Origin of the sequence: Pseudomonas sp. AU12215, assembly GCF_001675465.2 — a bacterium.
In the GTDB taxonomy this organism is placed as follows: Bacteria; Pseudomonadota; Gammaproteobacteria; order Pseudomonadales; family Pseudomonadaceae; genus Pseudomonas; species Pseudomonas nitroreducens.
Genome location: NZ_MACM02000153.1, coordinates 1 through 57,671, shown reverse-complemented (window position 1 = coordinate 57,671; position 57,671 = coordinate 1). Strand labels below are relative to the sequence as shown.

At 64.6% G+C, this 57,671-nt stretch carries 45 protein-coding genes, 1 tRNA gene and 3 pseudogenes (1 of these 49 running past the window's edge); 26 read left to right on the top strand and 23 right to left on the bottom strand.

The window, feature by feature from the left end:
- The 4 genes from dnaG to A9513_RS23195 form a co-directional block, all read left to right on the top strand.
- A protein-coding gene (gene dnaG, locus A9513_RS23210) for a DNA primase (protein WP_024763615.1) crosses the window boundary here: on the top strand, positions 1 to 750 show its 3' end. 1,272 nt of this gene lie to the left of the window's left edge; 750 of the gene's 2,022 nt are visible here — the last part of the coding sequence; its start codon lies beyond the left edge, outside the window; its stop codon occupies positions 748 to 750.
- 78 nt (positions 751 to 828) lie between these two features.
- Positions 829 to 2,682, top strand: a complete 1,854-nt coding sequence (gene rpoD, locus A9513_RS23205; protein WP_024763616.1) for an RNA polymerase sigma factor RpoD — start codon at positions 829 to 831, stop codon at positions 2,680 to 2,682.
- 105 nt (positions 2,683 to 2,787) lie between these two features.
- Positions 2,788 to 6,522, top strand: a complete 3,735-nt coding sequence (locus tag A9513_RS23200; RefSeq protein WP_065085698.1) for a bifunctional diguanylate cyclase/phosphodiesterase — start codon at positions 2,788 to 2,790, stop codon at positions 6,520 to 6,522.
- Positions 6,523 to 6,538: 16 nt separating this feature from the next.
- A tRNA-Ile gene (locus tag A9513_RS23195) sits at positions 6,539 to 6,615 on the top strand.
- Between the two features lie 36 nt (positions 6,616 to 6,651).
- Here the strand turns inward: A9513_RS23195 and A9513_RS23190 are convergent.
- Positions 6,652 to 7,383, bottom strand: coding sequence for a hypothetical protein (locus A9513_RS23190; RefSeq protein ID WP_065085697.1), 732 nt, complete (start codon positions 7,381 to 7,383; stop codon positions 6,652 to 6,654).
- A 191-nt stretch (positions 7,384 to 7,574) separates the two neighbouring features.
- Between A9513_RS23190 and hsdR the strand changes: the two genes are divergently transcribed.
- The 9 genes from hsdR (at position 7,575) to A9513_RS23150 (ending at position 20,922) form a co-directional block, all read left to right on the top strand.
- Complete coding sequence (gene hsdR / locus A9513_RS23185; protein ID WP_065085696.1) at positions 7,575 to 11,051, top strand: type I restriction-modification system endonuclease; 3,477 nt, start codon at positions 7,575 to 7,577, stop codon at positions 11,049 to 11,051.
- An 86-nt stretch (positions 11,052 to 11,137) separates the two neighbouring features.
- Positions 11,138 to 12,298, top strand: coding sequence for a Fic family protein (locus A9513_RS23180; RefSeq protein ID WP_065085695.1), 1,161 nt, complete (start codon positions 11,138 to 11,140; stop codon positions 12,296 to 12,298).
- A complete protein-coding gene (locus A9513_RS23175) occupies positions 12,295 to 13,845 on the top strand; it encodes an N-6 DNA methylase (protein WP_065085694.1) in 1,551 nt (516 codons plus the stop codon). Before A9513_RS23180 ends, A9513_RS23175 begins: the two co-directional genes overlap by 4 nt.
- A complete protein-coding gene (locus tag A9513_RS23170) occupies positions 13,838 to 15,226 on the top strand; it encodes a restriction endonuclease subunit S (protein WP_065327796.1) in 1,389 nt (462 codons plus the stop codon). Before A9513_RS23175 ends, A9513_RS23170 begins: the two co-directional genes overlap by 8 nt.
- Positions 15,227 to 15,312: 86 nt before the next feature.
- Complete coding sequence (locus A9513_RS36730; RefSeq protein ID WP_304362949.1) at positions 15,313 to 15,582, top strand: winged helix-turn-helix domain-containing protein; 270 nt, start codon at positions 15,313 to 15,315, stop codon at positions 15,580 to 15,582.
- A gap of 60 nt (positions 15,583 to 15,642) precedes the next feature.
- On the top strand, positions 15,643 to 16,242 hold the full coding sequence (locus A9513_RS36725) for a restriction endonuclease (protein WP_304362948.1): 600 nt from the start codon (positions 15,643 to 15,645) through the stop codon (positions 16,240 to 16,242).
- A gap of 445 nt (positions 16,243 to 16,687) precedes the next feature.
- The gene (locus tag A9513_RS23160; RefSeq protein WP_024763617.1) at positions 16,688 to 17,011 is read left to right on the top strand and encodes a hypothetical protein; all 324 of its coding nucleotides are present in this window, start codon (positions 16,688 to 16,690) and stop codon (positions 17,009 to 17,011) included.
- 165 nt (positions 17,012 to 17,176) lie between these two features.
- A complete protein-coding gene (locus A9513_RS23155) occupies positions 17,177 to 19,357 on the top strand; it encodes a bifunctional diguanylate cyclase/phosphodiesterase (RefSeq protein WP_065085693.1) in 2,181 nt (726 codons plus the stop codon).
- Positions 19,354 to 20,922, top strand: a complete 1,569-nt coding sequence (locus A9513_RS23150) for a PAS domain-containing methyl-accepting chemotaxis protein (RefSeq protein ID WP_065085692.1) — start codon at positions 19,354 to 19,356, stop codon at positions 20,920 to 20,922. Before A9513_RS23155 ends, A9513_RS23150 begins: the two co-directional genes overlap by 4 nt.
- On the opposite strand, the gene A9513_RS23145 is transcribed toward A9513_RS23150, so the two are convergent.
- The 5 genes from A9513_RS23145 to A9513_RS23125 all read right to left on the bottom strand — a co-directional run bounded on the left by A9513_RS23145 (position 20,919) and on the right by A9513_RS23125 (position 25,561).
- Positions 20,919 to 21,077, bottom strand: coding sequence for a YqaE/Pmp3 family membrane protein (locus A9513_RS23145; RefSeq protein WP_003084988.1), 159 nt, complete (start codon positions 21,075 to 21,077; stop codon positions 20,919 to 20,921). The genes A9513_RS23150 and A9513_RS23145 overlap by 4 nt on opposite strands.
- Before the next feature lie 337 nt (positions 21,078 to 21,414).
- Positions 21,415 to 22,764: a glutamine synthetase family protein gene (locus tag A9513_RS23140; protein ID WP_024763619.1), complete on the bottom strand. Its 1,350-nt coding sequence runs from the start codon at positions 22,762 to 22,764 to the stop codon at positions 21,415 to 21,417.
- A gap of 76 nt (positions 22,765 to 22,840) precedes the next feature.
- Complete coding sequence (locus tag A9513_RS23135) at positions 22,841 to 23,392, bottom strand: helix-turn-helix domain-containing protein (protein WP_037010973.1); 552 nt, start codon at positions 23,390 to 23,392, stop codon at positions 22,841 to 22,843.
- 13 nt (positions 23,393 to 23,405) lie between these two features.
- Complete coding sequence (locus A9513_RS23130) at positions 23,406 to 24,695, bottom strand: FAD-binding oxidoreductase (protein WP_065085691.1); 1,290 nt, start codon at positions 24,693 to 24,695, stop codon at positions 23,406 to 23,408.
- A 107-nt stretch (positions 24,696 to 24,802) separates the two neighbouring features.
- Entirely contained in the window at positions 24,803 to 25,561 is a 759-nt protein-coding gene (locus A9513_RS23125; RefSeq protein ID WP_024763621.1) for a membrane protein, read from the bottom strand.
- A 278-nt stretch (positions 25,562 to 25,839) separates the two neighbouring features.
- Between A9513_RS23125 and fnr the strand changes: the two are divergent.
- A pseudogene (gene fnr, locus A9513_RS23120) lies at positions 25,840 to 26,549 on the top strand (fumarate/nitrate reduction transcriptional regulator Fnr).
- A gap of 64 nt (positions 26,550 to 26,613) precedes the next feature.
- On the opposite strand, the gene A9513_RS23115 reads toward fnr, so the two are convergent.
- Positions 26,614 to 28,587, bottom strand: coding sequence for a PhoX family phosphatase (locus A9513_RS23115; RefSeq protein WP_038803506.1), 1,974 nt, complete (start codon positions 28,585 to 28,587; stop codon positions 26,614 to 26,616).
- Positions 28,588 to 28,792: 205 nt separating this feature from the next.
- The gene (locus A9513_RS23110) at positions 28,793 to 29,500 is read right to left on the bottom strand and encodes an MOSC domain-containing protein (protein ID WP_024763623.1); all 708 of its coding nucleotides are present in this window, start codon (positions 29,498 to 29,500) and stop codon (positions 28,793 to 28,795) included.
- 100 nt (positions 29,501 to 29,600) lie between these two features.
- Between A9513_RS23110 and A9513_RS23105 the strand changes: the two genes are divergently transcribed.
- A complete protein-coding gene (locus tag A9513_RS23105) occupies positions 29,601 to 30,479 on the top strand; it encodes a LysR family transcriptional regulator (protein WP_024763624.1) in 879 nt (292 codons plus the stop codon).
- Between the two features lie 429 nt (positions 30,480 to 30,908).
- On the opposite strand, the gene A9513_RS23100 is transcribed toward A9513_RS23105, so the two are convergent.
- The 10 genes from A9513_RS23100 to bioB form a co-directional block, all read right to left on the bottom strand.
- On the bottom strand, positions 30,909 to 32,687 hold the full coding sequence (locus A9513_RS23100; RefSeq protein WP_065085690.1) for an acyl-CoA dehydrogenase C-terminal domain-containing protein: 1,779 nt from the start codon (positions 32,685 to 32,687) through the stop codon (positions 30,909 to 30,911).
- A gap of 307 nt (positions 32,688 to 32,994) precedes the next feature.
- Positions 32,995 to 34,791, bottom strand: coding sequence for an acyl-CoA dehydrogenase C-terminal domain-containing protein (locus tag A9513_RS23095; protein ID WP_024763626.1), 1,797 nt, complete (start codon positions 34,789 to 34,791; stop codon positions 32,995 to 32,997).
- 118 nt (positions 34,792 to 34,909) lie between these two features.
- Positions 34,910 to 36,190, bottom strand: coding sequence for a diguanylate cyclase (locus tag A9513_RS23090; protein WP_038803505.1), 1,281 nt, complete (start codon positions 36,188 to 36,190; stop codon positions 34,910 to 34,912).
- A gap of 165 nt (positions 36,191 to 36,355) precedes the next feature.
- On the bottom strand, positions 36,356 to 38,161 hold the full coding sequence (locus tag A9513_RS23085) for a phenylacyl-CoA dehydrogenase (RefSeq protein ID WP_065085689.1): 1,806 nt from the start codon (positions 38,159 to 38,161) through the stop codon (positions 36,356 to 36,358).
- Positions 38,162 to 38,471: 310 nt separating this feature from the next.
- The gene (locus A9513_RS23080) at positions 38,472 to 38,702 is read right to left on the bottom strand and encodes a hypothetical protein (protein WP_065085688.1); all 231 of its coding nucleotides are present in this window, start codon (positions 38,700 to 38,702) and stop codon (positions 38,472 to 38,474) included.
- A gap of 73 nt (positions 38,703 to 38,775) precedes the next feature.
- A complete protein-coding gene (gene bioD, locus A9513_RS23075; RefSeq protein WP_024763629.1) occupies positions 38,776 to 39,459 on the bottom strand; it encodes a dethiobiotin synthase in 684 nt (227 codons plus the stop codon).
- A 112-nt stretch (positions 39,460 to 39,571) separates the two neighbouring features.
- Entirely contained in the window at positions 39,572 to 40,378 is an 807-nt protein-coding gene (gene bioC, locus A9513_RS23070) for a malonyl-ACP O-methyltransferase BioC (protein WP_065085687.1), read from the bottom strand.
- Complete coding sequence (locus A9513_RS23065; protein WP_065085686.1) at positions 40,371 to 41,096, bottom strand: alpha/beta fold hydrolase; 726 nt, start codon at positions 41,094 to 41,096, stop codon at positions 40,371 to 40,373. The genes bioC and A9513_RS23065 overlap by 8 nt, the downstream gene beginning before the upstream one ends.
- Complete coding sequence (gene bioF / locus A9513_RS23060) at positions 41,089 to 42,294, bottom strand: 8-amino-7-oxononanoate synthase (protein ID WP_065085685.1); 1,206 nt, start codon at positions 42,292 to 42,294, stop codon at positions 41,089 to 41,091. The genes A9513_RS23065 and bioF overlap by 8 nt, the downstream gene beginning before the upstream one ends.
- 84 nt (positions 42,295 to 42,378) lie before the next feature.
- Positions 42,379 to 43,437, bottom strand: coding sequence for a biotin synthase BioB (bioB, locus tag A9513_RS23055; RefSeq protein ID WP_065085684.1), 1,059 nt, complete (start codon positions 43,435 to 43,437; stop codon positions 42,379 to 42,381).
- A gap of 243 nt (positions 43,438 to 43,680) precedes the next feature.
- On the opposite strand from bioB, the gene A9513_RS23050 reads away from it, so the two are divergent.
- The 6 genes from A9513_RS23050 (at position 43,681) to rarD (ending at position 48,238) form a co-directional block, all read left to right on the top strand.
- A complete protein-coding gene (locus A9513_RS23050) occupies positions 43,681 to 43,974 on the top strand; it encodes a hypothetical protein (protein ID WP_024763634.1) in 294 nt (97 codons plus the stop codon).
- A 24-nt stretch (positions 43,975 to 43,998) separates the two neighbouring features.
- Positions 43,999 to 44,721, top strand: a complete 723-nt coding sequence (locus A9513_RS23045) for a ComF family protein (protein WP_065085683.1) — start codon at positions 43,999 to 44,001, stop codon at positions 44,719 to 44,721.
- A gap of 93 nt (positions 44,722 to 44,814) precedes the next feature.
- Positions 44,815 to 45,579: a TOBE domain-containing protein gene (locus A9513_RS23040; protein ID WP_065085682.1), complete on the top strand. Its 765-nt coding sequence runs from the start codon at positions 44,815 to 44,817 to the stop codon at positions 45,577 to 45,579.
- 120 nt (positions 45,580 to 45,699) lie between these two features.
- Positions 45,700 to 46,071, top strand: a complete 372-nt coding sequence (locus tag A9513_RS23035) for a substrate-binding domain-containing protein (RefSeq protein ID WP_065085681.1) — start codon at positions 45,700 to 45,702, stop codon at positions 46,069 to 46,071.
- 68 nt (positions 46,072 to 46,139) lie between these two features.
- The gene (locus A9513_RS23030) at positions 46,140 to 47,114 is read left to right on the top strand and encodes a serine/threonine protein kinase (protein ID WP_037015763.1); all 975 of its coding nucleotides are present in this window, start codon (positions 46,140 to 46,142) and stop codon (positions 47,112 to 47,114) included.
- 236 nt (positions 47,115 to 47,350) lie between these two features.
- Entirely contained in the window at positions 47,351 to 48,238 is an 888-nt protein-coding gene (gene rarD, locus A9513_RS23025; protein ID WP_024763638.1) for an EamA family transporter RarD, read from the top strand.
- A 647-nt stretch (positions 48,239 to 48,885) separates the two neighbouring features.
- Here rarD and A9513_RS23020 read toward each other — a convergent pair.
- Both A9513_RS23020 and A9513_RS23015 read right to left on the bottom strand, forming a co-directional pair.
- Positions 48,886 to 49,404, bottom strand: coding sequence for a glycine cleavage system protein R (locus tag A9513_RS23020; protein ID WP_065085680.1), 519 nt, complete (start codon positions 49,402 to 49,404; stop codon positions 48,886 to 48,888).
- Between the two features lie 19 nt (positions 49,405 to 49,423).
- Positions 49,424 to 49,873 carry a GNAT family N-acetyltransferase gene (locus tag A9513_RS23015; protein ID WP_038803503.1) on the bottom strand — a complete coding sequence of 150 codons (450 nt, stop codon included), beginning with the start codon at positions 49,871 to 49,873 and terminating at the stop codon, positions 49,424 to 49,426.
- A gap of 294 nt (positions 49,874 to 50,167) precedes the next feature.
- Here A9513_RS23015 and A9513_RS23010 point away from each other — a divergent pair, with 294 nt between their 5' ends.
- Together A9513_RS23010 and A9513_RS23005 are read left to right on the top strand one after the other, a co-directional pair.
- Positions 50,168 to 52,345, top strand: coding sequence for a malate synthase G (locus tag A9513_RS23010; protein ID WP_065085679.1), 2,178 nt, complete (start codon positions 50,168 to 50,170; stop codon positions 52,343 to 52,345).
- 444 nt (positions 52,346 to 52,789) lie between these two features.
- Positions 52,790 to 54,319: an NCS1 family nucleobase:cation symporter-1 gene (locus tag A9513_RS23005; RefSeq protein ID WP_065085678.1), complete on the top strand. Its 1,530-nt coding sequence runs from the start codon at positions 52,790 to 52,792 to the stop codon at positions 54,317 to 54,319.
- A gap of 45 nt (positions 54,320 to 54,364) precedes the next feature.
- On the opposite strand, the gene pcaD is transcribed toward A9513_RS23005, so the two are convergent.
- A complete protein-coding gene (gene pcaD / locus A9513_RS23000) occupies positions 54,365 to 55,162 on the bottom strand; it encodes a 3-oxoadipate enol-lactonase (protein ID WP_065085677.1) in 798 nt (265 codons plus the stop codon).
- 97 nt (positions 55,163 to 55,259) lie between these two features.
- Here pcaD and A9513_RS22995 point away from each other — a divergent pair, with 97 nt between their 5' ends.
- Complete coding sequence (locus A9513_RS22995; protein WP_065085676.1) at positions 55,260 to 56,135, top strand: LysR family transcriptional regulator; 876 nt, start codon at positions 55,260 to 55,262, stop codon at positions 56,133 to 56,135.
- Here the strand turns inward: A9513_RS22995 and A9513_RS36605 are convergent, their stop codons facing one another.
- Positions 56,136 to 56,579: a glutathione S-transferase family protein gene (locus A9513_RS36605; protein WP_255302885.1), complete on the bottom strand. Its 444-nt coding sequence runs from the start codon at positions 56,577 to 56,579 to the stop codon at positions 56,136 to 56,138.
- Between the two features lie 127 nt (positions 56,580 to 56,706).
- Positions 56,707 to 56,814 (bottom strand): annotated as a pseudogene (locus A9513_RS36600) (glutathione S-transferase family protein); the annotation flags it as partial.
- A 235-nt stretch (positions 56,815 to 57,049) separates the two neighbouring features.
- Between A9513_RS36600 and A9513_RS22985 the strand changes: the two are divergent.
- Together A9513_RS22985 and A9513_RS36595 are read left to right on the top strand one after the other, a co-directional pair.
- The gene (locus A9513_RS22985; RefSeq protein ID WP_024763645.1) at positions 57,050 to 57,568 is read left to right on the top strand and encodes an RNA polymerase sigma factor; all 519 of its coding nucleotides are present in this window, start codon (positions 57,050 to 57,052) and stop codon (positions 57,566 to 57,568) included.
- Positions 57,565 to 57,671 (top strand): annotated as a pseudogene (locus tag A9513_RS36595) (amino acid ABC transporter substrate-binding protein); the annotation flags it as partial. The gene A9513_RS22985 and the pseudogene A9513_RS36595, both read left to right, overlap by 4 nt.

The following is a 57,671-nucleotide window of genomic DNA, read 5'->3' as shown; positions in this document are numbered from 1 at the left end:
TCCGCCGAAGCGCTCAGCCAGATCAGCGCGCCGCGCCCGGGCCTCACCGGCCAGGCAAAACCGAATCCCCCCCCTGCAACAGCGCAGGCACCTGGCTCGGAGCAACACGCCCACGAGTACGCCGACTACGACATGGGCCAGTTCGCCGGCCACGGCGACGGTCATTACCAGGACGCTTCGAGTTACTTCGAAGCGCCGATGGAATTTTCCCCCGGCAACGGCGGAGCCAAGGCCAAGAAGCCCTGGAAGGGCGATCGCAAATGGGATGGCAAAGGCCGGAAAGGCGACTTCACGCCACGCCAGCCGCGCACCGAGATCAGCGTCGAATCGCCGACCCTGACCGCGCTGCGCACCCTGCTGCACCATCCCCAACTGGCGCAGAGCGTCGAGGATGCGAGCCACTTCTCCAACGAGGGACAGACCTATTCGCAACTGCTCGCCGCACTGGTCGAAGCGTTGCAGAAGAATCCGAAACAGAGCTCGATGCACCTCATCGCGCGCTGGCACGGAACGCCCCAAGGGCGCCTGCTACAGGTGCTGGCGGGGAAAGAATGGCTGATCGACGACGGCAATCTTGAAAAGCAGTTCGTCGACACCATTACTACACTTGCACACAACCAGCTGCTCAGCAGCCGTGAAGCCCGCTTGCACAGCGTGCTGCGAAAGAACCCCAGTGAACTGACCGACGAAGAGAAAGCGTTACTGCGGGAGCACTACAGCACCCCCTCTTCAACAGGCAGCCAGAGCTGAACTGGCGCCTGAAGCCTCGAATCTGGTATAATCCTCGGCTTATTTCAGCCCGCCAAGACCTTCAGTGGATAGGGTGTTATGTCCGGAAAAGCGCAACAGCAATCTCGTCTCAAAGAGTTGATCACCCGTGGTCGTGAGCAGGGTTACCTGACTTACGCGGAGGTCAACGACCACCTGCCGGAGGATATCTCTGATCCGGAACAGGTAGAAGACATCATCCGCATGATCAACGACATGGGGATCAACGTATTCGAGACAGCCCCGGATGCGGATGCCCTGTTGCTGGCGGAAACCGATACCGATGAAGCTGCCGCCGAAGAAGCTGCTGCCGCCCTTGCCGCGGTAGAGAGCGACGTTGGCCGCACGACCGACCCGGTGCGCATGTACATGCGTGAAATGGGTACCGTGGAACTGCTGACCCGCGAAGGCGAGATCGAAATCGCCAAACGCATCGAGGAAGGCATCCGCGAGGTCATGAGCGCCATCGCCCAGTTCCCGGGCGCGGTGGACGGCATTCTCGAAGAGTACAACCGCATCGTTGCCGAAGGCGGCCGCCTGTCGGACGTTCTCAGCGGCTACATCGACCCGGATGACGGCACCCTGCCGGCCGAGGAAGTCGAGCCGGTCGGCCTGAAGGACGACGCCGAAGCCAAGGATAAGGACAAGGACGAAGAGGACGAAGAGTCCGACGGCGACAGCGAGGAAGAAGAAGGCGATGGCGGTCCGGATCCGGAAGAAGCCGCTCGTCGTTTCGGCGCCGTTTCCGAGCAACTGGAAAAGGCCAAGAAGGCCCTGAAGAAGCACGGTCGTGGCAGCAAGCAGGCCACCGAAGAACTGGTCGCCCTGGCCGAGCTGTTCATGCCGATCAAGCTGGTGCCCAAGCAGTTCGACGTGCTGGTCGCCAAGGTCCGCGATGCGCTGGACAGCGTGCGCCGCCAGGAACGCGCCATCATGCAGCTGTGCGTGCGTGATGCCCGTATGCCGCGTGCCGACTTCCTGCGCCAGTTCCCCGGCCACGAAACCGACACCGCCTGGGTCGACTCCATACTCAAGGGCAAGCCCAAGTACGCCGAGGCCATCGAGCGTCTGCGTGACGACATCCTGCGCAACCAGCAGAAGCTGGTCGACCTGGAAACCAGCTCGCAGCTGACCGTTGCCGAGATCAAGGACGTCAACCGCTCCATGTCCATCGGCGAGGCGAAAGCCCGTCGTGCGAAGAAGGAGATGGTCGAGGCGAACCTGCGTCTGGTGATCTCCATCGCCAAGAAGTACACCAACCGCGGCCTGCAGTTCCTCGACCTGATCCAGGAAGGCAACATCGGCCTGATGAAGGCGGTGGACAAGTTCGAATACCGTCGCGGCTACAAGTTCTCGACCTATGCCACCTGGTGGATCCGCCAGGCGATCACCCGCTCGATCGCCGACCAGGCCCGCACCATCCGTATTCCGGTGCACATGATCGAGACGATCAACAAGCTCAACCGTATTTCCCGCCAGATGCTGCAGGAGATGGGTCGCGAACCGACCCCGGAAGAGCTGGGCGAACGCATGGACATGCCGGAAGACAAGATCCGCAAGGTCCTGAAGATCGCCAAGGAACCGATCTCCATGGAAACGCCGATCGGTGACGACGAAGATTCGCACCTGGGCGACTTCATCGAGGACTCCACCATGCAGTCGCCGATCGAAGTGGCGACCAGCGAGAGCCTCAAGGAAGCCACCCGCGAAGTCCTCGCCGGCCTCACCGCTCGCGAAGCCAAGGTCCTGCGCATGCGCTTCGGCATCGACATGAATACCGACCACACCCTCGAGGAAGTCGGCAAGCAGTTCGATGTGACCCGTGAGCGTATCCGCCAGATCGAAGCCAAGGCGTTGCGCAAGCTGCGCCACCCGTCGCGAAGCGAGCATCTGCGCTCTTTCCTCGACGAGTGATGAACAAACCCCCGGCCGAAAACCGGGGGTTTTTCTTTGGGTCTTCCACTGGGCAAAGTGCCACGTCTACACTTCGGCGTAGTCCCCCCTGGAATGAGGCCCTTCATGCCGCGTCTGCAGGCAGTTCTACTGTGGTGCCTCGCATTCTGGGCGGGACAGGCATTCGCCCTGAGCCTCACGCCCGACGAACAGCAATGGCTGCAGGCACACCCCACCCTACGCCTGGGTGTGGACGCCTCCTGGCCCCCCTTCGAGTTCCGTGACAGCGACGGCGTCTACCAGGGCCTGGCTGCCAGCTACGTCAAAGTCATCAGCGACAAGCTCAAGGTCGAGCTACAACCGGTCGAACCGGCAAGCTGGAGCGAAGTCCTGCAACAGGCGCGGGACAGCCATCTCGACCTGCTCCCCGGCATCATGGCCACGCCGGAACGCCTCGAGTACCTGACCTTCACCCGCCCCTACCTCGACTTCCCGATCATCATCCTGGCCCGCAAGAACGGCCCCGCGCCAGCCAGCGTTAAGGAGCTCTACGGCCTCAAGGTCGGCGTGGTCGCCCACTACGCTCCGCATGAACTGCTGGTCGCCAGGCACCCCGACCTCAACCTGCAACCGCTGCCCAGTGTCGCGGCCGGACTGCAGGCGCTGGCGGTCGGCCAGGTGGACGCGTTCGTCGGCGACCTCGCCTCCAGTGTCTGGAACCTTCGCCAGCTCAAGCTCGAGGGCCTGCAGATCAGCGGCGAGACTCCCTACCGTTACCAACTGGCCATGGGCGTGCCGAAGGACCAGGCGATTTTCGCCGGCATTCTCGACAAGGTGCTGGCGGACCTGACCGTGGAGCAGATCGACGCACTGCAGGCCCCCTGGGTCGGCGGCCTGGTGGACCACCGCAGCGTGTGGCCCGATGTATTCCGCGTGGTCGTGCCCATCGCGTTCCTGACCACCCTCACCCTGCTGGTCCTGTTCACCATGAACCGGCGCCTGCGCGGCGAGATGCAGCGCCGGGAGAAACTCGAGCAGGCCCTGCGCGACAGCGAACAGCACTACCGCGGCCTGGTGGAAAGCCTCACCGCCATCGCCTGGGAAATGCGCCTGGCGGAGAACCGCTTCACCTACGTCTCGCCCCACGCCCAGCGGCTGCTCGGTTACCCGCTGAGCGACTGGCTGGAACCCGGCTTCTGGCAGCGCACCCTGCATCCGGAAGACGCCGAGCACGCGATCCACTTCTGCATGAGCGAGAGCCATGCCGGGCGCAATCACAGCTTCGATTACCGCATGCTCGCCGCCGATGGGCGAATCGTCTGGATCCGCGACATCGTCACGCTGATCCAGCATGGCGACGACCTGATCCTGCGCGGGCTGATGATCGACATCACCGAAGCCAAGCACACCGAACAGGCCCTGCGTCTGTCCGAGCAGAAGTTCGCCTCGGTCTTCCATCACTGCCCCGACATCATCGTCCTCGCCCGCCGAATAGACGGCGTATTGCTGGCGGTGAACAGCACCTTCGAACAACAGATCGGCATCCCCGCCAGCGAAGCCCTGGGCAAGACCTCGACCGACCTGGGAATCTGGGGCGCGCCCGGCATGGGCCCGGCCATGCTGCAGCGCCTGCAGGGCGAACCGCTGAACAACGTCGAGATCCCGCTCAATCGCCGCGACGGCAGCCACTTCACCGCCCTGCTGTCAGCGCAGCACATCATCCTCGACGACACGCCGGCGCTGGTCGTCGTGGTGCGCAACATCTCCCAGGTCAAGGAAACCCAGGAGCAACTGCGCGTCTCCGAGGAGAAATTCGCCAAAGCCTTCCACGCCTCGCCCGACGGCATGCTCATCTCGCGTATCAGCGACGGCCGGCTGGTGGAAGTGAACCAGGGCTTTACCCGCATCACCGGCTACAGCCGCGAGGAAGCCGCCGAGCGCTCCACCCTCGACCTGCGCCTGTGGGCCAACCCGGCCGACCGCAGCAAACTGCTGGGCATCCTCGACAGCGCCGCCAGCGCCCCGGACTTCACCGCGCAAATTCGCACTCGCGACGGCAGCCTGCGCCTGTGCGAACTGTCCGCCCACCGCATCACCATCGGCAGCGACGACTGCATGCTGACCATCGCGCGCGACATCACCGAGCGCCAGCAGATGCAGGAAAAGCTGCAGCTGGCCGCCACGGTGTTCGAAAGCACCGCCGAAGGCGTGATGATCACCGACGCGCGCCAGCAGATAGTCGCCGTCAACCGCGCCTTCACCGAGATCACCGGCTACAGCGAACAGGAAGCCCTCGGCAACTCACCGCGCCTGCTCGCTTCCGGCCAGCACGACAGCAGCTTCTACGTCGCCCTCTGGCACCAGCTCAACGCCGAGGGCCACTGGCAGGGCGAAATCTGGAACCGCCGGAAGAACCAGGAGCTCTACCCGGAGTGGCTTACGGTCAGCGCCGTGCGCAATGCCGACGGCGAGTTGTCGCACTATGTCGGCGTGTTCGCCGACATCTCCACCCTCAAGTACGCCCAGGCACGGCTGGACTACCAGGCCCACCACGATCCGCTCACCGGCCTGCCCAACCGCCTGCTGTTCGAAAGCCGCCTGAACGCCTCTCTCAAGGAAGCCCAGGAAGACGATCATCAGGGCGCCGTGCTGTTTCTCGACCTCGACCGTTTCAAGCACATCAACGACAGCCTCGGCCACCCGGTCGGCGACCTGCTGCTCAAGTCCATTGCCACCCGCCTGCGCGAGCAGCTGCGCGACGTCGACACGGTGGCGCGCCAGGGCGGCGATGAATTCATCATCCTGCTGCCCGGCCTGCACCACGCACTGGACGCCGAACACGTCGCCAACAAGCTGCTGCTCTGCTTCGAAATGCCGTTCATCGCCGGCGAACAGGAGTTCTTCGTCAGCGCCAGCATCGGCATCTGCCTCTACCCCAGCGATGGCTCGGATGTCGCCACCCTGGTGAAGAATGCCGACGCCGCCATGTACCGGGCCAAGGCCCAGGGCCGCAACCGCGTAGAGTTCTACACCCGCGAACTGACCTTCCAGGCCACCGAGCGCATGGCCTTGGAACATGAATTGCGCCGCGCGCTGGAAAGCGACCAGCTGCAGCTTTACTACCAGCCCAAGCTCTCCCTCAGCACCGGCCAGTTGGTCGGTGCCGAAGCCCTGATCCGCTGGAAGCATCCTCAATTCGGCACCATTTCGCCCGATCGCTTCATCCCCCTGGCTGAGGAAAATGGCCTGATCCTGCCATTGGGTGACTGGGTCCTGCGCCAAGCCTGTCGGCAGATGAGCCGCTGGCAGGACAGCCATGCCGCGTTCGGCCCGCTCTCGGTCAACCTCGCTGGCGCCCAGCTGCGCCAGACCAACCTGGTCGAACGCATCCGTGAACTACTGGCGCACTACAACCTGCAGCCCTCGCGCCTGCAGCTGGAGATCACCGAAAGCTTCCTGATGCACCAGACCGAGGAAGCTCTGTCGATCCTGCACAGCCTCAAGCACCTGGGCGTACAACTGGCCATCGACGACTTCGGTACCGGCTACTCCTCCCTCAGCTACCTGAAGCAACTGCCGCTGGATACGCTGAAGATCGACCAGTCCTTCGTCCACGGCCTGCCGGACGACCCCCACGACGCCGCCATTGCCCGTGCCATCATCGCCCTGGGCCGCAGCATGAACCTCACCGTGATCGCCGAAGGCGTGGAACACGAAGCCCAGGAACGCTTCCTCGAAGCCGAAGGTTGCGACCAGATCCAGGGCTACGCCCTGAGCGCCCCGTTGCCGGCCGACGCCTTTGCCAACCGCTTCCTGGTTCCGCTGCATCCGATTGGCGCGACGCATAACGCGCCGGTATAATCCGCCCGCCTTCTGGGGGCCTATAGCTCAGTTGGTTAGAGCAGAGGACTCATAATCCTTTGGTCCACGGTTCAAGTCCGTGTGGGCCCACCACCCTTTCAGCAAAAGCCGCGCAGATGCGCGGCTTTTTCATTTCTCCGGCGGATAGCGCAGCGTCTCGAAAAAGCTTTCGGCGTTCTGCTCGTAATATCGCGCGATCGAATTGATTACCCCGAGGGAAGCTTCTTCGTTGTATTCGGCAGACCGCCCTGAGGGGATCCAATGCCCCTCACCGCCAATGAATGAGGAAAGCAAGCCTATACGCTGATCAGGACAATTTCCGCGCAGGCGCCCTACACAACGCTCGATGAGATCTGATGGAAGCATATCGACATAGACCTCACGAAACTCATCGACAAGCCCTGTCTCCGCATCCAGCAAAGTGGTCATTGCCATTTTTCTCCATGCAGACTCAGGACTTCTATCGGACACAATCAGGTGAGCTACACCAACCAGCGGGAACCCCAAAGCCAGCAGGGCCGACGCCTGCGAGAAACCGAAGGAGTTCGGCGAGCGATGCTGGCGTGCATATGATGCCCTGACTGCCTTCGACTCGATGGCCAAAGCTCTGGATGCAACAAGTTCATCCTTCTCGAACGGAATGACCAACAAATCGATATCGCCGGGAAAAGTCTGACCTGGGCAAATAGCGTCGATCGGGACAAGTCCTCTGATCATCACTCCGCTATCTCTTGGCATGCTATTGAAGTAACGAGAGTCCAGTTGCTGGTAACCCATGCCGAAGAGCCGCCGCTCCAGGACCAACCGAATCCCCAGATAACGCTCATCTGCTTTTCTGATCATCCATTCGGGCAACAGCACCCGCTCTCCTTCCAGCACTCTGCGCGGGCGCCTTTCTATTGGAAATCGACAATCAATCGACACTGTTCTTCTCCCAGGCACGAGCCACCATTCAGCCACCAACGTCTGACAACCCTCTCCACTCCAAGCTGTTAGCATAGGTCCGACCTTTGATCGCGCTGCCCGCGCGGCTCAACTGCAAGGAAGGAACCATGGCTGAAAGCTGCAACTTCGCTTTCCTCAAGGAACACGACCCGGTTTTCCTGCAACTCGCGACGACTGCCGAACAGGTCTTCGCCAGCGATCCGAATACGACGCTGATCAAGCTGCGCCAGCTGGGCGAGGCGCTGGCGCAGGACCTGGCCGGGCGCGCCGGCATCGAGTTTGACGAGAGAACGAACCAGGCCGATCTGCTCTTCAAGCTGAGTCGCGAGATCCAGCTTGATCGCAGCATCGTCAGTCTGTTCCATACCCTGCGCATCGAAGGCAACAAGGCGACTCACCAATTCCGCACCCAGCACCGTGAAGCGCTGGACGGCCTGAAAGTCGCACGCGGACTGTGCGTCTGGTATCACCAGGCGTTCGGCAAGAACGGCAGTGCCTTCACGCCCGGCGCCTTCACCAAGCCAAGCGACCCAAGCGAGCCGTTACGCGAGTTGCAGCAGGAGATCGATCAGCTCAGGAGCCAGTTGCACGCCTCCAGCGAGAAGCTGGAAAGCAACCAGCAACTGACCGAACTGCTCCAGCGCGAATCCACGGAGTACGCGGTACTCGCCGAGCAGATGGACGCCGAGTCACGCCTCTATCAGAAACAGGCCGCCGCACACGAGACGGCGCTGGAACAACTGCGCGCCGAGCATGAGCGCAGCATCAAGGCACTGCAGCAGGAGCTTGCCGCCAAGCCGCAATCCAGCCAGCAGGTGCAGCTCAAGACCCAGCAGGCCGCAAGCCCCTTCGACCTGGATGAAGACCTCACCCGGATCATCATCGACCAGCAATTGATCGACGCCGGATGGGAAGCGGATTCCCTGGACCTCACCTACGCCAAGGGCATCCGCCCGGAGAAGGGCCGCAACCTGGCAATTGCCGAATGGCCTACCAGCAGCACGCTGGCCCGAGCGGACTACGTACTGTTCGCGGGTCTGGTGCCCATCGCCATCGTCGAAGCCAAACGCAAGCGCATCAATGTCGCCGACCGGGTCACCCAGGCAGAACGTTACGCCGAGGCCTTCCCGCTGCAGTCCGAGCACCAACCCGCCTGGCTGCTGGCGGGAAGCAGCCAGCCCTGGGGCAATGGCAAGGGCGGCCTTTATCGCATTCCATTCGCTTTTTCCTGCAATGGTCGTCCCTACATCAAGCAATTGGCCGAGCAATCGGGCACCTGGTTCCGCGATCTGCGCAGCCCCGCCAACCTGCGCCGCCCGCTTCAGGACTTCTATACCCCGGATGGCCTGCTGAACCTGCTCAAGCTCAGCCGCGAAGAAGCGGAGGCCAAACTGAAGCAGGAGGGTTTTGCCTACCTGAAGCTGCGTGATTATCAGGAAAAGGCCATCCGCGCGGTCGAACTGGCCATCGCCAACAACCAGCGCGAATGCCTGCTCGCCATGGCGACCGGTACCGGCAAGACGCGCACCATCATCGGCCTGCTCTACCGCTTCCTGAAGGCCGAGCGCTTCAAGCGCATCCTCTTCCTGGTCGACCGCAGCGCCCTCGGGGACCAGGCAGTGGAAGCCTTCCACGACATGCCGCTGGAACAGAACCAGACGCTGGCGCAGATCTACGACATCAAGGAACTCGGCGATATGGCCGCCGAAGCCGCTACCCGCCTGCAAGTGGCAACCGTGCAGGCGATGGTCAAGCGCATCTTCCAGTCCGACACGCCGCCGTCCATCGACCAGTTCGACTGCATCATCGTCGACGAAGCCCACCGCGGTTACACCCTCGACCAGGAGATGAGCGAAGGCGAGCTGGTCGTACGCGATGTCGCGCAGTACCTCTCCCAGTACCGCCGCGTTCTCGACTACTTCGACGCCAGCAAGATCGGCCTGACCGCGACGCCGGCCAAGCACACCACCGAAATCTTCGGCAAACCGGTGTACACCTACAGCTACCGCGAGGCGGTAGCCGACGACTGGCTGATCGATCACGAACCGCCCATTCGCTACGTCACCCGTTTGGCGGAGAACGGCATCCACTACGGCAAAGGCGAAACGGTGGACGTACTGGACACCGTGACCGGCGAGATCGAAAGCGCCGAGCTGGAAGACGAACTGGACTTCGGCATCGAATCCTTCAACCGCCGGGTCATCAGCGAAGACTTCGACCGCGTCATCTGTACTGAACTGGCCAAGGAGCTCGACCCGTTCGGCGAAGAGAAGACCATGATCTTCTGCGTCAACCAGGCCCACGCCGAGCGCGTCAAACGCCTGCTCGACGCCGCCTTCACCGAGCAGCACGAAGATGCCTACAACCAGGCTGCGGTCAGCATCATCACCGGCAAGAGCGACCAGGTGGACAAGCTCATCCGCCTGTACAAGAACGAGCGTTTCCCCAACATTGCCATCACCGTCGACCTGCTCACCACCGGCATCGACGTCCCGCGCATCTGCAACCTGGTGTTCATGCGCCGCGTGCGCTCGCGCATCCTCTACGAACAGATGAAAGGCCGCGCCACCCGCCGCTGCGACGACATCGGCAAGACGGTCTTCCGCATCTATGACCCGGTGGACCTTTACGCCGCACTCCAGGCGGTGGACACCATGAAGCCCCTGGTGAAGAACCCGGACATCCCGCTCGCCCAATTGGTCGCCGAACTGGGCATCAGCACCAGCTTCGATGCACCTGGCAACCGCGAGGGCACCAGCCACGCCAATGACGTGCTCGACGAACTCAGCCAACGCGTCATGCGTATCCTGCGCAAGGCTCAGCACAAGGCCGAGACCAAGCCGACCCTGAAGGCACGGCTGGACGAACTGCACACAGTCTGGGGCGTAGCGCCTGCCGAATTGCACAAGCACTTGCACGAAATCGGCCCGCAGCAGGCGGCGCAGTTCGTCGCCACCCACAGCCGGCTGCTGGAGCAACTCGAAGGCGTGCGCGCGCTGCTCGCCTCGGAAAACTACCCGGTGATTTCCACCCACACCGACGAGCTGATGGTTCGCGAACAGAGTTACGGCGCCAACCAGAAGCCGCAGGACTACCTGGAAAGCTTCAACGACTTCGTCCGCAACCAGCTCAACCAGTCCGTGGCCCTGGGCGTCGTAGTGAACCGGCCCAAGGACCTCACCCGCGAGCACCTGCGCGAGGTCCGTCTGCTGCTGGACAATGCCGGCTACAGCGAGGCCAACCTGGTCAGCGCCTGGCGCAATGCGACCAACCAGGAAATCGCCGCCAGCATCGTCGGCTACATCCGTCAGGCCGCGCTGGGTGAAGCGCTGTTGCCCTTCGACCAGCGCGTTGCCCAGGCCATGCAGCAGATCTACGCCCAGCGGGTCTGGACCCAGTCACAACGCAGACTGCTCGACCGGCTGGCCAAGCAACTGGTGCACGAAGTAGTGCTCGACAGCTCCCAGCTCAACGCCGCCTTCCGCGAAACCGGCGGGCTCAAGCTGCTCGACAAGAACCTGGACGGCAACCTGGACAGCGTCATCCAGGCCCTCAACGACAACCTCTGGCCACAGGTCGTCTAGCCAGTGAGCCGAATAGGCCGCATAATCGGCTCACACTATGAGCCGATTAGAGGATTTATTCGGCTCATTTCGCCTTGAGACGCCTTATGCAAACACCCCAGTGGATCTGGCAGCAGCCTGATTGGCCGCGCTTCACCTGGCAGGCGGAGCGCCTGGCCGCGCCCCTGCGCGCCTGCGCCCAGGCCCAGGGCCGGTTGCTGGGCATGGCGGGCGCCGTGGATGCGGATGCCGAGGCAAAAAACAGTCTCGATGCGCTGTTGCAGAATATCGTGACTTCCTCGGCCATCGAAGGCGAAGCGCTGAACGCCGGCTCCGTGCGCTCTTCCCTCGCCCGCCGCCTGGGCTTGGCCGTCGAAGCTCGCCCCAGCGTTCGCAGCGAAGGCCTCGCCGAGTTGCAGCTGGATGCCATCGGCAATCAGGACCCACCGCTGACCTTCGAGCGCCTGTGTACCTGGCACCGCTGGCTGTTCCCGCAGGAAGACCCACTCCTGGGCCACGCCATTCGTGTGGGCGAGCTGCGGGGCGACGAGCCGATGCAGGTGGTCTCCGGCCGGCTGGATCGCCCCACCGTGCATTTCGAGGCGCCGCCCAGGGAAGGCCTCGAACAGCAGCTCGACACCTTCCTCGCTTGGTTCGACAGCAGCCGCAGCGATGCCGCTCTGGACCCGCTGCTGCGCGCCGGCATCGCCCATTTCTGGTTCGTCACCCTGCACCCGTTCGACGACGGTAACGGCCGCCTCACCCGCGCCCTCACCGACCTCGCGCTGGCCCAGAGCGAGCGGCACGCCGTGCGCCTCTACGCCCTGTCCGCCAGCATCCTCGACGACCGCAGCGGCTACTACCGCATCCTCGAAACCAGCCAGAAAGATGGCCTCGACCTCACTGCCTGGCTGGAATGGTTCCTCGCCACCCTGCTGCAAAGCCTCGAACAGGCCCTGCAACGCATCCAGCGCGTGCTGGGCAAGACGCGCTTCTGGCAGGCGCACCGCGGCGACGGCCTATCCCCCGAACAACTCAAGGTGCTCAACCGCCTGCTCGACGGCGGCGAAAAGGGCTTCGAAGACGGCATCAGCGCCGGCCAATACCAGGCCGTCGCCCAGGTCTCCAAAGCCACCGCCACCCGCCACCTGGGTGACCTCCTCGCCAAGGGCTGCCTCGTGCGCCTGCCCGGCGGCGGGCGCAGCACCCGCTACCAGATCAACCAGCCCGGCAGCCCCTGCCCGGCCACGACTCCGAGTGAAGCATGACCAACAACGACATCGTCCAGAAGCTCTGGAACCTCTGCGACGTCCTGCGCGACGACGGCATCAACTACAGCGACTACGTCACCGAGCTGGTGCTGCTGCTGTTCATCAAGATGGAATACGAACAGGCCCAGAGCGGCAGCGGCTTCGAGCACAAGCTGCCCGAAGGCGCGCGCTGGCCCGACCTCACCGACAAATCCGGCCTGGTGCTGCTCAACCACTACCGGCAGATGCTGCTCAACCTCGGCCAGAACAGCGACCCGCTGATCGCCGCCATCTACGCCGATGCGCAAACCCGCCTCAAGGAGCCGCGCCACCTTGAGCAACTGATCAAGAGCCTGGACGCCATCGACTGGTTCAGCGCGCGCAAGGACGGCCTCGGCGACCTCTACGAAGGCCTGCTGGAAAAGAACGCCAGCGAAACCAAATCCGGCGCCGGCCAGTACTTCACCCCGCGCCCGCTGATCGACAGCATCATCCGCGTCATCCGCCCGCAGGCCGGCGAAACCGTCCAGGACCCGGCCGCCGGCACCGCCGGCTTCCTTATCGCCGCCGATGCCTACATCAAGCAGCACACCGACGAGCTGTTCGACCTCAACGACCGCCAGCGCGCCTTCCAGCGCAACAAGGCCTTCATCGGCGTCGAACTGGTGCCCGGCACCCGCCGCCTGGCACTGATGAACTGCCTGCTGCACGGCATGGAGGGCGACGCCGAAGGCGTGGTGCACCAAGGCAACGCCCTGGGCCAGACCGGCGCCAACCTAAAGAAGGTCGACCTGATCCTCTCCAACCCGCCCTTCGGCACCGCCAAGGGCGGCGGCGGCCCGACCCGGGACGACCTCACCTACCGCACCAGCAACAAACAGCTGGCCTTCCTCCAGCACATCTATCGCGGCCTCAAGCCAGGCGGCCGCGCCGCCGTGGTGCTGCCGGACAACGTACTGTTCGAAGCCGGCGTCGGCACCGACATCCGCCGCGACCTGATGGACAAGTGCAACCTGCACACCATTCTTCGTCTGCCCACCGGCATCTTCTATGCCCAGGGTGTGAAGACCAACGTGCTGTTCTTCCAGAAAGGCACAGCGGACAACCCGCACCAGGAAGAAGGTTGCACCCAGTGCGTGTGGGTCTATGACTTGCGCAGCAATATGCCCAGCTTCGGCAAGCGCACGCCCTTTGGTGCCAGCCACCTGCAGCCGTTCGAGCAGGCTTATGGTGAGGACGCGAACGGCAACAGCCCGCGTGCTGAGAATGTAGAAGGTATTGGTGAGGCCAGCCGCTTCCGTGTATTCACTCGCGAATACATTCGCAATGAACGTGGCGACTCGTTGGATATCAATTGGCTGAAGGATGCCGACAGCCTGGATGCCAATGATCTGCCAGCGCCAGAAGCGCTGGCGGGTGAGGCCATGGCCGAACTGACCGAGGCGCTGCATGGGCTGGAAGAGCTGATGAAGGCTCTGGGCGCAGGGGATGAAGTGACGGCGCAGAAGCAGTTGATGGCGGAGGTGATGGGATTGACGGTAGCTCAGGAGACGGCAGATGAGTGAGCTACCGAATGGGTGGGCGCTCGCACGCTTAGATGAATTGGCCGACTTGAATCCAAAGCAGAGTTTCGATGATGAACTCTCGGCAGGATTCGTCCCCATGTCCCATGCGCCAACTAACTTCCTTGGCAAGCTGCGCTTTGATGAACGCCCATGGGGCGAGATTAAAAAGGCTTATACAAACTTCAAGGACGGCGACGTTATTTTCGCCAAGGTTACCCCCTGCTTTGAAAACAGCAAGGCTGCAATTGTTGAAAGCCTGCCCAACGGTATCGGCGCTGGCAGCAGCGAATTCTATGTTCTCCGACCGAGCAGCGATGAGGTCTCTGCAAAGTACTTGCTGGCTGCAGTGAAAAGCCTGGACTTTCTTCGTGAGGGGGCTGCCAATATGACGGGGGCGGTCGGCTTACGTCGTGTACCAAAGCAATTTATCGCGGGCTACGAAGTGCCCGTCCCGCCGGCACACGAACAAACCCGCATCGCCCAAAAACTCGATGAACTGCTGGAGCAGGTCGGCACCCTCAAAGCCCGCATCGACGCCATCCCTGATCTACTCAAGCGTTTTCGTCAATCCACCCTAACTGCGGCGATTTCAGGGCGATTGACGGAGGAGTGGCGAACGCAAAATGAGCCAGTCCTTGACCAAGAATTACTCGCTCAACTAGATGAAAATGAATTCTCAATTTGGCCCACAGTACGACTCAAGGATGTTGCTCGCGATTTCTCGTACGGGAGTTCTGCCAAGTCGCAGAAGGCTGGCGAGATACCAGTTTTAAGAATGGGAAACATTCAATCCGGTCAACTAGTATGGGACGATCTAGTTTTCTCATCGAACCCCGAAGAGATAAATAAGTACTCACTCCAAGCAGGCGATGTCCTTTTCAACAGAACGAACAGCCCAGAACTTGTTGGCAAGACCGCCATATACAAAGGGGAGCAGGCTGCAATATATGCAGGCTATCTGATTCGCATTAGGTGTTCTAAACGTCTAACCCCAGAATTCCTAAACTATGCACTGAATAGCCCATATGGACGAAATTACTGCTGGCGGGTTAAAACAGACGGAGTTAGCCAATCGAATATCAATGCAAAAAAGGTAGCAGATTTTCGACTCGGCTTGCCCAACGTAGAAGAGCAAACAGAGATCGTCCGCCGCGTCGAACAGCTCTTCGCCTTCGCCGACCAATTGGAAGCCAAAGTCCAGAACGCCAAGGAGCGCATCGACAAACTGACCCAAAGCATCTTGGCCAGGGCCTTCCGTGGCGAGCTGGTGCCGCAGGACCCGAACGATGAGCCAGCCTCCGTGCTGCTGGAACGCATCAAGGCCCAGCGGGCGGCGGAGCCGAAGGCCAAGCGTGGGCGGAAGAAGGCGGAAAGTGCCTGAGTGAATGGGCGCTCGGCTCTGAGCGCCAAACGTATCGAGGAATGGGCGAAGGTGCCGAGGCGCTCGCCCCGCAAGGAGTTGCCAGGATGTCCGTACCGACTTACGACCAGTTCATCGAGCCCGTGTTGCGTTTCCTCGCCACCCGACCGGAGGGCGTGCCCACCCGTGAGGTGCAGGAAGCGGCGGCCAATGCGCTGCAGCTGACGCCGGAGCAACGCCAGGAAATGCTGCCCAGCGGCCTGCAGCCGATCTTCCGCAACCGTATCGGTTGGGCCCACGACCGGCTCAAGCGCGCCGGGCTGTCCAGCAGCCCGAAACATGGCTTCTGGCAACTCACGCCACAGGGTGCGGACTAAGCGGCGCAAAACGCGGCGCCCCTGCCGGCGGACAAAGTAGAACGGCTAGCCATCGGCTACATGGATGTGAAGCTCACGGCGCCAACCGGTGCCGCCGCGCTAGACAAGGAGCTGGAAGCCGCGCCCTCGCTCGAATCCGCCACGCAAAGCCCGGAAGAGCGGCTGAACCAGGCGGTGAAGGAACTACGCGATTCGGTGGCGGCGGATTTGCTGGATAACCTCAAGCAGGTATCGCCCGGCCGCTTCGAGGTGATCGTGCTGGATGTATTGCACCGCCTCGGTTACGGCGCCAGCCGCACCGATCTGCAGCGGGTCGGCGGCTCCGGCGATGGCGGTATCGACGGGGTGATCTCGCTGGACAAACTGGGGCTGGAGAAGGTCTACGTGCAGGCCAAGCGCTGGCAGGGCACGGTGGGCCGGCCGGAGTTGCAGGCCTTCTACGGGGCACTGGCCGGGCAGAAGGCCAAGCGCGGCGTGTTCATCACCTCCTCCAGCTACACCCAGCAGGCCATCGACTTCGCCCGTTCGGTGGAAGGCATCGTGCTGGTGGATGGCCTGCGCCTGGTGCACCTGATGATGGACCATGAAGTCGGCGTGTCGTCCCAGACCGTGCGTATCCCCAAGTTGGACACGGACTACTTCGACGAAGAGGCCAGCTAAGCCGGGCTATCGCATTTCGGGAGTCGACATTCGCCGCAACGGCGAAGGGAGCAGGTGAAAGGCCACCTGAGGAGCCTGATGGACTGGCAGGCAAGCTCTCGGTGCGCAGGAGCGATGCGCGCGGATTAGGGAAGATCAGGTACGGCCGTTACGTTGACTTCCTCGAATGCCCTCTTCCTAACCCTCTTCCTGAAGGGAGAGGGAACTGTCTCGATGGGGCTGAAAGCTTTGCGCAATCCTGTTCGTACAGCGGAAAACCATCGCGGACGGCATCAGTTCCTACGCTCCATGGCAAAAAAACGACGGTTTCCTGGCCCCGCAATGCGAGCCACTTCACACCTGCCGTCGACCATCTGACGCAGGCGCTGCGCCAACATGACAGGCGTCAATATCAGATAGCCATTAGCCATTAAATTGGCATCTCCCTGATATGAGCGAATCCGTCATGACTCTCCACCGGTATCCGGTCCAGTTGCTGGTCACTTCCCAGGATCCGGCGTTGGCGCGCCAGGTTCGTGCGCTGCTGGCGGCCTACGAGCTGCCCTGCGCGGTGATGGAAGGACCACGCAATTGCGAGCAGGCGCCGCTGTGCCGATGGTTCAAGGACGCGCCCTTGAGCGATTCGGCGCGGATGCTCGCGCTGCTGGCCGACGCCATCGGTGTGCTGGAGCGAACCCGCCATGCCTTCCGCTCCCGCGAACTGGGCGAACTGCGCCAGCGCCTGAGCGGCGCACTGCAGGAGTTGTCGGGGCCGCGCCCGCTGGTGTAAAAGACTCCCACCCGCGTTCCGCCGTTGCGGAAGCTGGCTTTGCCGGGCAGGACTTGTGGGCCTGCAAGACAAAGCGCCGAGTTGGTCGCCGTCGATTTCGACGAGACGACGAGCCGGCGCTTTTTTCATGCCCGACAAAAACAGCAGACCCGCAAGGAGCCGAACATGGGCCTGGGACCGAAGCTCGATAGCGTGCTCGAGCGCATCGGCCTGTCGACGATGGAAGTCGATCAGCGCCTGAGTTACCTGGAGTGGCAAGAGGAGGATGGGCGCCATCTGCATGGCCGCGCCGCCGAACTGGAGGGCTGCCACCAGCGCTTCATCGAGCAGCTCTACGATCACCTGCGCCATTATCCGCCGCTGGGGGCGATCCTCTCGGAACCCGCGACACTGGCGCGGCTGAAATGCAGCCAGTTCGAATACTACCGCCAGCTGTGGGACGCCCCGCAGGACGCCGACTACGTGCGCGACCGCCTGCGCATCGGGCTGGTGCACCAGCAGGTCGGCGTCGAGCTGAAGTGGTATCTGGGCGCCTATCGCCTGTACCTGGACCAGATGCTCGCCGACCTGATGGGCGACGCCCCGGAAGCCCAGACCTACGCCAGCCTGCTCAAGCGGGTGTTCTTCGACATGTCGCTGGCTATCGACACCTACGGCGCCGCCCAGCGCCAGGCGCTGGAGGACAGCGAGGCGCGCTTCGCCCGCGCCCTGCGCGGTGCCAACGACGGCATCTGGGACTGGGACCTGGGCAACGACCGCCTCTACGTCTCCGAGCGCTGGGCGCGCATGCTCGGCCTGACCCGCGATAACCTCGGCGAAGGCAGCACCAGCTGGTTCGCCCGCGTGCATCCGGACGACCTGCCCGGTCTGCGCAAGGCCATCGATGCGCACCTGCGCGGCAGCAGCGCGCTGCTCAGCCACGAGTACCGTATCCGCCAGCGTGACGGCAATTACCTCTGGGTGCTGGCGCGTGGTGTGGTCACCGATGGGCGCATGGCCGGCTCGCAAACAGACATCAGCCAACACAAGGCCAGCGAACACCAGCTCAGCCATGCGGCGCGGCACGACCCGCTCACCGGCCTGGGCAATCGCCTGCGCCTGGACGAGCTGCTGCAGCAGGCCCTGATGCGCCAGCGCCGCCCCGGCGCGCGCGAGTCCGGCCTGCTGTTCATCGACCTGGACCGCTTCAAGCTGATCAACGACAGCCTCGGCCACGCCGTTGGCGATCGCGTGCTGGTGGAAGTCTCGCAGCGACTGCTGCGCTGCCTGCGACCGGGTGATCACCTGGCGCGCTTCGGCGGCGACGAGTTCGTCGTATTGCTGGATGACCTCGCCAGCCTCTGCGATGCCGAGCAGGTCGCACAGCGCATGCTCGATTGCCTGCGCCAGCCGCTGCACGTGGACGGCCGCACGCTGGTGGTCAGCGCCAGCATCGGCATCACCGGCTTGATGACCGACGGCCAGGCCATCGACACCCTGCAGGCCGCCGACCTGGCGCTGTATCGCGCCAAGGAAGCCGGCAAGGCGCAGTACGCGCGCTTCAGCCTCGAGCTGCAGGCCGAGGCGCAGCGCCGGCTCGATCTGGAAAGCGCGCTGGCGCAGGCGCTGCGGCGCGAGGAGTTCAGCCTGCACTACCAGCCCATCGTCCGCCTGGACAGCGATTCGCCACACTGGGAGGCGGTGGAGGTGCTGCTGCGCTGGAGGCACGACGGCCAATCCGTCTCGCCGCTGGACTTCATCCCGGCGCTGGAGGAATCCGGCGAGATCGTCCCGGTCGGCGACTGGGTACTGCGCCAGGCCTGCCGGCAGACGGCGCTCTGGCAGAGCCAGGGGTACCGCGACCTCTACTGTTCGGTCAACCTGTCGAGCCGGCAGCTGCAGCAACCGGGCTTCGCCGCGCGGGTACAGCAGATTCTGGCGGAGAGCGGCCTGTCTCCGCGCAGCCTGGTACTGGAGATCACTGAAAGCCTGCTGATGCAGGACGGCGCGGAAACCCTCGCCTGCCTCCGCGAACTGGCCGCCGAGGGTGTGCGCCTGGCGCTGGACGACTTCGGCACCGGCTACTCCTCGCTGGGGTATCTCAAGCGCTACCCGCTGCACATCCTCAAGGTCGACCGCAGCTTCATCACCCGCGTGCCGGACGACCCGGAACTCAGCGCCATCTGCCGCGCCATCATCGGCCTGGGCCACAGCCTGGGCCTGGAAGTGGTGGCCGAGGGCGTCGAACGCCAGGAACACCTCGACTTCCTGCGCGCCGAAGGCTGCCGCCACGCCCAGGGCTTCCTGTTCAGCAAGCCGCTGGCGCCGGAACAACTCTTCCAGACCCGCGTGGAGCACCAGCGATGAAGCAGAACCTGCCGATCACCGGGCGCCAGGTGGATGTGCCGGTCAACGCCAACATTCTCTCCACCACCGACCTCAAGGGCGCGGTCACCCATGTGAACCCGGACTTCATCCAGGTCAGCGGTTTCCAGGCCGAGGAGCTGGTGGGTTTCAACCACAACCGCGTGCGTCACCCGGACATGCCGCCCGCCGCCTTCGCCCACCTCTGGCAGACGCTGCAGGCCGGGCGCAGCTGGATGGGCCTGGTGAAGAACCGCTGCAAGAACGGCGACCACTACTGGGTCAGCGCCTTCGTCACACCGATTCGCCATGGCGGAAAAGTCGTGGAGTACCAGTCGGTGCGCACCCGTCCCGGCGCCGAGCAGGTCGATGCGGCGGAGCGCCTTTACGCGCGGATGCGCGGGGGAGCGAAGTTGGCCCGCCCGCGCCTGCCACTGCCGTTGCAACTGCTGATCGGACTGGTGCTGGCGCAGGCCGGCGGTGCCCTGCTGGCGCTGCTGCTGCCCAAGCTGACGGTGCTGGCATTCCTGCTGGCGCTGGGCGCCTCGGGCGCCTGGCTGGTGCTACGCCTGCAACCGCTGGGCGCGCTGCTCGGGCGAGCGCGGAAGATCGCCGACAACCCGCTCAGCCAGCAGCTGTATACGGGCCGGAACGACGAATTCGGCGAGCTGGAGTTCGCCTTCCACATGCTGGAGGCGGAAACCGCCGCGGTGGTCGGGCGCATGGCGGACGCCTCGCATCAGTTGGCCGAGCATTCCGCGGCACTGGCCGACGCCATGGCCGGCGGCAGCGCCGCTTCGCAGTTGCAGCAGCGCGAGACCGAACAGGTGGCCAGCGCCATGCAGCAGCTCGCGCAGAGCGTCCAGGAAGTCGCCCGCCACGCGCAGCACAGCGCGGTGGCGGCGCAGTGCAGCGAGCGCATCACCCAGTCCGGGCATCAGGATGTGCACGGCACGCGCGGGCAACTCGCCGCGCTGGAAGCCGGCGTGCGCGCCGCGAGCGTCGCGGTCGAACAGCAGAAGGAGCACAGCGAGGCTATCTCGCGGATGCTCGAAGTAATCCGCGATGTCGCCGGGCAGACCAACCTGCTGGCGTTGAACGCCGCCATCGAAGCGGCACGCGCCGGGGAAAGCGGGCGTGGTTTCGCGGTGGTCGCCGATGAGGTGCGGGCGCTGGCTTCGCGCACGGAGAATTCCGCGCGGGACATCCAGTCGTTGGTCGGTAATCTCCAGCAGGGCGCCGAGGATTCGGTGCGCGCGCTATGGCATTGCTGCGAGCGGGCGGTCGCCAGCCTGGAGCAGGCCGGGCATGCGGCGGGCACGCTGGAACAGATCAGCGAGCAGGTCTCGGCGATCCAGCGCATGAGCCTGGAAATCGCCGAGGCCATCGAGGAACAGGGCGTCGCCAGCGAAGACGTGCGGCGCAGCCTGCACGCCATTCGCAGCTCAGCCGACAGCAATGCGCAAAAGGTCGGCACCTGCCAGCGCAGCGCCGCGCGCATGGCGGAACTGTCGGCGGAGTTGCGGATGCTGGCGGAGCATTTCTGGGAGGGCAGCCGGGCGGGTTAGCGCTTGGCGATGATGTACACGGCGTGGACGATACCGGGGATGTAGCCGAGCAGCGTCAGCAGGATATTGAGCCAGAACGCACCGCCGAAACCGACCTGGAGGAACACGCCCAGCGGCGGCAGAAGGATGGCGATCAGAATGCGGATGAGGTCCATGCGGTGGCTCCTTGTGAGATTGCCTTGTGCATGGAATTGACCGCAGGAAAGCGAAGCGGGTTCAGAGAATCTTGCTGGCTATGATGCTGACCTGTAGGAGCAACTGTCTTCATCGGTCACTCTGTGCCACGGAATTCCCCTCACCCCTGCCCTCTCCCAGAGGGAGAGGGAGCAGATTGTGCCGGCTGACACCATGGCTTCATCCTGCACCGAACTGTCCCCTCTCCCCCTGGGAGAGGGTTAGGGTGAGGGCCGACCCGAGCGCAGAACTTTCGCGTAGGAGCGGGCCATGCCCGCGATCGCGTCCATGGGGCGCTCCTACAGGGTTCATCCGGGGTTACAGGAACCAGCGGTACTCCCGCGCGCTGACTTCGTTCATGAAGTCCAGGTGGTCGTGGCGCTTGTTCTCGCAGTAGACGAAGACGAACTCGCTGCCCAGGCCATCCTTCACCACCGGATGGTCTTCCATCTCGGCGACGGCGCCGAGCATGTCGCGGGGGAAGTCGATGCCGCTGGAGCGGTCTTCGTTGAGCGGCGGGATGGGTTCCTGGCGGGTTTCCAGGCCGTGCTCCATGCCGGTGAGGATCGCCGCGAGCACCAGGTAAGGGTTGGCGTCGGCGCCGGCCAGACGGTGTTCGATGCGCAGGTTCCTGCCATCGGATTCGGGGATACGGATGCACGCATCGCGGTCCTCGAAGCCCCAACTGGCCTTGCTCGCGGCGTTCACGCGGGAGCCGTAGCGGCGGTAGGCGTTGTGGTTGGCGGCGAAGATCGGCATGCAGTGCGGCAGCAACTCCAGGCAGCCGGCCACGGCGTGGCGCAGGGCCTGCTGGTTGTCGCGGTCGAGCAGGTTGTTGCCGTCGCGGTCGTAGAGACTGACGTGCACATGCATGCCACTGCCCGGCGCATGCAGGTAGGGCTTGCTCATGAAGCTGGCGCGGTGCCCATGCTTGAGCGCCACGCCTCGGGTGGCGCGGGTGAACAGCGCGGCCTGGTCGGCGGCGTGCAGGCCGTCGTCGCAGTGGGCGAAGTTGATCTCGAACTGGCCGGGGCCGATCTCGGCGGTGATCACGTTGGCGTCCACGCCCTGCTCGCGGGAGGCTTCGACGATCTCGTGGAGCACACCGGAGAAGCGCGACAGGCGTTCGATGTGCATGTTCGGCTGGTCGTCCTCGTCGTCGCACAGCGGGTCGCGCGGGTATTGCGGCAGGCCGTTGTCGAGCTTCTTGTCGAACAGGTAGAACTCCAGCTCGAAGGCCACCACCGGGCGGATGCCCTTGGACTCCAGGCGCTGCATGACGCGGGCGAGCACTTCGCGCGGTTCGAATTCGATGGGCGCCTCGGTGCCGTCGGAACTGATCAGCATCTGCCCCAGCGGCTGGTTCTCCCAGCGCACCGGCTTGAGCGAACCGGGGATCAGGCGGCGCGGCGCGTCCGGGTCGCCGTCGTTGAAGCAGTAGTCGCCGATGGGGTGCAGGCCGCCCTGTACGCCGAGCAGCACGCAGTTCTGCGGCAGTTTCAGCGGGCTGCCGGCGGCGACTTTCTCGAGCATGTCCACTGGGTAGCGCTTGCCGTAGAAGTGGCCGGGAATGTCCAGGCAGATCAGGTCGACGTAGCGGATGTCCGGGTATTGCTGGCGGAAGGCGCGGACTTCGCTGAGCAGGTCGGGATGCATCGGGCGGTTCATGATGTTCTCTGGGGCCTTTGTGCGGGGGCGGCCGGATCGTTTTCCCAAGCCAACCCTCGCGGGCTGGCTTGGGAAATCAGGTGAAGATCCACAGCACCCTTGTTGGTTTATCGGTGAGGTTGCCGTAGCGGAACTGGCTGTGCGGCGGCAGTTGGAAACTGTCGTTGGGATAGAGGGTGACGGTGTCGTCCTCGTACCAGATGGTCAGCTCGCCTTCGAGGACGAAGCCGCCCTGCTCCGAGCTGTCGTCCAGGTGGCCTTCGCCGCTGGTGGCGCCGGGGGCGAGGATGCTGTCGAGCATGGAGAAGCCGCCGGACATGTTCGGCGAGGCGAGGATGTCGGTGACGCCGCCGGCGTAGTACAGGGTGCGGCGATCGTTCGGCCGGGTGACCCAGTCGCGCTCGCGGCGGGTGTCGCCGGCGTAGAAGTAGGTAGTCGGTACGCCCAGGGCTTCGCTGATGGCGGTGAGGTCGGCCACGGTGGGTTGCGACAGGCCGCGCTCGACCTGGGACAGGAAACCCACCGAGCGGCCGATCTGTTCGGCCAGCTCACCCAGGGTGAGGTTCTTGTGCTTGCGCAGGTCGCGGATCAGCGTGGCAAGGTGTTCGTTGGTGGCCGTCTGGGTCATGGCAGGTTCCGAATTAGACAAAGTCCCGCAATCGATACCAGGCCTTGCCGACGGCTTCCAGTGGCGCGGCGAAGCGCTGGCCGCCGGGGAACCCGGGATTGCGGATGCGTTGATAGAGGTCAAGCTCGTCACTGCGCCCCTGCATCGCCTCGCTCACCGCATGGGCAGCGGCCAGGCTGGGCAGTACGCCGTGGCCGGAATAGCCCTGCAGCCAGTAGAGATCGCCGCGCCGGCCGATGTCCGGGGTGCGCCGCATGCTGCAGTCGATGTGCCCGCCCCAGGCGTACTCCAGTTCCACGCCCTTGAGCTGCGGGAATACCCGCTCGACATAGGGGCGCGTAGCGGCGCGGATGTCCGAAGGCATGCCGCCCAGGTAGGTGCAGCCGCCGCCGAACAGCAGGCGATGATCGGGGGTCAGGCGGAAGTAGTCGAGGACGAACTGGTTGTCGGTGACGCAGCAGTTCCTCGGCAGCAGTGAACGAGCCAGCTCCTCGCCCAGCGGCGCGGTGGCGACCTGGTAGGTGCCCACCGGCAGGATGCGCTCGGAGACGTCGCGGTCCAGCCCGTCGATATAGGCGTTGCAGGCCAGCACCAGGGAGGCGCAGCGCACGCTGCCATGCTCGGTTGTCACCTCGTAGCCGTTGCCGCTCTCGCGGAAGCTCAGCGCGCGGGTCTGCTCGAAGATGCGGCCGCCAGCGCGCTCGATGGCCCCGGCAAGGCCGTAGGCCAGCTTGAGCGGATTCAGGTGCGCAGAGTTGGGATCGTACAGGCCGGCCTGGTAGCGGTCGCTGGCGATCCACTGCGGCAGGTCTTCACGGGGGATGAATTGCAGGCCTTCGTAGCCCCAGCGACGATTGGCTTCGGCCTGCCAGTCGTAGAGCGAGCCAACGCGGCGTTGCAGCACGGCGGTCCACAGGTGGCCGATGCGGTAATCGCAGTCGAAGCCGTGGCGTTGCGGCAGGTCGCGCAGTTCGTGGGCGGCCCACAACATGCCCTGCCACAGGCGCAGCGCGCCTTCATGGCCGAGGTCGTCCTCGATGGGACCGAGGTCGCTGGACCAGCCCGGCAATGCCTGCCCGCCGTTGCGTCCGGAGGCAGCCCAGGCAATGCGGCTGGCTTCGATCATGCAGACCTGACGGCCGCCTTCCACCAGTTGCAGCGCCGTGTGCAGGCCACTGAACCCGGCACCGATCACCAGGACTTCGCATTCCAGCGGCTCGCGCAGCACATCGCGCGGCTGGATCAGCTCGGGGTTGGTACCGGCGTAGTAGGTGCCGACCGGCTCGGCGGAGCGCAGGAACATCGCGACCTCGTGAAATTGTTCTGTTTATTTTTCATGAAAAATAACAGAACAAATTTCACAAGGCTAGTCCGCCGGTCTTTTCGTCCGGCGGACTCCGCTTCAACTCGTCAGGAAGACAGCACTGCTGCGCTGTCCTGCCCTTCGCGCTTCTGCCGCATGCTGACCATGACCACCAGCGCCACCAGGATACCGGCGAGGATGGCCGAGGAGCCGATGGTGCCGAAGTCCAGCCCACCCTTCTCGTGGGACTTGGTCAGCACGTCGCCCAGGGTCGCGCCGAACGGCCGGGTCAGCACGAAGGCCACCCAGAACAGCAGCACCGAGGAAAGCTTGGTGAAGTAATGCAGCAGCACGACCACGGCGATCAGGCTGCCGATCAGCAGCGCGCCGCCGGCGAAGCCCAGGCCGGAGTCGTCGGCGAGGAAGTCGCCCAGTGCGGTGCCCAGGGTGTTGGAGAAGAGGATGGCGACCCAGTAGAACATCTCGCCCTTGAAGCTGCGGATGTTGTCCACCGACAGCGAGGTACCGCTGAAGCGCCAGGCCGCGAAGATCGCCACCAGGATGCTGACCAGGATCGCCGAGCCGCTGGCGTAGCCCAGGCCCAGGGTGCGGTCCATGAAATCGGACATGGTGGTGCCGGCGGTGCTGGTGGAGAGGATCACCAGCCAGTACAGCCAGGGCACGTAGCGCTTGCTGGCGAGCTGGCCGACCAGGGTGACGAGGAAGACGCTGATGAGGATCAGCGAGCTGATCGCATAGCCGACGTTCAGGGTCATCGACAACAGGTCGCCGGCGGTTTCCCCCAGAGTGGTGGCGCAGATTTTCATCACCCAGAAGGCCAGGGTGATCTGTGGCAGTTTATTCACGACATATCTCCGGAAAATGAGCGGGATCGACGCGCGGGTCGCGTCACGGCACCCCGGAGTTCCTGTGGTCTCCCCCAATGACCCCGGTGCATGGGCGTGGAGACTGAAGTCGGCGCAGTGAAGAAAGGGTCAAGCGGGTATGAAAAATCCATTGGCCTGCTTCCCGACCAGTGATCCGACGGATGACAGATGGCTGTCAGTTGCTATGGTTCCATGAGGGGGCGATACGCCCGAGGAACGCTGAATTGCGCGCGATTGGCCGGCGCATGGGGATATGGATGAATCAGATGATCAAACCGCAACCGTACTGCAAGAACTGCCGGCTGGCGCCGCCCACTCTTAGCGACGAGAAGGTCGAGGAGCTGGAGGCGATCATCAAGCCGGGGCACCTGCTGCATAAGGGCGACTTCGTGTTCCGCCAGGGCGATCCCTTCCACAGCGTGTTCCTGGTGCGTTCCGGTTCGATCAAGACCTTCACCACCAACGAGCAGGGGCTGGAGAAGATCACCGGGTTCTATTTCGCCACCGAGATCTTCGGTTTCTCCGGCATGGGCGAAGGCAGCTATCCGGTGTCGGCGCAGGCACTGGAAAGCACGCTGTGCAGCGAGATTCCATTCAACCAGCTGGAGGAGCTGTCGCTGCAGATTCCCGGCCTGTCGCACCAGATCATGCTGATGATGAGCCGCAAGATCCGTGAGGATCAGCAGATGAAGCTGCTGCTCTCGCGGCTGAACTCGGACTCGCGCATCGCTGCTTTCCTGCTGAACATCTCCGCGCATTTCCGCGAGCGTGGTTTCTCTGCCACGCGCTTCCGCCTGAGCATGTCGCGCAACGAGATCGGTGACTACTGGGGCTGGCGGTGGAAACGGTGTCGCGCAGCTTTACCCGCCTGCAGAAGCACGGGCTGGTACGGGTGGACGGGCGGGAGACGGAGATCGTCGATTTCACCGAGTTGTGCGCGTTGGCCGGGGGGGAGGTCGAGCTTTAAGGTTCCAGCGGACCGCCCGAGCGGCGAGTTTCCCTAAAGCCCCTCCCCCTCGCCACTCTGCCCATCAAGTCCCGATCACACCCCCATCGTCCTTGGTGATCACCATCGTCGTCGAACGCGGAATGCTCTGGCCGTCGCTGGCCGGGAAGCTGAGGGACGGGTGCTGAATGTTCACCCACATCGTCCTGCCATCAGGGCTCTGGGTAATCCCCGTCAGCTCGCAGCCACGCGGGCCGACCAGGAAGCGGCGCACCTCGCGGCTGTGTGGGTCGGCGCAGAGCAGCTGGTTGCAACCCATCGCCTGCATCGGCGCCTCGGCATCGTCGTAGTCGGTCTCGATCCACAGACGGCCGGTGGTGTCGAAATACAGTCCATCCGGCGAGGAAAAGATATCGCCGTTGATGGTGCCGATCAGGTTCTCCGGCGCAGTGGAGCCCTTGTGCTCGCCAGCCAGCAGGAAGATTTCCCACTCGAAGGTACTGGCGGTTGGGTCACCGCCGGCTTCGTTCCAGCGCAGGATCTGCCCGTGCAGGTTGTCCTTGCGCGGGTTGGCCGCGTCCACCGCCTGCTTCTTGCCGCGCGCATCGTTGTTGGTGAGGCTGACGTAGACCTCACGGGTGGTCTGCTGCACCGCGACCCACTCGGGACGATCCATCGGCGTGGCGCCCAGCAGGTCGGCGGCGGCACGGGCGTTGACCAGTACCTCGGCCTGGCTGGCGAAACCGTTCTCGGCGGTGAGGCCATTCTGCCCATGCACCAGCGGCAGCCACTGGCCGCTGCCATCGGCGTTGAAGCGCGCGACGTAGAGGGTGCCTTCGTCCAGCAGGTCGACGTTTGCCGCACGGTTGTTCGGCTCATACTGGCCCGCCGGGACGAACTTGTAGATGTACTCGCCCTTGGTGTCGTCGCCGTAGTAGAAGGCCATGCGGTTGTCGGCGCCCAGCGAAAGGGTCGAGCACTCGCGGCAGAAGCGGCCCACGGCGGTGCGCTTCTTCGGCGTCGAGGTCGGGTCGAACGGATCGATCTCCACTACCCAGCCGAAGCGGTTCGGTTCGTTGACATGGCCGCCGTGGGGCTGGTCGGCTTTGGGCGTGGCGTCGAAGCGCTGATCAACCGCCTCCCAGGCGTAGTAGTTGCTGAACTGGCCGTTGGACAGCCCATAGCGCTTGTGCGAGACGCGCTTGGCATAGTCGGCCTTGTCGCGGTTGACGAAGTACTGGTGCCAGTTTTCCTCGCACGCCAGGTAGGTGCCCCACGGCGTGACGCCCATGGAGCAGTTGTTCAGGGTGCCGAGCACCTGTTTCGCCTCCGGATCGCTGGCGGTGCGCAGCAGGTCGTGGCCGGCCAGCGGGCCGGACAGGTCCAGCGGCGAGCTGCCAGTGATGCGGCGGTTGTAGCTGGAGCCTTCGACGCGCTGCCACTGGCCGCTGGCGTCCTTCTTCACCTCGATCACGCTCAGGCCGTGGGCGGCGATTTCCTTGCGCACCTCGCCTTCCGGACGGCCACGGGTGCCATCGGGGCGGTCCTCGAAAGTCTGGCCCTTGGGGTGCAGCGTCGGGTTGATGTACTCGTGGTTGACCACCAGCAAGCCGTGGCTGTCCGGCGCATCGGGGAAGGGGAAGTAGTGCATGCCGTCATGGTTGTCGCCGGCCTGCAGTTCCTGGGCCTTCCAATCCTCGCTGGCGTCGCCTTTCCAGACCGGCGAGCCGCTCACCACGGCGTCGCCCCAGGAGAAGAACGGTCGCGCGCTGTAGCCCTCGGCGACTATCACGCGATCGAACTTCGGGTCCTGCTGCACCGCCACCCCCCTGAAGCCCAGCAGCGTGGTCGGTACCGGCGCATCGGCGGCGAATAGTGAACGGCCGGGGAACAGGCCGCCGCCGAGGAAACCGACGGCGCCCAGCACCAGGCTGTTCTTCAGCAGGCGGCGGCGCGAGGCGTCGATGAGCTCGCTCATCGGCACGTTGCCGGAAGGGTTGATCGCCTGGTCGTCGAAGGCGGCCAGCCGGTCGTGGAAATCCTGGAAATGCTCGCTCATCAGAGGTTCCTTCCGCGCGGCCGTCTTTCTGACGGCTCGGGTTGTCAGTAGAAGCTATCGGCGGAAGGTTAGGAATGCGGTGTTACGACGACATGACAACGCCGCCGAGCCCTGTGACAGGCTCGGCGGCGGGAATAAAAGCCGCCCCGCAGGACCAAGACGACGTCCGGGGGCGGGCGCGAGGGCATTTGCGAAACAGCGCGGCTCAGGCTTGCAGGCCGCCCTGCTCCGAACATTCGGGGCCCGCCAGGCGGGCCGTCCAGTCTTCCAGCACGCCACTGGTGAGGCGTTGCGCGGCGGTCTTGCGCCAGCGCAGGGATAAAGCATCGCAGGCCATCATCAGGCGCAGGCCGGTACGGTCCAGCGGGTGGCCGAAGTACCAATCCAGCAGGCTCGCTACGCTGAGCTGCGGGTAGTGCCGCTGCACCAGTTCCAGCGGTGCGTCGGGTGCGACCATGCCGGAACGGCGCACCCGGTAGAACCAGCCGCAACGCCCCTGCTCCTGCACTTCCAGCGGCAGACCAGGGAGATTCCAACGCCGCGCAAGGCGGTAGCTGGGCGAGCGCGGCTGGCTCACTTCGATCAGCGCCTCGCCCCAGCGAAACAGGTCGCCAATGCAGACCTCCTGTTCATTGAGCCCGAAGGTCGACAGGTTCTCGCCGAAAGCCGGCTGTCGCCAGCGCGTCTGCGGGTGCTGCTTGCGCCAGTGGCGGTAGTGCTCGGCCGGGTAGTGGTGCAGGGCGCGGTCCAGGCCACCGTCGCGGCGCAGGTCGGCCCGTGCGTCGCCCGGCAGCCCTTCGGCGCCGAGCCAGACTTCCTGATGCGTTTCCAGCTTGTCGATATCGCTGAGTAGACCTCCCCAGCTTTCTTCGACTTTGCCTATGAAAACGCCCTGGATGACGATGCTTTCCACCTTTGTCTACCCATCTGAGACAGCGGACAAGCGCTAGAGTAGTGGCCTGGATGGGTGACACTCCATTTCGATTTTCCAGTTTCGTTGATAAGAAGACCTTATGGATTTCCGCCAGCTCCGCTATTTCGTCGCGCTTTACGAGGAAGGCCATGTCGGGCGCGCCGCCGAACGCCTGGCGATTTCCCAGCCGGCGCTGTCGCAACAGATTCGCCAGCTGGAGCAGAACCTCGACGTGGCGCTGTTCCAGCGCAGCGGCAAGCGCCTGCTGCCGACCGCCGCCGCGCACACGCTGTACAACCACGCTGTGCCGCTGCTCGAAGGCCTGGAGCGGGCCCGGGAGGCGCTGCGCGGCTTCCGCGGGCAGAGCGCACGCAGTTTGGCCATTGGTGTGCTGCAGACGGTCAACGCCAGCCTGGTTCCGCATCTGGTGGAACGCCTGCATGCGGCGCAGCCTCACGTGCAGGTGCGTATCTACGAGCTCTCCGGCGTGGAGATCGAGCGTCGACTGTTGATCGGTCAGCTGGATATCGGCATCGGCTTCCTGCCGCCGCGCCAGCCGGCGCTGCACGGCGTGGAACTGTACCCGGACGAATTGCAACTGGTGATTCCGGCGGACCACCCGCTGAAGGACTTCAAGAAGGTGTCGCTGGCTCAGGCCGCTGAATTGCCGATGCTGCTGCTCGGCGAAGAATTCCGCGCCCGGCAGATCTGGCAGGAGCAACTGGCGGCCATTGGCCGGCGGCCGCGGGTGCAGGCGGAGCTCAATCATATGGGCGGCATCCTCGACAGCCTGCCGCAGAGCCGCTTCGCCACTGTGCTGCCGGGCCGCGCGCGGCAGATGCATGCGCACAAGGACTTGCTCTGGAAACCCCTGAGCGAACCGCGCATTCCGCTGAGCGTGGGGCTGGTCTATCGCGATGCCCAGCGGCAGCAGCCAACGGTGGAGCTGTTGCGCTCGTTGCTCGACGGCGCGGTCTGATGACAACCGCTTTTCGCAGGATCGAGGGGACACCTGGTTCTTGCTGGCGAACCCGGCCCCGCTAGGGGATTTGTTCGCGGGCAAGCTCACTCCTACAAGTAACCCAATCGCGGAGCGACGCACTCGCGAAATCGCGTGCAAGAAAAAACCCCGCCTCTTTCGAGGCGGGGTTTTGCAGACCGATATCCTGACGTCCGTGCTAGCCACCGTCCTTGGTGGATTCCCTTGTTTCCGTATTGTCGTTGGCGCTTCCTGCGCAATGTCCTGACTGAGAGAAAGGTTACCGCTGTAAGCCGTTGTCAGAAAGACGCCGATCACCACCGCTGTTTGTAAGCCATGGCTTACAAAGATTCGAAATACCCTTCTTCTCAAAAGAAATATCACAATGAAAAAGCCCCGCCGAGGCGGGGCTTTTTCACACGCGATCGCTTAGAACTGCGCGGCGTCCAGCAGGTACAGCGACTCGCTGCCAGCCTTCACCGAGGCGCTCAGGGAGTGGATGCGCGGCAGCAGGCGGGCGAAGTAGAAGCGCGCTGTGCCGAGCTTGCTGGCATAGAACTCGTCCTGGCCTTCCTTGCCCAGCGCAGCGCGCGCCATCAGCGCCCACATATAGGCGTAGGCGGTGAAGCCGAAGGCGTGCAGGTACTCAACCGAGGCGGCGCCGATCTCGTTCGGATTGCCCTTGGCACGGTCCAGGACCCAGGCGGTCAGCTCGTCGAGGTTCTGCACGGCAGCGTTCAGCGGACCGGTGAACTCAGCCAGCTCAGCGGAAGCCGAGGCGGTGAAGGCACGAATCTCGTCGGTGAACAGCTTGGCGTAGGCGCCGCCGCTGCCGACGATCTTGCGGCCCATCAGGTCCAGCGCCTGGATGCCGTTGGTGCCTTCGTAGATCTGGGTGATGCGGCAATCGCGCACCAACTGTTCCTGGCCCCACTCGCGGATGAAGCCGTGGCCGCCGAAGATCTGCTGGCCATGGATGGTGGTTTCCAGACCCATGTCGGTGAGGAAGGCCTTGGCCACCGGAGTCAGCAGTGCGACCAGTTCCTCGGCGCGCTTGCGGGTGGCTGGCTCTTCGCTGTACTTGGCGGTATCCAGCTGCATGGCAACGTAGCTGGAGAAGGCACGGCCGCCCTCGTTCAGCGCTTTCATGGTCAGCAGCATGCGACGCACGTCCGGGTGGACGATGATCGGGTCGGCGGCCTTGTCCTTGGCCACGGGGCCGGTCGGCGCGCGGCTCTGGATACGCTCGCGGGCGTATTCCACGGCGCTCTGGTAGGAGCGCTCGCCAGTGGCCAGGCCCTGGATGCCAACGCCCAGGCGCTCGTAGTTCATCATGGTGAACATGGCGGCCAGGCCCTTGTTCGGGGCATCGACGATCCAGCCGGTGGCGCCGTCGAAGTTCATCACGCAGGTGGCGGAGCCCTTGATGCCCATCTTGTGTTCGATGGAGCCACAGGACACCGCATTGCGCTCGGCCAGGGAGCCGTCTGCGTTGACCATCACCTTCGGCACCAGGAACAGCGAGATGCCCTTGGAACCGGCCGGTGCATCGGGAAGCTTGGCCAGCACCAGGTGGATGATGTTCTCGGTCAGGTCATGCTCGCCGCCGGTGATGAAGATCTTGGTGCCGGAAATCTTGAAGCTGCCGTCGGCCTGCGGTTCGGCCTTGGTACGGATCATGCCCAGGTCGGTGCCGGCGTGCGGCTCGGTCAGGCACATGGAGCCGGCCCAGGTGCCGGCGTACATGTTCGGCAGGTACTTGGCCTTGAGTTCTTCGCTGGCGTGGTTGAGCAGCGACAGGCAGGCGCCGGCGGTCAGCATCGGGTACAGGCCGAAGGACAGGTTGGCCGAGTTGACCATTTCCTCGACCTGGGCGCCGATCACCTTGGGCATGCCCATGCCGCCGAATTCCGGCGCGCCGCCCACGCCCACCCAGCCACCTTCGGCATAGGTGCGGTAGGCCTCGGGGAAGCCGGCCGGGGTCTTCACACCCTCGGCGCTCCAGCTGCAGCCTTCTTCGTCGCCGCTGCGGTTCAGCGGGGCGATCACGCCGCCGGTGACTTTACCGGCCTCTTCGAGGATCGCCGAGGCGGTCTCGGCATCGACGGTCTCGGCCAGGACGGGCAGTTCGCCCCAGAGCTTGGCAACCTCGAAGACTTCATTGAGGACGAATTGCATGTCGCGCAGGGGAGCTTTGTAGTCAGCCATGATGGATCCTCGAACGAAAACGACGGCTGATCAGGCAGCCAGCGGTATCAGAATAGGAGGTACACGAAGGTACGCCGCCGGAGTTTACTCCAACAACTTTTCAGAGATTAAGCGTCATGATATGACCGCACAACAATAGTTTGGTCATATTTTGTAGCGATAGGCGGAAGGCCCGCGCAGGGCGGGCCTTCTTGTCTGGCACACGGTCTCCAGCACGCAGGGCGCATAACGCCAGGGGGCGTTATCCGTCGTTTGGGCCGGCGGATAAAGCGTTCCGCTTTATCCGCCCTACGCGGTCAGCCAGGGATTACAAGGCGAACTGCTCGGCCGATAGGCGCATCAGTACCTCGGAGCCAGCCTCCGCCGCCGCCACGTGGGACAGCGCGCGGGGCAGCAGACGGCTGAAGTAGAACTCGGCGGTAGCCAGCTTGGTTTCGTAGAAGGCCTTCTCGCCGGCGCCCTCCTCCAGCTTCTGCTGGGCGACCAGCGCCATGCGCAGCCAGAAGTAGCCGAGGGTGATGTAGCCGGAGTACATCAGGTAATCCACCGAGGCGGCACCGACTTCGTCCGGGTTCTTCATGGCGGCCAGGCCGAGCTTCTGGGTCAGTTCGCCCCACTGCTTGTTCAGCGCCGCCAACTGGGCGACCTGGGCCTTGAGCTGCGGGTGCTCGGCGTGCTGCTGGCAGAGCTGGTGCACCAGCTTGGTGAAGCCCATCAGCAGCTTGCCCTGGCTACCGAGGACCTTGCGGCCCAGCAGGTCCAGCGCCTGGATGCCGTTGGTGCCCTCATAGATCGGCGCGATGCGGCAGTCGCGCACCAACTGCTCCATGCCCCATTCGCGGATGAAGCCGTGACCGCCGAACACCTGCATGCCATGGTTGGTGACTTCCAGGCCGGTCTCGGTCATGAAGGCCTTGCAGATCGGGGTAAGGAAGGCCAGCAGGTTGCCGGCGCGCTCGCGCTCCTCAGCGTCCTGGGACAGGTGCTCGATGTCCAGCAGTTGCGCGGTGAAGTAGGCCAGAGCGCGGTTGCCCTCGTTGAACGCCTTCATGGTCAGCAGCATGCGGCGTACGTCCGGGTGGACGATGATCGGGTCGGCGGGCTTCTCCGGCGCCTTCGGGCCGGTCAGCGAACGCATCTGCAGGCGGTCCTGGGCGTAGCGCACGGCGCCCTGGTAGCTGGTTTCGCCGAGGCAGAGGCCCTGCATGCCGGTGCCCAGGCGTGCGTGGTTCATCATGGTGAACATGCAGGCCAGGCCCTTGTTGGCCTCGCCGATCAGGAAGCCCTTGGCGCCGTCGAAGTTCATCACGCAGGTGGCGGAAGCCTTGATGCCCATCTTGTGCTCGATGGAGCCGCAGGCCACGGCGTTGCGCTCGCCGGCGTCACCATTCGCGTCCAGGTTGAACTTGGGCACGATGAACAGCGAGATGCCCTTGGTACCGGCCGGCGCATCCGGAAGCTTGGCCAGCACCAGGTGGATGATGTTCTCGGAGAGATCGTGCTCGCCAGCGGAGATGAAGATCTTGGTGCCGGTGATCGCGTAGCTGCCGTCGGCATTGGGCACGGCGCGTGTCTTGATGATGCCCAGGTCGGTGCCGCAATGCGGTTCGGTCAGGCACATGGTGCCGGTCCACACCGCGCTGGTCATGCGCGGCAGGTAGGTGTTCTTCTGCTCCTCGCTGCCGTGGGCGTGGATGGCGGCCATGGCGCCCTTGGTCAGGCCGGGGTACATGCCCCAGGAGCAGTTGGAGGCGCCGATCATCTCGCTGACCAGCAGGCCAAGCGACGGCGGCAGGCCCTGGCCACCGTATTCGGGCTCGCTGGAAACGCCGTTCCAGCCAGCCTCGACGTACTGCGCGAAGGCTTCCTTGAAGCCCTTGGGCGTGGTCACCACGCCGTTGTCGAAATGGCAGCCTTCCTCGTCGCCGGAGCGGTTCAGCGGGGCGATGACCTGTTCGCAGAACTTCGCGCCTTCCTCGAGGATGGCGGCGAACATGTCCGGGGTGGCGTCGGTGGCGCCGAGGGCTTCGTAGCGGCCGGTGAAGTCGAAGACTTCGTCGGTGAGGAAGCGCACGTCGCGCAGGGGGGCCTTGTACTCGGGCATCGCGAATCTCCGTTCGGTTCGTGCGCCGAAGCGGCGCGGAAACCTCGAACCTAACGGCCCGTGACCGCCCGGACAATCACGCTGCACGCGCTGAATGCGCAGTCATAACCCGGCCGGGTCAACCGGTGCGCACCGCGCCACGACGGGATTGCCCGTGCACAGCCACGCGATTGCGCCCACCGCTCTTGGCCGCGTACAACGCCTCGTCGGCACCCTTGATGACCTCTTCCGGGCTGCGCCGCTCGCCATCGCGCTCGGCGACGCCGACGCTGATGGTCACCGAGACGGTTTGCGCTTCCTTGCCCGCACGTCTGTTGCGGCCCTGTCGATCGTCCTTGGGACGGTTGCCGCGGTCGCGCAGGTGCATCGCGTAGCTCTCGATGGCCTGGCGAACGCCGTCGAGGTACGGCAGGCACTGTTCCACCGTCTTGCCGGCGAACACCAGCGTGAATTCCTCGCCGCCATAACGGTACGCCTTGCCGCCGCCGCCCGTGCGACGCAGCTGGCTGGCAACCATGCGCAGCACCTGGTCGCCGACGTCGTGGCCGTGGCTGTCGTTGAATTTCTTGAAGTGGTCGACGTCGATCATCGCCAGCACGTACTGCTGGCCCAGGCGCTGGAAGCGCTCGTTCAGCGCGCGACGGCCAGGCAGGCCGGTGAGCTCGTCGCGGAAGGCCATCTGGTAAGCCTCGTGCGCCACCGCGCCAGCGAGGGTGAGCATGACCAGGCTGGTCATCACGGTGAGCGCATGGGGCAGGATGAATACCTTGGGCAGCATCCATAACAGGCCAAGCAAGCCAACCAGTTGCGCCGCGTGCAGCGGCCGCGGCTGGCGCACGTAGGCGGCGACCAGGGCGACGAAGGCCATGAAGAAGCCGAAGTAGGACAACTGCGCCAGGTTCATCCATTGGCCGTGCAAGGCCGGCCAGTAGGTGGCGCTGAGCAGTTCCGCCAGGCCCTGCGGGAAACGCCTGGCCAGGGCCGTCGCGACTCCGGCTACGGCAATCAGCGCGGCGCTGCGGGCCAGAAGGTCCTGCAGCAGGTGCATACGCTCCTGCCAGATGCCATACATTCCAAACAGCAGCGGCAACAGCACGCAGCACAGGTGGAAGACCAATGCCGCCTCCGGCATCACCACGCGGTGGGCCTGGAAGTAATCGACCTGGGTATCGAGCAGGAAGTAGGCGATGTAAACGCAGGACAGCATGAACAGTTGGCGCTGGCGGTTGTAGACCAGGCATAGCGCGCCACCGAGCAACAGCAGCAGGGTCGGCAGGACATTGAACAGTGAGGTGAAGAAATCGGACAGTTCGGCCAAGGAGCCGGCGGCGATGCCGGCCGGGATCAGCAGCAAAGGCGTGAGGAAGTGGCTGAGCCGGTAGGGGGCCGTGGGTCGCACAAGGGGTTCCGCAAGGTGGGTGCCGGGCTCGCCGTCAGTCGATCGGCAAGTGGCGTAATGATGGCATTTTCTGCGGACATTTGTGTGGCATCGGATACGAAAAAGCCCGCCTTGCGGCGGGCTCCTTCCTGTTCAGCAGACGGGCGGCGGGCCACCCTCCCCTGATCAGTAACCGAGGGCGAAATCTTCCTCGGCCAGGTCCATCAGGTTGTTGGCACCCGACAGCATGGCGCCGACGTGCGCGCGGGTGCGCGGCAGGATGCGCTGGAAGTAGAAGCGCGCGGTCTTCAGCTTGGCCTGGTAGAAGGCCTCTTCGCTGGTACCGGCAGCCAGCTTCTCGGCCGCCAGGCGAGCCATGTCGGCCCAGAAGTAGGCCAGGCACGCGTAGCCGGAGAACATCAGGTAGTCGACCGATGCGGCGCCGACTTCCTCGCGGTCCTTCATGGCGGCCATGCCGACCTTCATGGTCAGGTCGCCCCACTCCTTGTTCAGCGCCGCCAGCGGTGCAACGAACTCTTTGACCGCTTCGTTGGCTTCGTTGGCCTGGCAGAACTTGTGCACGATCTTGGTGAAGCCCTTGAGCGCTTCGCCCTGGGTCATGAGGATCTTGCGGCCCAGCAGGTCCAGCGCCTGAACGCCGGTGGTGCCTTCGTACAGCATGGAGATGCGGCTGTCGCGGACGTTCTGTTCCATGCCGTGCTCGGCGATGAAGCCGTGGCCGCCATAGATCTGCACGCCGTGGTTGGCGGCTTCGAAGCCCACTTCGGTCATGAACGCCTTGGCGATCGGGGTGAGGAAGGCCAGCATCGAGTCAGCGGCTTTCTTCTCTTCTTCGTCCTGGCTGCGCTGGACGATGTCGACCTGCTTGGCGGCGAAGTACAGCATGGCGCGGTTGCCCTCGGCGAATGCCTTGGCGGTCAGCAGCATGCGACGTACGTCCGGGTGCACGATGATCGGGTCAGCGGGCTTCTCCGGGGCTTTCGGGCCAGTCAGCGAACGCATCTGCAGACGTTCGCGAGCATAAGCGATGCCACCCTGGAAACCGATTTCGGCGTGGGCCAGGCCTTGCAGCGCGGTGCCCAGGCGAGCGGTATTCATGAAGGTGAACATGCAGTTCAGGCCCTTGTTCGGCGGGCCGATCAGGAAGCCGGTGGCGGCGTCGAAGTTCATCACGCAGGTGGCGTTGCCGTGGATCCCCATCTTGTGTTCGATCGAGCCACAGGAAACGGCGTTGCGCTCGCCCACGTTACCTTCGGCGTTGGGCAGGAACTTCGGCACGATGAACAGCGAAATGCCCTTGGTGCCCTGCGGGGCGTCGGGCAGGCGGGCCAGCACGATGTGGACGATGTTATCGGCCATGTCGTGTTCGCCGGCGGAGATGAAGATCTTGGTGCCGGTGATCTTATAGGTGCCATCAGCCTGCGGCTCGGCCTTGGTGCGCAGCATGCCCAGGTCGGTGCCGCAATGCGGCTCGGTCAGGCACATGGTGCCGGTCCACTCGCCGGACACCAGCTTGGTCAGGTAGGTTTGCTGCTGCTCGGAGGTACCGTGGGCGTGCAGGGTGTTCATGGCGCCGTGGGACAGGCCCGGGTACATGCCCCAGGACCAGTTGGCCTGGCCGACCATTTCGCTGATCGCAAGGCCAAGGGATTCGGGCAGGCCCTGACCGCCGTGCTCGACGTCATGGGCCAGGCTCGGCCAGCCGCCTTCGACGAACTGCTGGTAGGCCTCTTTGAAACCGGTCGGGGTCTTGACGCCCTCCGGGCTCCATTTGCAGCCTTCCAGGTCGCCAGTGCGGTTCAGCGGAGCGATTACCTGTTCGCAGAACTTCGCACCCTCTTCGAGGATGGCATTGACCATGTCCGGGGTGGCGTCTTCGGCGCCCGGCAGGTTCTGGTAGTGCGCTTCGTAGCCCAGCAGCTCGTCGCGAACGAAACGGATATCACGCAAGGGGGCCTTGTAATCAGGCATAGCGGTAAACCTCTACGAAGGGTTCTGGTTAATGGGCGACCGGTTGCTGCGGTCGCAGTGCGGGAGCATTCCCGGCCGCCCAGTCGGTGCGCGCACGCATCCGGACAGTCAAACAGGCGTTTGAAACATACGTTTACGCCATACCCTTGTCAAGCATGCAAACCGACCATCCGGTCACGCCTGCGGCGCTGTCCGAGCGACGCATTCGCAGCGACGTCCTGAGGATAATTAAAGCCCATGGCAGAGCGGCCGGCGTGTCTCGAGGACAGCCGGCCGCTACAGGGAAATCAGGGAGTGGGAAGAGGCGCGATCAGGCGCGGATATCGATCAAGGTGCCGAGCGTTTCGTCGGCTGCCTGAATGACCTTGGCGTTGGCCTTCACTTCGTGCTCGCCGCGGCGCAGGTCCACCAGGCGGTCGTTGAGCACTTCGCTGGGCGCGGTGCCGGCGGTGGCGATGTCGGTACTGGTGCGGTCGACGCGGCGCTGGCCGTTCTGCACGCCATACAGGCCCGCAGAGAAAGCATTACCGGAAATTTCCATCGTCACGCCTCCACAACAAAAGCAGCAAGTGGCCACTATTCAAGCAGACAGACCGCCCCAGGCCAAGGCTCGGTTACAAATCCAGGATGCCCAGGTCCAGATGCGCAGACACCGCCGCCGGAGTCGCCGAGGCCAGGCGCGGCACGCGCCCGAGGCAGGGCGCGGGCAGTCGCTCGGCGAGGGTCGCGAGGTTCTCTTCCAGACGGGAGGTCTGCGCGTCGACGATGTTCGCCACCCAGCCGGCCAGCACCAGGCCATCGCGCTGGATGGCCTCGGCGCTGAGCACGGCGTGGTTGATGCAGCCCAGGCGCACCCCGACCACCAGGATTACCGGCAGCCCGAGGGCGACGGCGAGGTCCGACAGGTTCTCTTCCCCCGCCAACGGCACGCGCCAGCCACCGGCGCCTTCCACCAGGGTGAAGTCGGCGCCCAGTTCCAGCACCGAACGCACCGGGCCCTTGAGCGCTTCGACCGTCAGCTTCACGCCCTGCTCGCGGGCGGCAAGGTGCGGCGCAATGGCCGGCTCGAAGGCGAAGGGGTTCACCTGCTCGTAGGCCAGCGGCACGCTGCACTCGCCCAGCAGCGCCAGCGCGTCGGAGTTGCGCAGGCCCTCGGGGCTGCGCTCGCAGCCGGAGGCCACGGGCTTGGCAGCCGCGGTGGACAAGCCTGCCTGCCGCGCCGCATGGAGCAGGCCGGCAGCGATGGTGGTCTTGCCGATCTCGGTGTCGGTGCCGGTGACGAAGTAGGCGTGGGACATGGGTTCCTCTTGGCTCTTTGATGTAGGAGCGAACGTGCTCGCGAACGGGATTCACCGGCAGCACTCGAGCTGGGCGGGTTCGCGAGCAATAACGATGGCGTCCCCCTCGCTCCTACAGGGAAGAAGGTTTGCGCAGGACGGCGTAGACCACCCGATAGGTCGCCGGCAGCCCCTCGGGCTGGCGGAAGCGCTCGTAGGCGGCGATCAGCGCGCGCACCCGCTCGCGCCCGGTGAGGCCGTCGGGCCGGCCGGGATTGAGGTTGTGCGCGCCGAGGGCCTTGAGCTCATGGGTCAAGCTGCGCAGGTCGGGGAAGTGCAGGACGCGATCCTCGGTACGCAGGTCCAGCAGATCCAGGCCGCTGTCGGCGCAAAGCCGTTGGTACTGCTCGAAGGCGCGGAAGCGGTTCACGTGGACGAAACCGTCCACCGCCTCCCAGCTCTGCCGCAACTCGCCCAGGGTGCCGATGCACAGGCTGCTGAAGGCCAGCACGCCACCGGGGCGCAGCACTCGGCGCGCCTCTGCGAGCACGGCCGGAAGATCGGCGCACCACTGCAGGGCCAGGCTGGAGAACAGCAGATCAGCCGCGCCGTCGCGCAGCGGCAGGCACTCGGCGTCTCCACCGACAAAGTGGTGCGCGCCACCCTGCTCGCGGGCGTGGCGCAGCATGCCCTCGGCGATGTCGACGGACAGCCCCTGCGAATGTGGATAACGAGCCGCCAGGGCGCGGGTGAAATAACCGGTACCGCTCCCCAGGTCGATCCAGCGCTGCGGCACGCCCTCGGCTGGCAAAGACTCCAGCAGACGGTTGCCGACGGCACGCTGCAGTTCGGCTACCGCGTCGTAGGTCGATGCGGCGCGGGAGAAGGAAGCGGCCACCTGGCGTTTGTCGGGCAAGCCGGTACTACTGCAATCAGGCATCGTCGCCCTCGTGGATGAAACGCAGGATGGCGCCGGCCACTTCGTCCGGCTGCTCCAGTGGCAGCCCGTGGCTGGTTCCGGGCAGCAGGTTGACCTCGACATCCGGCAGCCATTCCAGCAAGGCATTCGCGGCGCTCGCCGGGACCAGCGCATCGTTGGCAGCGAACAGGTGCAACTGCGGTCCGGGATAGCGGCCCAATGCGGCGCGGGTATCCAGTTGCCCCAGCAGTTGCAGGCCGGCGGTGAGCCCTTCGACATTCATCTGCGGCAGCGCCACCTGCAGCTGGCGAGCGAGGGTGCGAGCGTCGCGGGCTCCCTGGCTGACCAGCATCGTGAAGCGCTTGCGCACCAGGTGCGGCTCCAGCAGGAAGGCTTCGAAGAAGTCCTCGAACACCTCATTGGCCATCGACTCCGGCCAGTCCTCGCGGCGGCGGAAACAGGGGTTGCTGGCCAGCGTGATCAGGCCGCGGCAGGACTCGCCCCGGCGCGCGGCCAGTTCGGCGCCGAGCATGCCGCCCAGCGACCAGCCGGCGATCCAGGCGTCGTGGGCGACGTTGTCGTCCAGCTCGTCGAGCCACACGTTCGGGTCGGCGTCGTCGGGCAGCGGCTCGATCTGTACGTTCAAATGTGGCGCCTGCTCCAGCAGCGCATCGCGCAACGGTTCCAGCGGTGCGCTGCCCAGGCCCCAGCCCGGCAGCAGGATCAGTTGGTCACGCATCATCGCCCTCCTCGGCATCGATCTCTGCCAGAAGGCTAGACGACACGCGCTGCCAGCTTTCGGCCAGCGCCACCAGCAGGCGGTCGACCTGTGCCTCGGTGTGCGAGGCGGACAGGGTCACGCGCAGGCGCGCGGTGCCGGCGGGTACGGTGGGCGGGCGGATCGCCCCGACCAGAATGCCGCGCTGGCGCAGCTCCGCGGACAACGCCATGGCCTGGGCGCTGCCGCCGATGAGAATCGGCTGGATCGGCGTCGGGCTGTCCATCAGGCGCAGGCCGATGGCCGTGGCGCCGGTGCGGAAACGCGCGATCAGCGCATTCAGGTGATCACGGCGCCAGCTCTCGGCGCGCAGCAGTTCCAGGCTTTTCAGCGTGGCGCAGGCCACGGCGGGCGGCTGGCTGGTGGTGTAGATGTAGGGGCGGGCGAACTGGATCAGCGTCTCGATCAGTTCCTCGCTACCGGCGACGAAGGCGCCGGCGGTGCCGAAGGCCTTGCCGAGGGTACCGACCAGTACAGGCGCGTCCTCCATGCTCAAGCCGAAGTGTTCGACGATACCGCCACCCGTTGCGCCCAGCGGGCCGAAGCCGTGGGCGTCGTCGACCATCACCCAGGCATTCTGCTGTCTAGCCGTCGCGCAAAGGCTGGGCAGGTCGGCCAGGTCGCCGTCCATGCTGAACACGCCGTCGGTAACGACCAGCGTGTTGCCTTCGGCCTTCTCCAGGCGCGAGGCGAGGCTGGCGGCATCGTTGTGCAGATAGCGCGAAAAGCGCGCACCGGAAAGCAATCCGGCATCCAGCAGCGAGGCGTGGTTGAGGCGGTCCTCCAGCACGCTGTCGCCCTTGCCGACGAGCGCGGTGACGGTGCCCAGGTTGGCCATGTAGCCGGTAGAAAACAGCAGCGCGCGCGGGCGACCGGTGAACTCGGCGAGTGCCAGCTCCAGTTCGTGGTGCGGGCCGCAGTGGCCGTTGACCAGGTGCGAGGCGCCACCACCGACGCCCCAGCGTTCGGCGCCGGCGCGCAGCGCGGCAATCACCTCGGGGTGATTGGCCAGCCCCAGGTAATCGTTGGAACAGAAGGCCAGCATCGGCTGGCCGTCAATGACCACCTCCGGGCCCTGCGGCGATTCCAGCAGCGGGCGGCGGCGGTAGAGGTCCTCCGCCTGGCGCTGGGCCAGGCGGGCGGCGAGATCGAAAGGCATACGCAACCCCTTAGCTGCAATTCAGGCTTCCGGCTGAAGGCCGAGCCCGTAGGAGCAAGCTTGCTCGCTCCTACGAAAAGCAGGTCAGGCCGAAGCCGCGTTATAGAACAGCTGGGAGTCGCGTTGTTCCACCAGCGCCTGCTCGATGGCAGCCTGGTGCACCTCGTCGGCGTGCTCCTCGCGCTCCTCGGGCTTGATGCCCAGTCGCGCGAACAGCTGCATGTCCTTCTCGGCCTGCGGGTTGGTGGTGGTCAGCAACTTCTCGCCGTAGAAGATCGAGTTGGCGCCGGCCATGAACGCCAGGGCCTGCATCTGCTCGTTCATCTGCTCGCGGCCGGCGGACAGGCGCACGTGGGATTTCGGCATCATGATCCGGGCGACTGCCAGGGTGCGGATGAAGTCGAACGGATCGACGTCCTTCTCCTCGGCCAGCGGGGTGCCCTTGACCTTCACCAGCATGTTGATCGGCACCGATTCCGGGTGCTCGGGCAGGTTGGCCAGCTGGATCAGCAGGCCGGCGCGGTCGTCCACCGACTCGCCCATGCCGAGGATGCCGCCGGAGCAGATCTTCATCCCCGCCTCACGTACGTACGCCAGGGTTTGCAGGCGCTCGCTGTAGGTGCGGGTAGTGATGATGTTGCCGTAGAACTCCGGCGAGGTATCGAGGTTGTGGTTGTAGTAGTCCAGGCCCGCTTCGGCCAGGGACTGGGTCTGTTCCTGGGTCAGCTTGCCCAGGGTCATGCAGGTTTCCAGGCCGAGCTTTTTCACGCCCTTCACCATTTCCAGCACGTAGGGCATGTCCTTGGCGGACGGGTGCTTCCAGGCGGCGCCCATGCAGAAACGGGTCGAGCCGATGGCCTTGGCCTCGGCAGCGGCCTGCAGCACCTTCTGCACTTCCATCAGCTTTTCCTTGTCCAGGCCGGTGTTGTAGTGGCCGGACTGCGGGCAATACTTGCAGTCCTCCGGGCAGGCACCGGTCTTGATCGACAGCAGCGTGGAAACTTGCACGCGATTCGGATCGAAATGCGCGCGGTGCATGGTCTGTGCCTGAAACAGCAGGTCGTTGAACGGCTGTTCGAACAGGGCGCGGACTTCGGCAAGAGTCCAGTCGTGGCGGGTTACTTGGGCTGCGTTGGCACTCATCGGCAAAGTCCTTCGACGCTTGGGGGCGCGCCTCTTGTCTAAGGTGCCCCGGCGGCGCACCACCGGGGAAATCAGGCTCAAGGCATCATATGTGGAGCTGTGACGCTGTCAACCACTCTCGCGACACAGGTCGACAAGTGATCACTTATTGATCACAGGCAAACAGCCGGTGGCTGCTGTTTCTGAACCGATCCGGCCATTTGCCGCTCCAACCAGACAGCACACTCAGGAGTCATTACCCAGATGGGAACAGAAGGATTCTTCGACGGCCTTGGCCAGATGGCCGGCAAGGCTATCCGCTTCATCGTCGATCTGCTGTCGGGCGTACTCGGCGGCCTCTGGCGCGCCATGGACGACTTCTTCCACGGCCTGGCACGCGCTGTGGGAATCGACGTCTCGATCTTCAGCTTCGTCCTGCTCTTTATCGGCCTGCTGCTGCTCTACAGTGGCATCCGCGCCTTCCTGCGGCGCTCGATCTTCGGCGGGCTGATCTGGACGGTGCTGGGCCTGGTGGTCCTGAGCTGGCTGATCCACTGACGGCGCCGCCCTGCGGAGGGCGGAATGCGATTGCTTCACTGGCGCCCCGTCTGGTGGCGCCCACGCGTGCAATGCCTGCTTTGCGGTGGAACGGCGGAACAGGCGGTGCTGCCGTTGTGCGCCGGTTGTGACGACGACCTGCCCTGGCTCGCCGGCCACTGCGTGATCTGCGCGCTGCCCCTGCCGACCCTCGATCTCGCCTGCGGCCAATGCCTGCGTCGAGCGCCCGCTTTCCAGAAAGTGGAAACGCCGTTGCGCTACGGCTTCCCCGTCGATGCGCTGATTACCCGCTTCAAGCACCAGGCCAACGCCGCGCTGGGTCGACTGCTCGGTCAGCTACTGGCGCGCCATCTGCTGCACGTCTTCGACGAGGGTCTGGCGCGACCGGAGCGGCTGATCCCCGTTCCCCTCTCCCGTCGGCGTGAGCGCCAGCGCGGCTTCAACCAGGCCGCCCTGCTGGCCGACTGGATCGCCGGGCCGCTCGGCGTGCCGGTGGATAACCGCCTGGTGCTGCGCGCGCAGGACACCCCGGCACAGCAAGGCCTCGATGCCGCCACCCGCAAGCGCAACCTGCGCAATGCCTTCGTCCTGGCCGACGGAGCCATGGTCGATGGCCTGCACCTGGCGCTGGTGGATGACGTGCTGACCACCGGCGCCACCGCCGAACGCATCGCCCGCCTGCTGCGTCGCGCGGGAGCCAGGCGGGTGGATGTCTACTGCCTGGCGCGCACGCCGGCCCCGGAATAGACGACCATTCAGCCACATTCCTGGCAGCTGCCCCTTGCGTTTTGCCCGCCAGCAACGGAGCCTCCCTGCATACCAATAAGTACCCGCGGAACCATGACCACCCTCAGCCTGTTGACCCAACACGTTACCCGTCGCCCGCAGCGCATCGCCCTGCTGGCGCAGATCGCCCAGCTCGGTTCGATCACCCACGCCGCCAGGGCCGCCGGGATGAGCTACAAGACCGCCTGGGACGCCATCGACGAACTGAACAACCTCTCCGACCGCCCGCTGGTGGAACGCAGCGTCGGCGGCAAGGGCGGCGGCGGTGCACGCCTGACGGTCGAAGGCGAGCGCCTGCTGGCGCTCTACCAGCGCCTGGAAGCGCTGCGCGAACACATCGTCGAGCACGTCGAACACCAGGCCGACCTGGAACTGATCGGCCGCCTGATGATGCGCACCAGCGCGCGCAACCAGTTGCACGGGCACGTTTGCGCGGTGGAGGCGTCCGGGCTGAATGACCTGATCAGCATCGAGCTGCCCGGCGGCTCGCGCATTCAGGCGCGGGTCACCCGCGAAAGCACCGAGAAGCTGGAACTGGCCGACGGCATTCCGGTGGTCGCCCTGATGAAGGCCGGCTGGCTCTATGTCGACCTCCCGCACATCCCTTGCCCGGAAGGGCTGAACGCCCTGGCAGGGCACATCGACGACATCCGCAAAGCCGACGACGGGCCCAGCGAAGTGCGCATCCAGTTGCCCAGCGGGCAGATGCTCTGCGCCCTGACCGACCCGGAGCGCATCGAGATCCTCGGCCTGAAAGCCGGCTCGCCGGTGCGCGCACAGTTCTCCCCGGCCCAGGTGATCCTCGGCACACCGCTGTAGCCTCCCAGGCACATGAGATTCCCTGCCTCATATCAACCCCCGCGACGACGCGCCGCGCTCCAATAGCAGCCAGAGTCCCGCTCATGCCGGGCGGGACCCCGGCCACCCGGAGCTCCCACCATGCGCCGCCCGTTACTGCTTCTCGCCCTCCTGTTCCTGCCCTTTGCCAGCCACGCCGGCCCCGACGTGCTGCGTGTTGGCGCCAGTACCGAGCTGATGCCGATACTGGAGCCGCTGGTGGACCAGTACCAGATCCAAACCCGCAACAAGGTCCTGCTGATCGGCGGCAACGAGGATGAACTCGCCGAACAGGCCCGCCAGGGCACCCCCTACGACCTGCTGCTGACGCCGCTGCACAACACGGCCAAGCCGTCCCAAGCAGTCACGTGCAAAGCCCGTTCGATGCAGAAACTCACCCTGGTGAAAGGCGAGCGCCGTGCACTGGCTACGGACTTCGTCGACTACCTGAGCAAGCACTGCGCCGACCACTGAGGCGACTTCCCACCCATTGACGGTGGACTGGGTACACTAGGCAGCTTTACCACTGCCGGATCGTCGCCATGTCTCATCCTTTTTCCGACCTCACGCCCGATCTGGTACTGGATGCCGTGGAAAGCATCGGTTTTCTCAGCGACGCCCGTGTTCTTGCGCTCAACAGCTACGAGAACCGCGTCTACCAGGTGGGCATCGAGGACAGCGAGCCGCTGATCGCCAAGTTCTACCGCCCCGGGCGCTGGACCAGCGAGGCGATCCTCGAGGAGCACACCTTCTCCGCCGAACTGGCCGAGTGCGAAGTCCCGGTAGTGGCGCCGCTGGTGCATGAAGGGCAGACCCTTTTCGAGCACGCCGGCTTCCGCTTCACCCTGTTCCCCCGCCGTGGCGGCCGCGCGCCGGAGCCGGGCAACCTCGATCAGCTCTATCGCCTCGGCCAACTGCTCGGTCGCCTGCACGCCGTAGGTGCCAATCGCCCCTTCGAGCACCGCGAGGCACTCACGCCGCGGAACTTCGGGCACGAGTCCCTGGCCACCCTGCTGGACGGCAACTTCATCCCGAAAAGCCTGCTGCCGGCCTATGAATCCGTGGCCCGCGACCTGCTGAAAAAAGTCGATGACCTGTACGCCCGCGTGAAATACACCCCCATCCGCATGCACGGGGATTGCCACCCCGGCAACCTGCTGTGCCGCGACGACACCTTCCACGTCGTCGACCTCGACGACTGCCGCATGGGCCCGGCCGTGCAGGACCTGTGGATGATGCTCGCCGGCGAGCGCCACGAGCGCCTGGGGCAACTTTCCGAACTGGTCGACGGCTACCAGGAATTCCACGATTTCGACCCGCGCGAGCTGCCGCTGATCGAAGGCCTGCGCTCCCTGCGCCTGATGCACTACAGCGCGTGGCTGGCGCGCCGCTGGGACGACCCGGCGTTCCCGCCGAGCTTCCCCTGGTTCGGCAGCGAGCGTTACTGGGGCGAGCAGGTACTGGTGCTGCGCGAGCAATTGGCAGCGCTGGATGAGGAACCGTTGCGGTTGTTCTGACTCTTACCGGCCCGGCGGCCGGATCGCGCACAGAGTCCCCTGCTACGCGGCGTCAGGCTTCGTATGAGCGGACTCCGTCCGCGATGGCTTCCCTTCGCACACATCCTCCCCGTAAAACCAACGTTACGCACAATCATCGGCGCCCTCGCCACTTCCACCGCAGCGGCACAGACAAGCCCCGTGGCATGCCCTAGAATTGTGCAGCCACTCATTAGCTGCCTAACCAAGGATGTTCCATGGCCACCGCCAATCCCCGCCGGGGCTACGCCCTGGGCTTGACTGCCTATGTCATCTGGGGGCTCTTCCCGATCTACTTCAAGCTGCTCGAACGCATTCCCGCCCTGGAGATCATTACCCATCGTGCCATCTGGTCGGCGGTGTTCGGCGCGCTACTCCTGCTGGTGTGGAAGCATCCCGGCTGGTGGCGCGAACTGCGCGAGAATCCCAAGCGCATCGCCGTGCTCACCGCCAGCGGGCTGCTCATTGCCAGCAACTGGCTGGTCTACGTCTGGGCGGTGAACAACGGCCACATGATCGAGGCCAGCCTGGGTTACTACATCAACCCGCTGATCAACGTACTGCTGGGCCTGGTTATCCTGCGCGAACGCCTGCGCCCGCTGCAGTGGGTCGCGGTCGGCCTCGCCGCGCTGGGTGTGGCCCAACAGCTGTGGCAGCTGGGCAGCCTGCCCTGGGTATCACTCGCACTGGCGCTGACCTTCGGCTTCTACGGGCTGATCCGCAAGCAGGCGCCGGTGGCCGCGCTGCCGGGGCTGGTGGTGGAGACCTGGATCCTGCTGCCGCTGGCGATCGGCTACCTCGTGCTGTTCGCCGAGGGCCCCAGTGCGCATCTCGATTTCTGGACCACCAAGGACGCCTTCTGGCTCGCCGCCGCCGGCCCGATCACCCTGGTGCCGCTGGTGTGCTTCAACGCCGCCGCACGCCACCTGCCCTACGCCACCCTTGGCTTCCTGCAGTACCTGGCGCCGACCCTGGTGCTGCTGCAGGCGATCCTGCTGTTCGGCGAGCACCTGGACACGACGCGCCTGATTTCCTTGTGCTGCATCTGGGCGGGGCTGGTCGTGTACAGCGTGGACATCTGGTATCGCCTCTCCCGCGGTGACTGATCATTAATTGATCCACCGCCTGCAAGCCACACCAGCTGTGGCTTGCAGGAAGTCACCCGCAGATTGTCCACAGCTCTATCCCGCGATTGCGGGGATAACGCTCGTTTCTTCCACAACCGACCCCGGCCCGCTCCTCTCACTGCCTATTTCCGCGGCAGCAGAATGCCGACCGATCAGTATCTGATCAAACCCCTAGAATCCCCGCGTCGTCTGGCCTGCAAGAACATTCCAGCGGCTTTTCCACAGGCTGATCCCCGCTTCGTGTGGATGAGCGAACGCCGCCCGATCAGAAAGTGGACAACTCTCTGGACGTCAGAGGCGGCGCTATCTGCAGCGTTCCATGAACGGCTTCTCCACAGACTCTTCCAGTGGATTTGTGCACAGTGTCTGGAAGGTTCGAAGCGCTGCTTTCCCTGAGACGCTGCTGTACAAAAAGCAGGCAGCACCATCACCCCCCCGAAAACAGTGCACCGCAGACAGTTATCAACAGAATGCCCACGGCGCAATCCCCGCGATCTGTGCACAGCTTCAAGGCAGGAAGTGGATAAACAGATTGGCGCCAGGCCCAGATAAAATGGGCCCTCTATCAATTCATCAACAGAGAGCCCACAGGTTTTTCCACAAGACGGAGGATCGGAGCAGAGCTGTTACTCCCGGCTGTGGAAATTCAGCTCCACCATCAGGTCGTCGGCCAGTTCTTCCAGCTTTCCTTGCAGGGTTTCCAGCGGCAAGGTCAGCGGCACGGCCAGCAAGGCCTCGGCGTGAAACAGCGGTTCGCTGCTCATGGGCGCCGGTAGCACCTCCGTGGTCAGGCTCTCCAGGTTCACGCCGTGTTCGGCCAGCAACTGGGTGATGTCGCGGACGATGCCGGGGCGGTCATTGCCCACCAGGTCGAGGTGGATCGGTTTCCAGTTGCAGGCTGGCTCGATACCGCTCTCCGCCAGCAGCACGCGGATACCGTGCTCGCTGAGCTCCTGCAGGCCTTCGACCAGCTCGTCATAACCCTCGGCGGGCACCGCCACGCGAAGGATTCCGGCGAACTGCCCAGCCATGCGCGACATGCGGCTTTCCAGCCAGTTGCCGCCGTGGGCAGCGATGCATTTGGCCACGCGCTCCACCAGGCCGGGCTGGTCCTGGGCGATGACGGTCAATACGAGGTGGTCCATGAGCAGTCTCCGCGAAGGGCTAGGCCGTGAGGTCCAGCCAATAGGTGTAGAACTTGTCGTCCCGCTTGTAGCCCAGGCGCTCATACAACGACTGGCCCGCGTGGTTGGTCTTCGCCGTCTCCAGCATCAGGCCGCAGGCACCGGTGCTTTCGCCGTGGGCACGGGCGGCGTTCATCAGCGCTTCGCCATAACCGTCGCGACGCGCGGCAGGCAGCACGTAGAGGTCGCTGACCAGCCAGGATGCCTGCAACGCCAGGGAAGCGAAGAAGGGGTACAGCTGCACGAAGCCGACCGCCAGTCCATCGATGCTGCGCGCGATGAAGACCGTGGACTGCCCGCTGCCGATGCGCGCCTCGAGAAACTCGCGAATCTTTGCGTGGGGCGCAGGCACCTCGTAGAAATCGAGGTAGCCGGAAAACAGCAGAACCAGGTCATCCAGATCGGAGGGGGTGGCAAGCGTCACGGACATGCGGGATTCTCCAGAAGGGAAAAAGCAGTATAGGCTCGGCGAGGTTAGCCGGCTGCGACGGGCTGCCACAGGTACCCGAAGATGTTATGCGTGTACAGTTTTAAGATTTATCTGGAACAATCCAGAAGATTTTTGCGAACATATGACCTGCTACGTGACTGATATGCGTACTTTGGTCTAACCGCGACGCTAGCCCACTGATTTTTCCCACGGCATCATGTAGTATTCCGCGGCTCGGACTACAAGGCGTTTTGCCTGTGTCCAGAGCTGGTCCTGAGCAGAGTGAGGCAAGCAATGACTGAACGCGTTCAAGTCGGTGGCCTGCAGGTCGCCAAAGTCCTGTTCGACTTCGTAAACAACGAAGCCATTCCCGGCACCGGCATCGACGCCGGCAAGTTCTGGGCAGGTGTCGAAACCGTAATCAACGACCTGGCCCCCAAGAACAAGGCTCTGCTCGCCAAGCGCGACGAGATCCAGGCGAAGGTCGATGGCTGGCACCAGGCACGCGCCGGCCAGCCGCATGACGCGGCCGCCTACAAGGCCTTCCTGCAGGAAATCGGTTACCTGCTGCCCGAGCCGGCCGACTTCCAGGCCAGCACCCAGAACGTCGACGAAGAAATCGCCCGCATGGCCGGCCCGCAGCTGGTCGTGCCGGTGATGAACGCGCGCTTCGCCCTGAACGCCGCGAACGCCCGCTGGGGCTCGCTGTACGACGCACTCTACGGCACCGACGCAATCAGCGAAGAGAACGGCGCCGAGAAGGGCAAGGGCTACAACAAGGTCCGTGGTGACAAGGTCATCGCCTTCGCCCGCGCCTTCCTCGACGAAGCCGCCGCGCTGGAATCCGGCTCCCACGTCGACGCCACCGCCTATGTCGTGAAGAACGGCGCACTGGCCGTGACCCTGAAGAATGGCAGCGAGACCGGCCTGAAGAACGCCGCTCAGTTCCTCGCCTTCCAGGGCGAAGCCGCCAAGCCGAAAGCCGTGCTGCTCAAGCACAACGGCCTGCACTTCGAAATCCAGATCGACCCGACCAGCCCGATCGGCCAGACCGATGCCGCTGGCGTGAAGGACGTCCTGATGGAGTCCGCGCTGACCACCATCATGGACTGCGAAGACTCCGTGGCCGCCGTCGATGCCGACGACAAGGTCGTGGTCTACCGCAACTGGCTGGGCCTGATGAAAGGCGACCTCGCCGAGCAGGTCTCCAAGGGCGGCAGCACCTTCACCCGCACCATGAACCCGGACCGCATCTACACCAAGGCCGATGGTTCCGAGCTGAGCCTGCATGGCCGCTCCCTGCTGTTCGTGCGTAACGTTGGCCACCTGATGACCAACCCGGCGATCCTCGACGCCCAGGGCAACGAAGTGCCCGAAGGCATCCAGGACGGCCTGTTCACCAGCCTGATCGCCATTCACAACCTGAACGGCAGCGCCACCCGCAAGAACAGCCGCACCGGCAGCGTCTACATCGTCAAGCCGAAGATGCATGGCCCGGAAGAAGTCGCCTTCGCCGCCGAGATCTTCAGCCGCGTCGAGGACCTGCTGGGCCTGCCGCGCAACACGCTGAAAGTCGGCATCATGGACGAAGAGCGCCGCACCACCGTCAACCTCAAGGCCTGCATCAAGGCCGCCGCCGAGCGCGTGGTGTTCATCAACACCGGCTTCCTCGACCGCACCGGTGACGAGATCCACACCTCCATGGAAGCCGGCGCCATGGTGCGCAAGGGCGCCATGAAGACCGAAAAGTGGATCGGCTCCTACGAGAACAACAACGTCGACGTCGGCCTGGCTACCGGCCTGCAGGGCAAGGCCCAGATCGGCAAGGGCATGTGGGCCATGCCCGACCTGATGGCCGCCATGCTCGAGCAGAAGATCGCTCACCCGCTGGCTGGCGCCAACACCGCCTGGGTTCCGTCGCCGACCGCCGCCACCCTGCACGCGCTGCACTACCACAAGGTCGACGTGTTCGCCCGTCAGGCCGAGCTGGCCAAGCGCGCACCGGCTTCGGTGGACGACATCCTGACCATTCCGCTCGCCCCGAACACCAACTGGAGCGCGGAAGAGATCAAGAACGAGCTGGACAACAACTCCCAGGGCATCCTCGGCTATGTAGTGCGCTGGATCGACCAGGGCGTTGGCTGCTCCAAAGTGCCGGACATCAACGACGTCGGCCTGATGGAAGACCGCGCCACCCTGCGCATCTCCAGCCAGCTGCTGGCCAACTGGCTGCGCCACGGCGTAGTGACCGAAGAGCAGGTGCTGGAAAGCCTCAAGCGCATGGCCTCGGTAGTGGATCGCCAGAACGCCGGTGACGCCCAGTACCGCCCGATGGCGCCGAACTTCGACGACAACGTGGCCTTCCAGGCCGCACTGGAACTGGTCATCGAAGGCACCCAGCAGCCTAACGGCTACACCGAGCCGGTCCTGCATCGCCGTCGTCGTGAATTCAAAGCGAAGAACGGTCTGTAAGCGCTTCGCCTAGCGTTGAAAGAACCGCCCTCCGGGGCGGTTTTTTTATGGCTATCGGTTGGGATTGGCGCCGCTCCTACCCGATCGCAGACAGCACCCGCTCCTACGCACACGGATAACTTCCGTGCAGGAGCGGACTCTTTCCGCGACTGTCCCAGGGCCACTTTGGAGCCCATAAGTAACGTCTGTGCACAATTTTTGTGTACAAAATCCCCAATCCACTTGTTTTCCACACAGGCAAGAGCTGACTCTCAAGTCAATGATTGCTATGGAAAATTATTTCACGCCCCCCTGGATACCTGGCAAAGCCGCACCAAACAAGGGCTCTGCTCGATTCGAAAGGAAGTGGAAAATCCACCGGAACTGCAAGGAGAACCGGGCTGGCACGGAATTGGCTTTTGCACACAAACCATAAAAAGCCGTGCATACAAAGCCGAGTAGCCCATGACCCGCAGTCCTACCCACCTGTCCGGCGTTACCCCCCTCCAATCTGTCGATAGCGCGGCCGCCGCCCGGCCGGCCGCGCCAACCCTGAGCCCGCGCCTGTACAGCGCCGACCTGGCACCGACCAAGGCCACCGGCCGCAGCTGGGGGCGCTACAGCCTGTTCGCGCTGTGGACCAACGATGTGCACAACATCGCCAACTACTCGTTCGCCATCGGCCTGTTCGCGCTGGGCATGAGCGGCGCGCAGATCCTCGCTGCCTTCGCCCTCGGCGCGCTGGTGATCTACGGGCTGATGAACCTCTCCGGCTACATGGGCCAGAAGACTGGCCTGCCCTACCCGGTGATGTGCCGCATCAGTTTCGGCATCCACGGCGCCCAGGTGCCGGCACTGATCCGCGCAGTGATTGCCATCGCCTGGTTCGGCATCCAGACCTACCTCGCCTCGGTCGTGCTACGGGTGCTGCTCACCGCCATTGCACCGAGTCTTGCGGCCTACGACCAGGACTCGATCCTCGGCCTGTCGAGCCTCGGCTGGATCACCTTCCTCGGCATCTGGTGCGTGCAACTGGTGATCTTCGCCTACGGCATGGAGATGGTGCGCCGCTACGAATCCTTCGCCGGCCCGATCATCCTCGTCGCCTTCGCCAGCCTCGCCGGCTGGATGTACTGGCGCGCCGGGCTATCGATTGCCTGGTCCAGCGGCAACCCGCCGACCGGCTCGACCATGTGGCTGAAGGTGCTGGGCGCCGCCGCACTGTGGGTCTCGCTGTACGGCACCATGATCCTCAACTTCTGCGACTTCACCCGCAATTGCCCGGACCGCCGCAGCATCAGCGTCGGCAACTTCTGGGGCCTGCCGGTGAACATGCTGGGCTTCGCGCTGATCGCCGTGGTGCTGGCCGGCGCGCAGTTCAGCATCGACGGCAAGCTGGTGCAGAACCCCACCGAGATCGTCGCCGCCATCCCCAACACCTTCGGCCTCGTGCTGGCCTGCCTGGCCTTCCTGATCGTCACCGTGGCGGTGAACATCATGGCCAACTTCGTCGCCCCCGCGTACGTGCTGACCAATCTCGCGCCGAACCTGCTGAACTTCCGCCGCGCCGGCCTGCTCAGCGCCACCATCGCCGTGCTGATCCTGCCGTGGCACCTGTACAACAGCCCGGCGGTGATCGTGTATTTCCTCGGCGGCCTGGGCGCTTTGCTCGGCCCGCTGTACGGGATCATGGTCACCGACTACTACCTGGTGCGCCGTGGCCGGGTCAACCTGCCGGAGCTCTACAGCGAAAGCCGCGAGGCGGCCTATCACTTCAGCGGCGGGGTCAACCTGCGCGCGGTGGCGGCCTTCGTCCCCGCCGCGCTGATCGCCATCGTCCTCGCGCTGGTGCCGGCGTTCGAAACGCTGTCGCATTTCTCCTGGTTCTTCGGCGCCGGGCTCGGCGCGCTGATCCACTTCGCCCTCGCCGATCGCAAGCGCAGCCATGTGGACGTCTGCGGCGAATCCATCGCAGTGGACGCTGCCCATCATTGAGGTTGTGGATAAACGACAAGGCCGCCTCCGGGCGGCCTTGTTCATTCAGCGAGCCTGCAGGAAGTCCAGCACCGCGCCTTCGAACTCGCGGGGAAACTCGATGTTCGACAAATGCACGGCCGGCAGCCTGAGCAGACGAGCGCCGGGGATCGCTTCGGCGATCAGCTCGCTGTGGCTGGCGGCGGTGACGGTGTCGAACTGGCCAGCGATCACCAGTGTGGGCAGGCGGACGTCCCGCAAGGCGGTGCGCAGATCGGTTTCCTGCACGGCGGCGAAGGAACCGGCCAGCCCGTGTCGGTTGGTCGCCAGCAGCGTCGCGCGGAACGGTTCCACCTCCGGGCGCTCTTGCGCCAGCCAGTTCGCCGGGAACCAGTTGCCGAGGAAGGTCGCGGCGGTGCCCCGCATATCGTTCGCCTCCAACACTTCGGCAATGCGCGCATCCCACTGGTCCCGCGGTCCCAGCCAGGCAGAGGTATTCGCCAGCACCAGTCGCTCGATACGCTGCGGCGCATTCAGCGCCAGCCATTGCCCGACGAAGCCACCGAGCGACAAGCCGAGAAAATGCGCACGTTGCACGCCCAGTGCATCCAGCAATTCGATGACGTCTTCGCCCAGCCGCGCCAGCGAGTACGGCCCCGGCGGCACGCTGGAAGCGCCATGGCCGCGAGCGTCGTAACGCAGCACACGGAAGTGCTCGCTCAGCGCGGCAATCTGGCCATCCCACATGTGCAGGTCGGTGCCGATGGAGTTGGACAGAACCAGCAGCGGCAGGCCGTCGGCGCCATCCAGGCGGTAGGCGATACGCGCGTTGTCGCGGGTCGTCAGGTAATGCAGCGGACTCATGGGAGCATCTCCGTCGGTGAAGGTGCAGACGAAGGTAGTTGCCGCGGCATTCCGAAGAAATTACAAAGAGCTGACCAAGACTGTCAGGAAAGCTGACATGCACGATTTCACCCTGCACGACCTGCAATGCTTCGATGCCGTAGCCACGGCGGGCGGCTTCCAGGCGGCGGCACAGCACCTGCACCGCTCGCACCCGGCGGTGTTCGCCGCCGTCGCCCGGCTGGAGCGGCAGCTCGGTCTAGTGCTGCTGGATCGCAGCGGCTACCGCGTCACCTTGACCGTCTCCGGCAAATCCTTCCATCGCCGCGCCCAGGGCTTGCTGCGCGAGCTGGGCAGCCTGCGCGACCACGCCACGCACCTGGCCGCCGGAGAGGAAAGCGAACTGCGCGTGGTGCTCGGCGACTTCTGCCCGCGCCCTGCCCTGCTGGAGCGATTGGCGCGTTTCTTCGCCGGTGAACCGCAGACGCGCCTGCAGCTGTACTTCGAAAGCGTCAGCGGCCCGCTGGAGCGGCTACTGGATGATCAAGCGGACCTGATCCTGCACCGCGTCGACAAGGCCGATCCGCGCCTGGAATGGCTGGACCTGGGCGCCGTGGATTTCATCCCGGTCATCGCCCCGGCGCTCCTGCCGGAAATGGCGAGCCCTAGCCCGGAACACCTGCGCCCGCTCACCCAGTGCGTCATGCGCGACAGCGCCCGGCACTCGCCACCAGTGGAGTTCTTCACACTGGATGGCGCGCCGCAATGCAGCGTGCCGGACCAGGCGATGAAGAAAGAGCTGGTGCTGTACGGCCTGGCCTGGGGGCACCTGCCGCGTCACCTGATAGAAGAGGAGCTAGCCGACGGCCGCCTGCGCGATCTCAGCGGAGCACAGTTGCCCGGCCGCCGCGAGGAACTGGTCGCCGCGCGCCGCCGCGACCGTGCCCACGGCCCGGTCGCGCAACGACTCTGGAGCTTCCTGCAGGCGAGCTGATCAGCTGCGACTCATCGGCCCGCGCACTGGCTGCTCGCGCAGGTGGCTGACCTCGCTGATCGGCGCGCCCGCTGCGATCAATGCCTCGCGCTGTTGCAGGATCGGCGTGCGGGCAATGGCGCGCTCGAACTGGTGGAGTTTTTCGAATGCCGGCAGGGCGAAAGCCGCTTCCAGCATGGCCGCCAGTTTTGGCCAGCGCTGGGCATCGAGTTGGTAGCGGGCGAACTGCGCGTTGCGCATGAAGCAGGCAACGCTGATGTCAGCGATGGACAGCTCGCCGAACAGCCAGCCGGTCGCCGGCAACTGTGCTTCCAGGTAGTCGAAGATCGACGGCAGATCCTGCTGATAGGTCTTTTCCAGCACCGCCGCGTCCGGTTCGCGGCCCCAGACGCCACGGCCGATCACCAGTTGGTCGAACAGCTGCCAGATGACCACCTGGCCCATTCGGCTGTCGGCGAACTCCTCGATCCAGCGCGCGGGCGCGATCGGCGATATCCGCCGGGTACAGCGCGGGCTGTGGATAACGTTCGTCGAGGTACTGGCAGATCACCGAGGAGTCGTTGAGCACCAGCTCGCCATCCACCAGCACCGGCACCTGGCGCAGCGGGCTGAGGCGCTCGAACTCGGCGTTGCCGTAAAAGGGCACGACGGAATCGATGCGGTAGTCCACGCCCTTCATCTCCAGCAGGACCAGCGCTTTGCGCACATAGGGGGACAGGTAGGAGCCGATAATGAGTAGGGGGTCGGACATGGCTGTTTTTCTTATAGGAATGGGCGCCCGATTGTAGATGGTGCCGCGAACGGCAGACAAAAGCCGACGGGCGCCAATTGCATGCGTGACTGCACTTTGCGATCATTTGCGAATAGTTATCGTTTTTGAACTTGATCCCATTCGGGATCATTGGGGGAGTAGCTTGTCGGCCATCCAGATGGGTAGCGGCGAACTCGTTGGCGCCCTGTATCGCGCTCACCGCGACTGGCTGACTGCCTGGCTGAACCGCAGCCTGGGCTGTCCGCAGCGAGCCGAAGACCTGAGCCAGGACACCTTCGTCCGCGTGCTCGGCCGTCGCGAGCTGCCTTCCCTGCGCGAACCGCGCGCCTTCCTGGTCACCGTCGCCAAGGGCCTGCTGGTGGATCACTGGCGCCGCGTGGCGCTGGAGCAGGCCTACCTGGAAGAACTGAAGTTCCTGCCCGAAGCCGTGCAGCCGTCAGCCGAGGAACACTGCCTGATCCTCGCCGACCTGCGCGAGATCGACCGTCTGCTGGGCAAGCTGTCCACCCGCGCGCGCAGCGCCTTCCTGCTCAACCGCCTGGATGGCCTGGGCCACGCCGAGATCGCCGAGCAGCTGGGCGTTTCCGTGCCGCGGGTACGCCAGTACATCGCCCAGGGCCTGCGCCAGTGCTACATCGCCCTGTACGGCGAGCCGACGTGAAGGGACCGGTTTCCCTGCAGGTGCTGGACGAGGCGATCAGCTGGCAGCTGCGCCTGGGCTCCGGTGAATCGCGCCCGGACGATGAGGCCGCCTTCGCAAATGA

Coding starts and splice junctions, on each gene's coding strand:
- rpoD (WP_024763616.1), top strand. CDS start 829: ATGTCCGGAAAAGCGCAACAGCAATCTCGTCTCAAAGAGTTGATCACC.
- A9513_RS23200 (WP_065085698.1), top strand. CDS start 2,788: ATGCCGCGTCTGCAGGCAGTTCTACTGTGGTGCCTCGCATTCTGGGCG.
- hsdR (WP_065085696.1), top strand. CDS start 7,575: ATGGCTGAAAGCTGCAACTTCGCTTTCCTCAAGGAACACGACCCGGTT.
- A9513_RS23180 (WP_065085695.1), top strand. CDS start 11,138: ATGCAAACACCCCAGTGGATCTGGCAGCAGCCTGATTGGCCGCGCTTC.
- A9513_RS23175 (WP_065085694.1), top strand. CDS start 12,295: ATGACCAACAACGACATCGTCCAGAAGCTCTGGAACCTCTGCGACGTC.
- A9513_RS23170 (WP_065327796.1), top strand. CDS start 13,838: ATGAGTGAGCTACCGAATGGGTGGGCGCTCGCACGCTTAGATGAATTG.
- A9513_RS36730 (WP_304362949.1), top strand. CDS start 15,313: ATGTCCGTACCGACTTACGACCAGTTCATCGAGCCCGTGTTGCGTTTC.
- A9513_RS36725 (WP_304362948.1), top strand. CDS start 15,643: ATGGATGTGAAGCTCACGGCGCCAACCGGTGCCGCCGCGCTAGACAAG.
- A9513_RS23160 (WP_024763617.1), top strand. CDS start 16,688: ATGACTCTCCACCGGTATCCGGTCCAGTTGCTGGTCACTTCCCAGGAT.
- A9513_RS23155 (WP_065085693.1), top strand. CDS start 17,177: ATGGGCCTGGGACCGAAGCTCGATAGCGTGCTCGAGCGCATCGGCCTG.
- A9513_RS23150 (WP_065085692.1), top strand. CDS start 19,354: ATGAAGCAGAACCTGCCGATCACCGGGCGCCAGGTGGATGTGCCGGTC.
- A9513_RS23145 (WP_003084988.1), bottom strand. CDS start 21,077: ATGGACCTCATCCGCATTCTGATCGCCATCCTTCTGCCGCCGCTGGGC.
- A9513_RS23140 (WP_024763619.1), bottom strand. CDS start 22,764: ATGAACCGCCCGATGCATCCCGACCTGCTCAGCGAAGTCCGCGCCTTC.
- A9513_RS23135 (WP_037010973.1), bottom strand. CDS start 23,392: ATGACCCAGACGGCCACCAACGAACACCTTGCCACGCTGATCCGCGAC.
- A9513_RS23130 (WP_065085691.1), bottom strand. CDS start 24,695: ATGTTCCTGCGCTCCGCCGAGCCGGTCGGCACCTACTACGCCGGTACC.
- A9513_RS23115 (WP_038803506.1), bottom strand. CDS start 28,587: ATGAGCGAGCATTTCCAGGATTTCCACGACCGGCTGGCCGCCTTCGAC.
- A9513_RS23105 (WP_024763624.1), top strand. CDS start 29,601: ATGGATTTCCGCCAGCTCCGCTATTTCGTCGCGCTTTACGAGGAAGGC.
- A9513_RS23100 (WP_065085690.1), bottom strand. CDS start 32,687: ATGGCTGACTACAAAGCTCCCCTGCGCGACATGCAATTCGTCCTCAAT.
- A9513_RS23095 (WP_024763626.1), bottom strand. CDS start 34,791: ATGCCCGAGTACAAGGCCCCCCTGCGCGACGTGCGCTTCCTCACCGAC.
- A9513_RS23085 (WP_065085689.1), bottom strand. CDS start 38,161: ATGCCTGATTACAAGGCCCCCTTGCGTGATATCCGTTTCGTTCGCGAC.
- A9513_RS23080 (WP_065085688.1), bottom strand. CDS start 38,702: ATGGAAATTTCCGGTAATGCTTTCTCTGCGGGCCTGTATGGCGTGCAG.
- bioD (WP_024763629.1), bottom strand. CDS start 39,459: ATGTCCCACGCCTACTTCGTCACCGGCACCGACACCGAGATCGGCAAG.
- bioC (WP_065085687.1), bottom strand. CDS start 40,378: ATGCCTGATTGCAGTAGTACCGGCTTGCCCGACAAACGCCAGGTGGCC.
- A9513_RS23065 (WP_065085686.1), bottom strand. CDS start 41,096: ATGCGTGACCAACTGATCCTGCTGCCGGGCTGGGGCCTGGGCAGCGCA.
- bioF (WP_065085685.1), bottom strand. CDS start 42,294: ATGCCTTTCGATCTCGCCGCCCGCCTGGCCCAGCGCCAGGCGGAGGAC.
- bioB (WP_065085684.1), bottom strand. CDS start 43,437: ATGAGTGCCAACGCAGCCCAAGTAACCCGCCACGACTGGACTCTTGCC.
- A9513_RS23050 (WP_024763634.1), top strand. CDS start 43,681: ATGGGAACAGAAGGATTCTTCGACGGCCTTGGCCAGATGGCCGGCAAG.
- A9513_RS23045 (WP_065085683.1), top strand. CDS start 43,999: ATGCGATTGCTTCACTGGCGCCCCGTCTGGTGGCGCCCACGCGTGCAA.
- A9513_RS23040 (WP_065085682.1), top strand. CDS start 44,815: ATGACCACCCTCAGCCTGTTGACCCAACACGTTACCCGTCGCCCGCAG.
- A9513_RS23035 (WP_065085681.1), top strand. CDS start 45,700: ATGCGCCGCCCGTTACTGCTTCTCGCCCTCCTGTTCCTGCCCTTTGCC.
- A9513_RS23030 (WP_037015763.1), top strand. CDS start 46,140: ATGTCTCATCCTTTTTCCGACCTCACGCCCGATCTGGTACTGGATGCC.
- rarD (WP_024763638.1), top strand. CDS start 47,351: ATGGCCACCGCCAATCCCCGCCGGGGCTACGCCCTGGGCTTGACTGCC.
- A9513_RS23020 (WP_065085680.1), bottom strand. CDS start 49,404: ATGGACCACCTCGTATTGACCGTCATCGCCCAGGACCAGCCCGGCCTG.
- A9513_RS23015 (WP_038803503.1), bottom strand. CDS start 49,873: ATGTCCGTGACGCTTGCCACCCCCTCCGATCTGGATGACCTGGTTCTG.
- A9513_RS23010 (WP_065085679.1), top strand. CDS start 50,168: ATGACTGAACGCGTTCAAGTCGGTGGCCTGCAGGTCGCCAAAGTCCTG.
- A9513_RS23005 (WP_065085678.1), top strand. CDS start 52,790: ATGACCCGCAGTCCTACCCACCTGTCCGGCGTTACCCCCCTCCAATCT.
- pcaD (WP_065085677.1), bottom strand. CDS start 55,162: ATGAGTCCGCTGCATTACCTGACGACCCGCGACAACGCGCGTATCGCC.
- A9513_RS22995 (WP_065085676.1), top strand. CDS start 55,260: ATGCACGATTTCACCCTGCACGACCTGCAATGCTTCGATGCCGTAGCC.
- A9513_RS36605 (WP_255302885.1), bottom strand. CDS start 56,579: ATGGGCCAGGTGGTCATCTGGCAGCTGTTCGACCAACTGGTGATCGGC.